This window comes from Limnobaculum eriocheiris (assembly GCF_021010575.1).
GTDB classification, from domain to species: domain Bacteria; phylum Pseudomonadota; class Gammaproteobacteria; order Enterobacterales; family Enterobacteriaceae; genus Limnobaculum; species Limnobaculum eriocheiris.
In genome coordinates this window covers 1-45931 of record NZ_JAJNAG010000026.1, presented here as the reverse complement: position 1 = coordinate 45931, position 45931 = coordinate 1, and the positions used below count along the sequence as shown (strand labels likewise).

Below are 45931 nucleotides of genomic sequence, written 5' to 3'. Positions count from 1 at the left end.
GCGCCCCGTTGGGGCGCTTTTTGCGTTCTGAGGGGAATGTTTTTTGATTCTTTAAATTGGCGGTTGTGGGTATTCCGGCCGTAATAACTCAGTACCTATATGAACTGAGGTGTACGGCCGGAAGGGCCATGAGTTCTGAGTGGTTATCAGATACAGAGTGCGCCGGGCCTAGCCGGGCTACGGGCACTTATGAAACACCTTGCGGTGTTTCACCCTTGCGCGACCTGGATTCGTGTGCGAAGGCGCGGGAGTGCAGAGAGCATTCGCCTTAATGCCCTCTGCTCGGCCGCCGCACAATAGTCGAGTCAGATTTAATATCATTAGCGGACGAAACTTACTCCCAAACCTTCAGCTCTAATTTACGGCAAATCAAAACCTGACGCTAACATTCATATTCACCATATTCGACTGCTGGTTATCAGCAAAATACTGCTCATACATCATATTCAGCGCCATGTTATCCGAGAACTCCCACTCCAGGCCGCTGCCAACCATCATTACGTCGCGAGAGAGTGGAACACCATCCAACGGCATATATTGATTCACTCCGGTAAAGCTGGCGTTATAGCTGCCGTTATCCTGAGCGATGGCCCGTTGATAGTGAGTCTGGGCCGTCAGGTTAATTTTACCTTTACTTCCCATATCCCAACCGTAACCGGCACGAGCACCTGCGCCAGCCTGCCAGCGCGTGGTGGTCTGTGCATTAGCCTGTAAACCAAAACCAGAAGCGCCGTTTTCTTTAAAGGCATCCTGTTTCAGACTGATGTATTGGGTATCAACATAAGGTATAAACTGCCAGCCCTCTTTCTTCATGCGATAACCCATTTCACTACCCAGAGTAAAGTAGTTACCGCTTTGATCGCTGTTGACTCGTGCCGTTTGATTACCCAGCAGCAGCATCCGTTTTTGTTGACCGTCATAGTAACCGGATGCAATACGCCCGGTAACATAGTAAGAATCAAGGATCTTACCGCCATACAACGAAGCTTCACCCACAGTACCACTACTGCTTTCTGAGCCACGGCTCAGGCTACCATAGGTATCACTGCGGGTAAGCGCGCTACCGATAAAGGTGTTTTTATCCAGAAAAACATCCTGTCCCATGACCCAACCATTCATATTGTAATTAACACCAGAAAAACCCGTGCTGTTCAGATTGCTCTGGTAATTAATATTGCCGGTCCAGGCATTATTTTGCGGAGAGTCCATCAGTTGAGCAATGTGGTCAGAAACCTGACGGTTATTAACATTAACCGCTTGCATGGTCATTGCCATAGAGGCCGCGGGCAGTTGTCCGGACAGGCTCTCCAGAGAGGCTTGAGCCGCCTGAACATTTGGTGACTGTTGCAGGCTGGCTGCTCCGCTCATAAATTCAGACATTTTAGCATCAGCCGGAGTGGGTGAATTGGCCAGTTGTTGATCCAACTGAGTGAACGCTTGTTCAACCCGAGTAGCGCCTGAGGTTGCTGCCGCGTTATATTCAACACCTGCCACATTCGTGGCCTGTACCCGTTGGATATTTAGCCAAACCTGATTGCTGCTGTAATCAGGTGTCGCATCCAGAAAAACACCGGATGCCTTGGTGAACGTTTTAAATTGCCCGGTTACTCCGCCCTGCGCCGTTAACACGTCCTGACGTTGAGTGGTGGTTACATACCCTTGAGGAACGGCTAAGACATGCAGATCGCCAGCCAGAGATGCACTACCTTTAACATTCAGTGTAGAACCTAATATCAGCGCCAAATGACCGTCAGCCGTTTGAGTATAGTTACTGTCAAAGTTAGTTTGACCATTACTTAATATCACGCTGCCCTGATTATTGACATTGCCGCCAACGCGGCGTACATCCAGCGTACCGGAAGGGCCAACGTTTACCGCGGAAGCTAATCCGTTATTTGAAGCCAGTGTGCCGCCTAATACCTGAGTTAATCCGGTATAGGTCGCATCCTTGCCAAGTATCAGTGTTCCGGTACCATTCTTGATCAGACCGCCCGCACCGCTGATTGAGTTACCCCAGGTTGAGCTATAATCGTTGAATGAAACGCTGACATCGCCCCAATCAAATTTGGCCGGTCCACGTACTGCAGCATCAACATTCAGCATGCCATAGCCAAAGGTTGCATCAACACCAAGATCACCTATATCGGTTGCGGTTCCCAGTAAAGTCTGACGAACTAAGTCATTAGTGAAATAGGGAAATGCCTGCCATACCATCGCGGCTGCACCCGTTACCTGTGGAGTGGCAAATGATGTGCCAGAAACCAGTGAAGTGCTTAACTCACCAGTTTGTGCATTCTGGCTCAGAACGGATACCGTACCCGGTGCCACCAGACAATAATTCATGCTGATACCACACGCGTTTGCATAAGCAGACAGCTCATCCGGTCGGTTCACGTTTACGGCGCTCACTACCAGCCATCCTTTCTCTAAAGCGGCTGAATTTGCAAGCGTTGGCAAAGAGGCAATTTTGGTCGGTGTAATATCACTGTCATTACCGCTGGCAAATACAACTAACCCGCCATGGGAAACGACGAAGTATTGATAAGCATTAACATAGCTATTCGTGGTTGATGTATCCGTAATCGACCAGTCAGGCATACTCCAGGAATTATTCAGAATTTTAGCGCCGGCATTCGCCACATCATAATTGACCTGCGCTAATGAATAACCCTTAGTCCCCGCGGAAGTAGAGGTATCAGAAATAATTCGGGCACTGACAATTGTCGCTCCGGGTGCAGTACCACCGGAGAATGGCCCAACTCTCTGGTCTGCTAAGGTTTGGGCCACCGAAGTACCATGACCACGGACATCGCCCACGCTGGTATTGTTAGTACTTGGATCAACATAAGTAAGCGATTGAGCAATTTTTCCCTGAAGTGCCAGATTAGAAGTTAATACTCCGCTATCTACTAAACCAACAATCACACCAGCACCTGTATATCCCGCCATACGCGCTTCTGCTGCCTGGGTAATAAACAGATTCTGGTTGTTGGTATCACGAGTAAAGGGTTCTGTCGCCGAAATAACTGGCGCTGACGTTACCACCGGAGGTGTGACAGGAGCAGCAGTACCGCCAACACCATCATTACCACCGCCGCCACCGCCTCCTCCTCCTCCCCCACCACAGGCGGAAAGGGTTAACATTAAAAGAGAATTTCCAGTGAGATATAAAGATCTTTGTAATAATGATATTTCTGAGGACATGAGGAGTACCCCCGGCTTTTATTAGCCGTTTTTATAAGCAATTTAAACACTCCTTGAATTCCGCAAATAAGATTTAGTATTTCGGATTTCAGATATAAGTCATCCCTCCCCCTAAAAGCTTTCCCAAAGGCTTCGGAGATAATACTTATGAATAACAATGTTATGTTGCTTACTGACCACCCTATCAAATGAATTGTAACGACACTTTTGATGGTTATTCTAATGTAATGCTAGACGCACTATTCATGCTCATCAAATATACATAATTATTTTTATTTACAATTGATTAACAATATTATTAATTCAATAAAAACAATTAATTAAAAATTAAAATGATATTTTTGATTAAAAATATATCACTTATGGTTATAAAAAAATAAAATAACCACACACTTAAAGGTGCTATAAATTTATTCTAACCACTCATAAAGAAACACTTTTTATGTGAATTTTAATAGGGGAAATAAAAACTAAAATTTTTTAAGGGTATTAATATTTTAATAACACACTTGATTAACAAACAAAAAGATGTTTCATATAAATAAAATTTATTTACATTATTTAATTTTACGCATTAAAAACCAGAATAGACCGCATAAAAATAAGCAGATTAAAGTGTTGTTAAAATTAAGAAAGATATCAATGCGGTGCTGTTTTACTTATGCAATCCTTACAGCACCACTATCGATTAATCAGCTATGTTAAAACTCCCGGCGTGACTTTTGATGGCGGCATAAGGTAATACTGACCAGTCAGGATATTCACATGCCCGGGCGACACGGGGAAATGACGGGCTAAAATAGAGCCCCTTTGGAGTAAAATGCCAGTTCACAAATGACCAATATTCAACCGTACTATAATCACATTCATCACTCTTTTTCATCTGAGAAGGATGAAATTTACGCATTTGCTCCACAATCCAGGGGGCAAAAACAGCGCTTCGATAACTGGAGAACGCTTCAAAACTGACATCATCTCCCCCCTGCTCGTTGTAATAAACCGGCTTACCTTTGCCCAACCAAATGACATCTTCAAGCGCCAGCTCCTTGCCGCTTTTCATATCTAAATTGATGGGAGAATCAGCAAAATCAGGATGTGCCCCACCACAGTAATAATCAGTAAATACCGATGCACTAATCACCGAAGATGAAAAATAGGTGAGTTTCACCGATTGATTAAAATCTGCCTGCCCGGAATTGCCGGATAACCCTCCCAACATACAGCCATGATAGTCCACAACCTCACGCCATAAACGCTCTCTCAATCTCACATTAACCTGAGCCATCTGCTCCCGAGGGTAGCCAGACAATAGTTCAAACATACGAATACCGGACCCCGGCTCTTTCCACCAGCGAATTCGATACCCCATAAACTCCTGTTCACTCTCAGCTTTCAACGGCATATTCAGCAGGCGCAAATAATCATAGAGATTATCTTTACTTAGTGCATTTTGATAAGGCGTCAGCTCCCGTTCTTTACCAACCGGGACAATCGCTGGCAACAATGACACATCCGCAGTTTTTGCTTTATCACCATGCCACTGACCGCTTAGCCCGCCTTCCGGGGTCGGAACTAACATCATCCAGGGTGCTTTTTGTTTACCATTAACGTTTTCATTCTCATACAGAGTAAGGCTGCCCCCCTCTGACTGAACTCCCGTCAGGGCAATATCTTTACGATAGCGTAAATAGAAATAGCGCCCCGTCACTTCATTAGAATCAGAAGCAACCAGCTCAACCACCACCGGGGATTTCCCTATTTGGCCGGTATAAGTCATTTGCGGTTCATCATGCTGTGCATACGCGGGGAACAGAACACCAAGCCAAATCATTCCCGTGGCGGAAAGTAACGTAAATAATTTCATAAAAACCCTTAACTGATATTGGCGCGCGTTATTGTCCCACCAGTTTCCAATAACAGATCAATGATAGATGCTTATTAACGAGCTGCTGCAATAATTGCCTGCCCGAGAGATAAACCACCATCTCCCATCGGCAAACATTCTGGCCAAATCACATGCATATCTCTCAGATAGTGAACCAATAACCCTCGTAACAGACGATTATGCATAACCCCACCGGACAGTACGACAGTATCGATTTGATGCTGCCGGGCTGACATTTTTGCCATGGTAGCAAAACCTTGCGCTAATGCATCATGAAATGCATAGGCCCGCTCGGCAGCAGGTGCCTGATATATCAACCATTGATGCCAGAACGTTGCTAAATCCAACTGATTATTAACAACGGGCATCGTCACAGGGTGAGCTGTTCGACAACATTGCCGCGCCAGTGCTTCCAGTTTACAGGCTGCCTCACCTTCCCAGCTGATAGCAGAGGAAGAGATTGCCAGTGCGGCGGCAACGGCATCAAACAAACGACCACAAGAAGAAGCCGGCGGTGAATTTAACTCTCGCTCAACAGCAATGGCTAACGGCTGCCAATTTTCTCTGGTAATCATTGCAGCCGCGGAATACTTCTGCCAGTCGGGTACAAAGCGCAACCACTGAGCCAACAGATTACGCCATGGTTGAGAAGCGGCTTTATCGCCTCCCGGCATTGCTACTGCGGGCAATCCGCCAAGATGATGGCAATGCTGATAATCAACCAACAGGCACTCCCCACCCCATAACTGACCACCCTCGCCATATCCTAAACCATCCAGAGCCAGGCCAATTACCGATCCCTGGTCTTTTCGCCAGCCGTGCTCTGCCAGACAGGCAGCTATATGAGCATGATGATGCAAAACCTCAATAACCGGTAATCCACGTTGCGCCGCCAGTTCTCTGCCGTAACGATGACTGACATAGCCGGGATGCGCATCCACTACAATAGATTCTGGTACAAAATGATAGATATCCTCAAATAGTGTCAGCGATCGCTGATACTGCTGCTGGATATCCAGATCCTCCAGATCTCCTAAATTCTGGCTGAGTACCGCGGCGTTGCCTCTTAACAGGCAGAACGTGTTTTTCAAATCGGCACCCATAGAAAGAATCGGCGATATCTGTTCAAAGCCGCCGGGCAGTTCAATGGCATCAGGAACATAACCTCTGGCGCGACGTAACATTTCCGCTTTGCCATGGTGATAACGTATTACCGAGTCATCTGCCCGCTGCACAATATCCCGATTATGCATCAGCCACAGATCGGCAATATCGATTAAGTCATCCAGCGCCTGCGGGTTTGACAGCACAGGTGGTTTACCTGAAGCATTACCAGAAGTCATCACCAGCGGTCGGTTCACCATACCAATCAACAGATGCTGCAAAGGATTTGATGGTAGCATCACCCCCACTTCATCAAGCCCCGGGCAAATAGCATCACTTAAAGGAGAACCCAGCGATTGTGTCAACAAAACAATCGGAGCCGGACTGCTTTTTAACAGCTGTTTTAATGCATCATCATGTTCCTGACTACAGTAACTCAGCCATTCCGGCGAAGGCAACATGACGGCCAAAGGCTTGGATGGACGATGTTTACGCTGGCGTAACTCATTAACGGCATCACTATTAGTGGCATCACATGCCAAATGAAAACCACCTAAACCTTTTATGGCCAAAATCCCGCCGCTTAATAATAAATCAGCGGCCTGTTGCAAGGCTTCTTCTCCGATTATCTTATTCGTTGAGGGATCGCCTTTGCGACTCAGCCAAATATGCGGACCACAAACCGGGCAGGCGTTAGGTTGAGCATGAAAACGACGATCGGCCGGTGATTCATATTCCGCTAAACAGGCTGGGCACAAAGGAAATTCAGCCATCGCCGTATTGGGTCGGTCATAAGGCATTTTGCGAATAATCGTGAAACGTGGTCCACAATGGGTGCAGTTAATAAAAGGGTAGCGGTAGCGACGATCCTGAGAATGATAAAGCTCACTCAGACAATGGGAACACGTTGCCGCATCGGGTATCACCTGAGTATCCATATGACCTTCACCGCTGCTGCGAATAGTAAAATCCAGCGGTAACGTTTGCCAGTTTAAAGCGTGAGGCGTAATGCTTTCTATATGAGCCAGTGGTGGACAACGCTCATATAACTGAGTCAAAAAGGTTTGATAAAGGTCTTCAGGCGGCATCGCCAGACGAATCAGCACACCTTCAGCATCATTACAGACATCGCCAGCCAGCGACAAATCGTGCGCTAATTGCCATACGTAAGGGCGAAAACCAACCCCCTGTACCTTTCCTTTAACCCGAAGCTGTATCCCATTCGATATCACATCATGCCCCTTAATCATATCGTTCACGATTATCGCCCATATCATCGTTATTTTGCGCTACCAATCAGCGAGGGTCATCCAAAAAGATCAAAGAAATTATCAATTAGGGCACAAAAACTACTCGGCTTTAGCCGAAGATGTCTATAATGTCACCTCACGTCGACTATTCCCTTGTTCGGCCCGCAGCTATGACGCAATAACAATACACAGGATGCTGACCAACAGAGTACGGTTTATGAATAACAAACAACAACTATTTACTTTAAGCCCCTACATGGAATTTAGTCGTAAGCAGTGGGCAGCTCTGAGGGATTCAGAGCCATTGACGTTAACCGAACAAGAAATTATTAACCTGAAAGGGATTAACGAAGACCTGTCGCTGGACGAAGTTTCTCAGGTCTATCTGCCGCTTTCACGCCTGTTAAATTTTTACATCGACAGTAACCTGCAAAATCAGGCGGTTCTGGAGAAGTTTCTGGGAATTAAAAACCAGCGGGTTCCTTACATTATCAGCGTAGCCGGTAGCGTTGCCGTAGGTAAAAGTACCAGTGCGCGGGTATTACAAGCGCTACTGAGTCGCTGGTCTAAACACCGACGGGTTGAATTGGTCACTACCGATGGTTTTCTGCACCCCAACCATATTCTGCGTGAACGGGATATGATGCAGAAAAAGGGGTTTCCCCAATCTTACGATATTCAGAATCTGGTGCGTTTTGTTTCAGATATCAAATCAGGCGTGCCGCGGGTTGAAGCACCGGTTTACTCGCATCTGACTTACGATATTTTACCGGGTGAGACGCAGACCATTGAGCAACCGGATATTCTGATTCTTGAAGGTCTTAACGTACTGCAAAGCGGAATGGATTATCCCCAGTCACCGCACCGGGTATTCGTTTCCGACTTTGTCGATTTCTCCATTTATGTGGATGCTAAAGAAGAGCTGCTGCATCAATGGTACGTTAATCGCTTCCTTAAATTCCGCAAAGGCGCATTCTCCGATCCTGACTCTTACTTCCACAGCTATGCACAGTTGTCTGAAGAAGAAGCGATTAATATCGCTAACAATATCTGGCTGGAGATTAATGGAAAGAACCTGATTCAGAATATTCAGCCTACCAGAGAAAGGGCCAGCCTGATTCTGACTAAAGGGGATAATCATGCGGTAGAGAAAGTTCGACTACGTAAATAACCGAACTTTCCTGTGTTCAATGAAATACCCCGCAATTAATGCGGGGTATTTATTAGCCATTATCAGGACGCAGCGAAATCTCGCCGCCGATGAAAGGTTTAAGAACGCCATCCTGATCCAACAATAATGCGCCCTGTTTATCAATGCCTCTGGCAATACCGTGAATTTGCTGTTCACCAATCAACAGTTTCACCGGCCGGTCGATAAAGTTATCCAGCTTACGCCAGCGAGAAACAAACTGAGCCAACCCTTGCTGTTCAAACTGAATCAGAGACTCACGCAAAGTTGAAAGCAAGCAAGGCACTAATTCGTTACGATCGATGGCAATGCCACTATCCGCCAGATTCGCCCATTGCTGGTTGACCACGTTACTGTCCGGCTCGCGCATACTCAAATTAATACCGGCACCAATCACCACGTTGGCGGCATCTCCGGTTTTTCCCGTGAGCTCCACCAGAATTCCGGCCAGCTTACGATCGTTCAGGTACAGGTCATTAGGCCACTTCACCTTAACCCCTTTAGCACCTAATTTTCTCAGCACTTCAGCCATGACGATACCAATCACCAGACTAAGGCCAATAGCCGCAGCGGGCCCCTGTTCCAGACGCCAGAACATAGAAAGATAGAGGTTAGCACCAAAAGGAGAAAACCACTGGCGCCCACGACGACCACGCCCGGACTGTTGGTATTCAGCTACGCAGGCATCGCCGGACCGGAGTTGGTCGAGCCGTTCCATCAGATACTGATTGGTAGAGTCAATAACCGGTAATACGGTCACGTGCCCTTCGGGCAAACGTTGCTTAATTAATTGTTCGTCAAGTAGCTGGATTGGCGCGGGCAAACTATAACCTTTGCCGGGAACGGTAAATACATCCAGCCCCCAGTCCTTCAGAGTTTGCATATACTTATTGATGGCTGCCCGACTCATTCCCAGCTCGGTACCGATTTGCTCACCGGAATGAAAATCGCCATCAGATAATATCTTTACCAGTTGTAGCGGCACTGCGATATTTTTCATGCCAGTACCTCAAGCGCGTTACGCTCACCGGTTTTGCCAATAAAACGAACTTCCGGTTCCAGCAGAACATTAAAACGTTCCGCAACTTGCTTTTGCACATAGGAAGCTAAAGCAACGACGTCCTGAGAGGTGGCATTATCCTGATTAATCAGTACCAGCGCTTGCTGTTGATGAACCGCAGCACCGCCAATACGATGGCCTTTCAACTGGCACATATCAATCAACCAGCCCGCTGCCAGTTTCTCCTGGCCGTCGGTCTGGGGATAATGTGGTGCTGTCGGATAGTTTTTCAGAATACCAGCAGCCTGTTCAGCACTCACCACCGGATTTTTAAAGAAACTACCGGCATTTCCGGTGACCTTAGGGTCGGGTAATTTGCTGGTACGCATGGCACAAACGGCATCAAATACCTGCATTGGGGTCACTGTTTGCGGTTCAAACTGACGCAGGTCGCCGTAGCTTAGTACCGGTTTCCACTGTTTCGGTAGCTTTAAGCCAACAGCAACAATGGCATAACCATCGCGATACTGGTGCTTAAAAATACTTTCCCGATAACCAAAATGGCACTGATTAGCCTTCAGACGAGTCAACTCTCCTGTTCTCAGGTTATATAAGTCGACATATTCACAAACGTCTTTTAGCTCAACACCATAGGCACCAATATTTTGGATGGGTGCAGAACCTACACAGCCAGGGATTAGCGCCAGATTTTCCAATCCGGCAATATTATGCTCCAGCGCATAACGCACCAGCTCATGCCAGTTTTCACCAGCACCAACATGCAAATACCAATTATTGGCCGACTGGCCGATTTCCATGCCTTTAATACGATTCTGAATAATCCAACCGTCAAAATCCTCTAAAAACAGCATATTGCTGCCTTCGCCCAGCAGCAATGCCGAACACTGCTGTTGTTCAGACTCCTGCCATGCTTCAACCAATTGCTCCGCAGATTCAGCAACAATGACGCGCCGGGCATGAACGGGTAAACCAAAAGTATGAAGATTCTGAATCGACACGGATGGATGAGTCATAGAAGATCCTGACGTAGTTATTAGGGTGATTAAAAACCGGGAAAATGATGTGGTTAGTCTACCTGAAATTTGATAGTACGTATATTTTGGAGGATTAAGGTTGCCCTGAAGCATTTGCTGTTGTTTGAGAGTGTTGTTGGATCCGTGTACATTTCGCCGCCTCAAGTACTGAACCTGACTCAGCCCCGCTGCCCGCGTCGAGTCAGGGGTGTTGAGGGGCGTTCGCCCCAACGCCCCTCTGCTCGACGCAAACCCCATTGTCGAGATAAACACAATACTTAAAGCGGCGAAACAGACACAGAACCAAAACAATGCCCGACAACACCTAAAGCAGCAAAATTTTTACCATATTGAATATATCCAGCCTCAATACCTAATCCTAAACCCCTCCACATCCTTCACCGCCCGCGGCTCTACCAACACCCTTTCCACCCTCGCCGATTTTGGCCCAACCTTAAGCCACGCCAGTAATTTCTCTACCTGTTGCTGCTCGCCGCAGGCGTATACCTCAACCCGACCATCATCCATATTATAGGCATATCCCGTCACGCCAAGCGCCGCTGCCTGTTGCTGAGTGTAATAACGAAACCCAACACCCTGCACAATCCCCGAAACATAGGCCACATAACAAACTTTCATTCCTCCCCCTTTGCTTACTGAAAGCAAAATGTTCTCTGTAAATTATTAACAAAATAAGGGACTGATTACATCATTTACCGGGTATAATCATTATCATGTATTTGCCCTCAATGACCATGTGTTGAGACTATGGAAAAATAACAGCGATCAGAAGGAATCTGACATGTTTAAAAACCTCTTCGGCAAGAAAACGCCCCAAAAAGCATTTATTGCCATCACACTGAACGCCAAACTACAACCAATGCATCGCGCAGATTTAGAAGATGCCCTAAGCCTTGTACTCGAGAAACAAAATATCGGCGAGATTTGCGGTGGTGGTTCGCTACTGGAAGATAATGGTGAAATCCGGGAGTGCGATATTGAAATTGAAGCCGTTGATAGCAGCGAACAGGCGATCGGGCACATCTTAAATTTTCTGAAAAATACGCTTTCTCCTAAAGGTTCCAGACTACGCATTGGAGATAAAGTCATCCCTTTTGGTGAACATGAAGGGCTTGGCCTCTATCTTAATGGCACGGACCTGCCGGATGATATCTACCAAAATTGCGATATTAATGACGTCTGGGCTGAGATTGAAAAACTTTTGGGTGATGAAGGCAGCATACACAGCTATTATCAGGGCAATACCGAAACGGCTCTTTATATATATGGTAACCAGTTTGAAGTTATGTATCAGTTATTAAAACCATATATCGACAGTTATCCGTTATGCCAACAGTGTCGTGTTGTAAAAATAGCCGGATAACTTTTATTTGACCACAATGCCTCTATAGTTAATAGGGATATCATCAGGAAAAATCAGGTATGAAGACAAACGTTCGCCGGATCCTGCTTGCTCTGACAATAGCGGGAACCGGTTTAATTGCGACAGCACAGCCCGCTGTGGCAAAAATATCAACGCCAGCTCAACAAAAAGTACAAGTTCCCGGCTATTACCGCATGCAATTAGGCGATTTTGAAATTACCGCACTGTATGACGGTTATGTCAAAATCGATAATAAACTCCTTAAAGGGATCAGTGCTAAAGACGCCAAAACCCTGATGGATAAAATGTTTATCGACAGTAATAACGGTGTTCAAACCGCCGTTAACGCCTATCTGATTAATACCGGAAAAAATCTGGTGTTAGTGGATTCCGGCACCGCTAAGTGCTTTGGCCCAACGTTGGGAGCAATTAACAGCAATCTTAAGGCTGCGGGTTACTCTCCTGAGCAAATTGATACCGTACTATTAACCCACCTGCATGCTGACCATACCTGTGGTATCGCTGATGACGGTAAGATGGCATTTCCTAATGCCACCGTCTACGCTTCTAAAGCCGAGGCGGATTATTGGTTAAACCCGGCAGTGATGGCTAAAGCACCAGATACGGCAAAACCACTATTCAAAATGGCTCAGGATGCCGTAACACCTTATCAAACAGCAGATAAGTTTAAAGTCTATAACCCCGGTGATACCCTGATTCCTGGAGTGGAGGTCATAGCAACACCTGGTCATACGCCAGGTCACTCTTCCTATTTATTCAGTTCAAAGGATCAGAATTTGCTGGTCTGGGGTGATATCGTTCACAGCCACTCCATTCAATTTGCTCATCCTGAAGTGGCGCTTGAGTTTGATGTTAACAGTAAGCAGGCCATAGAAACCCGCAAAAAATTGTTCGCTAATATCGCTAAAAACGACCTGTGGATTGCAGGGGCGCATCTGCCGTTCCCCGGGCTTGGGCACGTTGGCGTTGAAGGCAAAAGCTATAAATGGGTTCCGATTGAGTACAGTCCCATTATAATGACGCCGGAAAAATAATTCCGATAAGCGCGTAAGAAAGGCAGCATTCGCTGCCTTTCTTACGGTGGATTGATAGCATAAACAGGCTATATCAGCGGCCACTTAATCGTCTTTTGGCATCATCAATTCCCCGCATCACCATCTCTTCTGCGCGATGGAATAAACCGCGATCGCCCTGAACCAAAACCTCCAACTGATTGCGCTTCTCTCCCAGATAATCCACCGCAAACTCCGGATCAAAGTGTGCAATATTACGGCTATTGTCAATAATATCCGCCAGCTTAATGGTTTTTGCTTCCGGGCAGGCTCGGGCGGTATGCATCAGGTCAAGATGGAATCTGGCTTTACGATCGCCATCGGTACTCCGGCTAACTTTGGTCAACATTTCCACATAATTCGCCACCCTGTGACCAAAATATTGCTCAATATCTTTCAGGCTCACCATCGTATCTTCTACCGTATCGTGTAACCAGGCTGCTGCAATCATCTCCTGGGTATGGGGAACCGAACGAACCAACTCAACAACCGCCGCCGGATGAACAATATAAGGTGCATTAGTATATTTACGTCGTTGATTAATCTCAGTATGTGCCTGAGTGGCAAATACTCTCGCTCTTCGTTCCAGCTCGCCCATCGATTGCCTCATAAATAATTTAATTCCTGATATTAAATGTATGACATTGACAGCAAGGTGTCAGGTCAATCAGCCCTGTATTGATTTAGCCACAAGCATCAGTGGTAAGCTCACCAACGGGAAGCCAGTGATACAACATCATCAATCCTGCAATTTGAGAGAAAAAATAGAGCACCACACCCAATATTATTGCCCCAACCAGCCAACATAAAATTCTCAACAGGCGAGGCTGTTTTAATAGATCGGAACACTTATGCAACAGAAAAAAATAGAACAGGCTAATGAGTAAACCAGCCAGGATTGCAGGTACTAACAATTGCTCATTAAACTGTTTTAGCTGCTGTCGTAATGTTTCAGAACATCCCAATGATGAAACACCATAAGTTGAAGTCGCCCAGTTTTCCAGCATCAGAGTGAGTGAATGGCAAAGCAGTAGCCATAAGCTGGAAGATAGCACCAGCGGAAATATTATGCGTAAGTGATTCATCAGATATGCGGTTCCTTCGCTTCGTACAGCGTTAACAGAATCTGTTATCAGTCAATCAGGCTAAATCATATTGCTTAATTTTACGATACAAAGTGGCAATTCCTACTCCTAATGCCTCAGCGGCCTGCTTTTTACCCTCCACACTAACTCCATATTGGCGTAAAGCATTTTCGATAACCTCACGTTCGGCCTGTTTTCCCTGCTTATCCAGCCGTTGAAGGCCTTTGATGCTGCTTTTCTCTTGTTTCATCACATGTAACAAATGGGGCGGTAAGTGACTGGCATTAATTCCCGTCGCATCCCCTTGCATCACGTAAATATACTCAATCACATTACGCAATTCACGAATATTACCCGGCCAACGATAGGAGTAGAGCAAGTTAATAATATCCGCCGGGATTTTCTGGCGCTGACGGGCATAATTTACTGAAAACTCATCGGCAAAGTATTGGGCCAGCTCGGCAATATCCTCCCGGCGTTCCCTTAACGAAGGCAGCACCAGCGGCACAACATTCAGGCGATAAAACAGATCCTCACGAAATTGCCCATTTTCCACCATGTCATAAATATTTTTATTGGTAGCGGCAATAATTCGCACATCAATATTAATCACATTATTAGAGCCTACGCGGGTAATAGCCTTCTCCTGCAACACTCTCAGCAGTTTGGCCTGTAAATGCAGCGGCATATCGCCAATTTCATCCAAAAACAGGCTGCCGCCATTTGCCAGCTCAAACTTCCCTACCCGTCCCTTTGGATCTGCGCCGCTAAATGCGCCACGAACGTAACCAAAGAGTTCACTTTCCAGCAATGGCTCAGGTATCGCTGCGCAGTTAATGGTGACAAAAGGTGCAGTTTTACGCGGGCTATTTTGATGAATAGAAAACGCGACGACCTCTTTGCCGGAACCGCTTTCACCAGTGATCAATACGCTGGCATAGCTGTTAGCAATCTTGGCAATGGTATTTCTCAACTGCGCCATCGGCTGGGAGTGGCCAATTAATCGGGCCCGGCTGTCTGATTCATAAGGTGAGTTGGTGATTTTGCTCATATAGTCCCGGGCATCGTGAAATATCACCATCGTCAGGCTATCGTTTTCCACTGAAGAGAGGGAAATCTGTTTACAGAGTACGTGGCGTTTTTGATCCTCCAGCGTTAGCCAGGCTTCTTCATCACCATAAATAATATCGCCGGTGGTTTCGATAGTCAGCGACAGGCCGATGACTTCCCGGTTAAACAGTCGGGCAGCGGAAAGATTAGCGTGCCAGATACGATTTTTACCATCAATGGCCACTACGCCGCGATCCATCGCATCAATCAGGCTGCGAAATGCCCCTAATGTCTCCTGGGCCCGCAGGCGTTCCAGACATTCGAACACTTTGCTGGAGATCATCACCGCAATCTGTTCGATGAAAGTAATAAACTTATCGATCTGATTCATTAGCGTCTGGCGTTGTTCCTGAGTTGAACAAATGATGCCAATCACACCAATCACTTTATCGTTAAGGAATATCGGCGCGTTCAGATCCAGCATTTCTGAACAGTAGAGATGTTTCTCACAGTGTTGACACAGGGCATTTTCACCGGGGTTTTTAATCAGTACGGTTTCCTGCACCTGTAAAACATGGCGATAGATATAGCCATTTTTGGCTACGTTTTGATTAAGCATATGTCGATATTTCCCCGTTCCGGCAATGCGAATCAGGGAATCATCAATAATCTCAACGTCCGTTCCGGTAATACCGGAAATGGCATCAGCATAACTACAAATATCATCCTGAATATTACTCAGCACAGAGATCATTAGCAGATATCCTTGTAGAAACATCCATTTATCAAAATTTGATAAATCGTTTGCATCAGATTCAAAAATAGAAATTTATTTAAATTATTTTATTGTATTTAAATAGAAATAATTATTTATCTATACAGATCACATAATTTATCACAATTGATAAATTATCATCTTATTGATAAGCCGCAATTTACTGGATCAGAACTTAGTTATCACATTGATTGCTATTAATTCATTAAGAATCAACAGCAAATAGTCGCTTTCTTCTATATATCTTCAATAAAAAACCAATATGGCACACCTCTTGCTCTTACCTATTCATCGATAACAATATTTCTGCAATCAATGCGTTGTAGAAATTTAAAAACAGACCATGAGGTTTTTCCATGCAGGATAAATTACAGTTTTTTATAAACCATACGGAATTTACAGAACGACCGACCGCGCCTCTTAAACCGTTTAGCTATGAAGAGCTGATAAAAGCACTAAATTTTCACCGTTCTATCCCCGGATATGCCCCGACTCCCCTGTACAACCTGCCGGCGTTGTCAGAGAAATTAAGGGTGAAAAGCATCTATCTTAAAGATGAATCACAACGCTTTGGGTTAAAAGCATTTAAGGTACTGGGTGGTGCTTATGCCATGGCCCGCCATATCGCAGAGAAACTGAATAAAGATATCAGTGAACTGCCTTTTGATGTCATGACCAGCGATGAAGTGAGAAAAATACTGAAAGAGGTGACTTTTGCCACTACCACCGACGGCAACCATGGCCGTGGCGTAGCCTGGATGGCGCGCCAGCTAAAACAGAAATCTGTGGTGTATATGCCAAAAGGCTCTTCACCTGAGCGTCTGGCTGCAATTCGTAATGAAGGCGCTACCGCAGAAATCGTCAATATGAACTATGACGATGCAGTACGAATGACCGCAGAACAAGCGGAAAAATATGGCTGGATCGTGGTTCAGGATACCGCCTGGGAAGGTTATGAAAAGATTCCTCTGTGGATTATGCAAGGTTACGGTTCGCTGATGCTGGAATCCCTTGAACAACTGCATCAGGTTCCACCTACTCACGTCTTTGTGCAGGCTGGTGTTGGTTCCTTTGCCGGAATGGCGCAGGGCATGTTAACCGCCGCTTACGGTAAGAATCGACCAAAAGTGATTGTGGCTGAAGCGCTCATCGCCGACTGCCTGTACCGCTCCGCCCAGTCCCAAAAAGGGGATGCCATCCCTGTTGGTGGCGACCTGCAAACCGTGATGGCTGGATTAGCCTGCGGTGAAGCCAACAGCATTGGTTGGGACCTACTGCGGGATTACGCCGATGGTTTTGCATCGTGCCCCGACTTTGTTGCCACCCACGGTATGCGCATCTTAGGCAACCCGCTGGCAGGCGATCCACGTATCGTTTCCGGTGAATCCGGCGCGGTGACCACCGGCTTACTATCCATTCTGATGCAGTCACCCGCCATGGAGGAAACTCGCCAGCAACTAGGACTGAATCAGGATTCCCGAATTTTAGTCATCAGCACCGAGGGCGATACCGACCCGCAACGCTATCTCGACATTGTCTGGGACGGAGAAATTCCCAGCTTTAAAAAATATTAATCACCTATTTTCAGAGTAATAACGGAGAAAAAACAATGTTATCAGTAAGTCGTTTTGATGAAGTGGTGAAAAACTGTCAGACCCTTATTCATGAAAAAAGCTATTCAGGTCAGGAAGGGAATGTCGTTAAAGCTATCGAAAAAATAATGAAGAGCTACCAGTTTGACGATATTCACGTAGATAAATACGGCAATATTATCGGTGGCATCATTGGTAATAAACCGGGTAAAACGCTGGTTTTGGATGGGCATATTGATACAGTGCCGGTTGATGAAGAGAAGTGGAGTCGTGACCCTTACGGTGGCGAAATTGAAGACGGCAAAATTTATGGCCGTGGCACCACCGATATGAAAGGTGCGGTTGCCGCCATGATCTCCGCCGTTGGTTTCTATGGTCAGGATCATCAACGTAACTTTGCGGGTCGAATCTATGTTGCCTGCATCGTGCACGAAGAGTGCTTTGAAGGGGTGGCTGCCCGTCTGGTCACCGAACGCTATAAACCCGACTATGTCATCATTGGTGAAGCATCTGAACTAAACCTTAAGATTGGTCAGCGCGGCCGTGCCGAAATCGTGGTGGAAACCTTCGGTAAACCAGCCCACTCCGCTAACCCACAGGCCGGTATTAACGCGGTATATAAAATGTCTCAGCTGATTGACAAAATCCGCACCGTAACACCACCAACCCATCCGGTGTTAGGTCTGGGGATTCTGGAGCTGACCGACATTAAATCCTCACCTTATCCGGGTGCTTCAGTGGTTCCTGACTACTGTCGAGCCACCTATGACCGTCGTTTACTGGTAGGTGAAACCAAAGAGAGCGTGATTGCCCCACTGGAATCCGCACTGCAAGAGCTACAGGCCAGCGACCCGCAATTTAAAGGAAAAGTCTCTTACGCCTTTGGTAAAGAGTCCTGCTACACCGGTTCCACCATTGAAGGTGAGCGCTTCTTCCCTGGCTGGGTATTTGAAGAGTCCGATCCTTTTGTTCAGTCGGTGTTATCCGGCGTGCGTTCAATGGGTATCGAACCCACTATCACGCAGTACTCATTCTGCACCAACGGCAGCCACTACGCCGGTGAAGCCGGTATCCGTACCCTTGGCTTTGGTCCATCCCGTGAGAATCTGGCCCATACCATTGATGAGTTTATTGAAATCAGTCAGTTAACCGGCTCTGCATCAGGCTATTACGGCATCATCCAAAGCCTGTATGGCAAGTAACCACGGCTGATAACCCTATACCAAAGAAAAATAGAACATCAAAAACAAAAAATAAGAATGATGCCTCTCCCTACAACACATCATTCCGGAGAATTGAGATGAAGACCATATTCAAGAACGGAAAAGTGATAGACGGTACCGGCAATGACGGATTCATTGCCGATGTAGTGGTAAACGAAGGACGAATTGTGTCAATCGGTAAGGCGAATATTGGTATCAACGATCAGGTGATTGATGCCACCGGAAAAATTGTCTGTCCGGGTTTTATAGATACCCATACTCACTCTGACTTATCCGCCATTATTAACCCGGCGCTGTCAGCCAAGATCCGTCAGGGGATCACCACCGAGCTATTGGGTCAGGACGGTGTGGCATTGGCACCGCTGCCTGAGCAATATATTGCCGCCTGGAGAAAAAACATCGCCGGACTGGATGGCGATACCGACAAAATCGACTGGAAATACAAAGATACCGAAGGATACCTGAACCTACTGGAAACTCACCAGCCCGCTACCAACCTGGCTTATTTGGTTCCACATGGCAATATCCGTATGGAAGCCATGGGGCTGGATGGTAAGCCTTCTACCCGCGAAGATGTAGCCAGGATGTGTGAAATTCTGGAGCGTGAACTGAAGGCCGGTGCTTTTGGTTTATCCACCGGATTAATCTATATGCCTTGTGCTTTTGGTGATACTGCCGAAATGATTGAGCTGTGTAAAGTGACGGCAAAATATGACGGTATCTTCGTCGTTCACCAACGCAGTGAAGCGGATGACATCATCACCTCCACTCAGGAGCTGATTGATATTGCCAAAGCATCCGGGGTCTGGTTACACATTTCCCATATGAAAGTATGCGGTAAAAAGAACTGGGATCTGATCGATAAAATGCTGGGTATGCTGGAACAGGCTCAGGCCGAAGGTATCCGCATTTCGTTCGACCAGTATCCTTATGTAGCAGGCAGCACCATGTTGGGGGTTATCCTGCCGCCATGGGTTCATTCCGGCGGAACCGATAAACTGCTGGAACGTCTGGAATCACCTGAACTACGCGAAAAAATGATCGCCGATATTAAACAAGGTATTCCGGGTTGGGATAACTTTATCGACTTCGCTGGTTTAGACCAGATTTTTGTCACCAGCGCCAAAACCGCTAAAAATCAGGATGCCGTAGGCCTCAACCTGATTCAACTGGGTGAATTACGCGGTAAAGACCCTTACAACGCCACCTTCGATCTGCTGTATGAAGAAGAGAATGCCGTAGGCATGGTGGACTTCTACGGCACCGAAGAACACGTCATTAAATTCCTCTGCCGACCAGAACAAAACGTCTGTACCGATGGCCTGATGGGTGCCGGTAAACCGCATCCTCGCGTTTTCGGTGCTTTTCCCCGCGTTCTGGGTAAATACGTGCGTGAAGAGAAATGCCTCAGTTGGGAAGCAGCTATCCGCAAAATGACAGGTAAACCCGCGGAGGTGATGGGCCTGGAAGATCGCGGCCTGCTTAAAGAGGGTTATGCCGCAGATATTGTGGTGTTTAACCCAGAAACGGTCATCGATAAAGGTACATTTATCGAACCAAATCAGTACCCGGAAGGCATTGATGTAGTGATGGTTAACGGACGACTGGCCCTAATTAACGGCATAGAAAGTTATGCCTGTAGCGGTAGTGTCATCAGAAAAAAATATTAATAAAACAATAAACAGATGTCTGTCCATCGTGCATATAAATCTGCGGCGATGGGCAGCTCTACCCAAAGGATATCATTATGAGTTTACAATCTACTTTACCGACGGGTAAGCCCAAAACCTGGAAGGCGAGATATACCATACTTTCGCTGATTTGGCTGGCCTGGCTGCTCTCTTTCCTTGACCGGATGGTAATGAGCGTTTCCCTGCCTTTTATTGGTCGTGATTTAGGCCTGGATACCACACAACAAGGTCTGATTATTAGCGCATTTTTTATTGGCTATGCTTCTTTCCAGATCCCTGGTGGTTTTCTGGCAGATAAGTTCGGTGCCCGGAAAATTATGGCCATTGGTATTGCATGGTGGTCCGTCTTTACCAGTATTACCGGTATGGTCTTCACCCTGCCACTGATGCTGGCAGTACGCTTCCTGTTTGGTATAGGTGAAGGCTGCTTCCCGGCCGCATCATGGAAAATGATCTCAACCTATTTTCCATCCAAAGAGCGTGGGCGAGCAACGGCAATTCAGTCAACGGTTAATACCTTAGGACCAGCCCTGGCGGTAGTTGTTGCCGCCGGTATCATCGGTGCATTTGGCTGGCATATGGTGTTTATTGTGCTGGGCCTTCCCGGTCTGTTTATTGCTGCCGGTATCTACTTCTTTACCCGTGATAATCCAAAAGATCACCCAAGCATTACCAAAGAAGATCTGGCAGAGCTGGCCGCTGACGGTACCGCCGCAGACATTACCAGCGCTCCGGTTCCATTTAAAGAAGTGTTAAAAATGCCGGTACTGTGGCAAATGGCCGCCATCTGGTTTCTGTTTGATATTACCTTCTGGGGCTTCTCTACCTGGTTACCCAGCTACCTGATCACGGTACGTGAGTTTTCGCTGGCAAAAACCGGCGTAATGGCTGCCATTCCGTTCCTGTTTGGTGCCGGTGGTACTCTGCTGGGCGGTTATTTCTCTGATAAATTTAAACCTCAGCGTAAAATGTTATATGTGCTGACGGCAATTATTGCTGCCGGTTTCCTGTATATGACATTTACCGTGGCCAGTGCAGATATGGCCGTGGTTTACCAATGTATCTCCGCACTGTTTATGTTCTTCGCCATGGCGATGTTCTGGGGCATCCTGATGGATACTATTCCGAACAAAATCATGGGTCGGGCATCCGGTATTGTCAACTTTGGCGGTCAGATGGCCGGTGTAGTTTCCGCTCCTATTATGGGCTGGCTGATTCACACCAGTGGTGGTAGTTACAACAGTGCCTTTATCTTTATGATTATTGCGCTTATCGCTTCTGCTCTGGTTACATTAACCGTAAATAATGCTCACTCAAATAAAACGGCTGAATCTCAGGCTTAGTTAACATTTTCATTAAAATATAAAGCGACTCTAACTACAAAATTAGAGTCGCTTTACTATTTTAATATATCAGTATCATTATTCGTTTTTATAAAAAAATATTTATACATGTTATTACCGAAATTAATTTCCCAATAAATAAAAAAAACAACTTAATTGCTTATCATCCATCCCTCATTAGCCCTATCAAAGCAAAATTATCAAAAATAAAATCATTTATTATTATCGGAAATATTAAATAAACCGATCATCAAATATTTTTTAAAGCAAAACCAAAAAAAATAAATAATTGTAATAATAATGAAAATTAATATTTCAAATGATATAGTTTAAAAATAGTAACAATTTAATTCCTAATATTTCCCGTAGCAATGGAAGGTGCGGCAATGAAACATAAGCCAACAAATAAACCCTATCTGTTTAAAAGAAAAATAATATTAATCAGCCTGCTATCAGGCATCATGACGGCTCAAACCCAGGCTCAGGAAGCCATCTGGAACAATAATACAGGAAATAGTCTCTTTTTTGATGGTCTTAACTGGTCAACCGGTCTGGGGCCAATGGATAATGATGATGCACTGTATATTAAAAACAGTAATGGGCAGGAAGTTAAATTAATTATCAATGATTTTAATGAACTCTCAGGCTCTGCTGATATTGTTATTGGCCAAGGTGAAAACAATAATAGTTATGTAAAAGTAAGCGGGCCTCCTGAGGAAGCACGTTCTTCATTCTATAATGGCAAAATGACTATTGGCAGTGATGGAGCAACTGGTTTATTTGAATACCAGCACGGTACCATAGATCAATCTAGTAAATTTGCATCTATTGATACACTGAATATTGGTTCCGGCTTAAACAGTAATGGAACCATGTCATTATTTGGCGTAGGTAAAAATACCACCGATCAATTTATGGGGAAATCAATAGTCGGCACCCAAAATGCCCATATTGGTATCGATGGGGGGACTGGTGAACTAACCGTCAGCGGTAGTGAATTTGAAGTCAACTCCTATTACACCAACTCGGATCCGGTCACATTTACTCTGGGTGATGGTAGCAATAGTGGCATCAGCAGCAAAGGCACCATGAATATTCTTGCTGGTGGAAAGGGTAGTTTCTCAGCGGGGCACGGTTTATCCTCTTATGATCAGCCAACCTCGATCATTGGTTTAAACCAGGGTGAAGGTACGCTGAATATTTCGGGCTCAACGGTTATTAACGGCGAAGTCAGACAAAGCCGGAGCTACTTTGCTCAAGGTTTAGCTATTGGTCAGGACACGGGCAGTATTGGTACCGTTAACATCACTGACGGTGGCTCAATGGCAACCATGTCAGCCACAGAAGATACCACTAACATCGGTGCATATGTGGGTGTTAATGGCGGTAAAGGTTCGGTACTGATTTCTGGTACAGACAGCGTCTGGAATGTTTCCGGTCATACTTATTATGGTGATACCTCGGGTGAAGTGGGCAATCTGTCAATTGGGGAAAGCGGCACAGGTATAGTCACGATTGCCAATGGCGGTAAAATATCGCTGGGTAGAACCGACTACCACCATCATTCTGCACCAACTTACTATTCGGACTTCACATTCTATAACGACCAACTTGGCGAGCTGCATCTGGGAAATCAAGCCGATGGTGTTGGCCAGCTAAATTTCGGTGCCGCCGAAGGTCAACCAGCTCAAGCCCCTGGTACTCTGGAAGCTGATAAAATTATTTTTGGTGCCGGAGAGGGTACGGTGGTATTTAACCACACGGATAACAGCGGACAATACATTTTCGCAACCACAATGGTTAGCAGTGCTGAAGGACAAGGCACCATTAAACAGGTTAATGGTGTAACCGTATTTAATACCAACCTAAGTACATTTACTGGCAAAACCGAGGTTACCGGAGGTACGCTGGTTGTTAATAATGTACTGGGCGGTGCTATGTCTGTCTCCGGTGGAGGTACGCTGACGGGCACAGGCAGCATCGGTAATACCACCATTGGCAATGGCGGTACCCTTTCTCCGGGAGAGTTCAACTCAACGGAACCCGCGACGATAACTATTAATGGCAATCTCATTATGGAGTCCGGTTCTAACTATATTGTTGATATCACCACCAACAGTGCATTGCCTAATCCTTATGTTTCCGATCTGATTCAGGTTAATGGTAGTACTGTACTAAACGGCGCAGCGGTTACCGTTCGGGATCGCGGTGATAGTGCCCTTTATGTACCAGGTAGCCGCTGGCATATTCTTTCCGCCAGTGGTGGTGTTACCGGCGAGTTTGCCGCGATCACCCCGCTGCTGTATGTCAATGCGAATTATGAATATGACGCGAATAATGCCTATCTCACTATTACTCGTAATCAGCAGGACATCTGTACTGCCAATATGAGTTCAAATGAGTGTAATGCGGCGGAGAGTATTATTGAGCAAACGGTTGATATTCATAACGAAATCATTTCCCAGCCGGATGAAAAATCAGCTAAAAATGCACTAAGCCAGCTTTCAGGTGAAATTCATGCCTCGGCAAAAAGTGCTCTGCTGGAAGATAGCCGCTTTATCCGTGAAGCAGTGAATAATCGCCTACAGGATCCTGCCGTTGGTGATGGTGCATGGGGGCATATTTACGCATCCTGGGGTAAATTTGACAGTTCAAATGATACGGCAGACATGAGACGTAATATCGCCGGTGTCTTCCTCGGTGTCGATAAATCCTTAAATGATACCTGGAAAATGGGTCTGGTTGGTGGCTATGGCAAAGCGGATATTACCGTATCCGATCGTTCTTCCTCCGCCGATCGTTATGACTATCAAATTGGTGCCTATACCAAAGGACAATGGGATAATTTTAACCTGCACACCGGTGTTTCGTATGCGCTGAATGACTATTCCACTAAGCGCAAAGTCAGACTTCAATCGATACACGATGACCTGAGTGCAGATTATAACGCATCAACTTCACAGGTATTTACTGAAGCGCGTTATCTGTTCAACATCACACAAACGCTCTCTGTTGAGCCTTATGCTGATGCTGCTTATGTTCATATTAAAACCGATGACTTTACTGAAAATGGTGGCAACGCCAGATTGCATGGTGCCGCTGATAGTACCAATACCTTCTTTACAACACTGGGTAGTCGGGTAACCAAGCACTTTACGCTGGAAAATGGTCAGACAACCAAAATCTGGGGTAATGCGGGTTGGCGTCATGCTTACAATGATGTCACACCAACAGAAAAAGTGAATTTTGTTGGCGCTAACAGTTTCAGTGTTGAAGGAGCATCAATCAGTAAAGATGTTGCCGTATTCGAAGCAGGTGCCGAAATTAAAGTAACGCTGAGTACTGAAGTGGGTGCAATGTATAACGGTCAGGTTGGCAATAATACTCAGGATCATGGTGCTAAGGTCTATATAAACTGGCGCTTCTGATACGCTAATATTGAAACCTTCATAAAGTTTGTTGCGGCAGCTTTATGGAGGTTTTATCTCATCAGTAGTATATCCGGCGCATTTGGTCTACTGGAGTCACGACCTTACGTCGATCTGGATTATGAATATGATTCGGATAATGTCTGGCTGGTTGTCACCCGTAACGATCAGGATATCTGAACTGATGATATGACCTCAAACCAATGTAATGTTGGTGAACAGGAAGACGAAGATAATAACATCAAGAATGAAATTATTTCTCAACCTGATATCGAATCTGCCAAAGATGCACTGAACCAACTTTCGGGTGAAATCCACACCTCGGCTAAAAATGCCCTGCTGGAAGATAGCTGTTTCCTGTGCGAAGCCATCAGTAATCGTCTGCCAGATGCGGCTATATTTTGAAGCAGGAGCTGAAATCAGCGTTACTCCGGGTACCCAGATCGAGCTATGTATAATGGCCGGGTTGGTAATAACACGGAAGATCATGGAGCAAAAGTATATATAAACTGGTGTTTCTGATAGTGTTATGCTGAAAACTTTTCCGGAAGCATCCTCATGCTTCCAGAGAAAATCCACACAATTAACGGCAATCAAGACGGGAGAAAAAATGGCTTCCAATACCCCCAATCTGGCAGGGATCCCGATTTATATTGAAACCAACGGATATTTGTTGCGTAGTTTAACTCCAAATGACGTTACGCCTGAATTCCTTAAATGGATGAACAGTCAGGATATGATGGAAGGACTTAACCTTCCGCCACTAAACTTCACCCACCAGCAGCTAGCTGACTACACAAAACAGTTTGATAACCACCGCAATTACTTTATCGGTATCTTTGATAAGAAGAATAATTTATTGGTGGGCTTTTATACCATTGATGTCAATCTTAACCATAAAGTAGGCCACATTACCGCTGGCGTTGGTGCTCCCGGATATCCCGGTAAACCTGTACTCTGGGCAACCATTGATGCATTGCTGGATCACTTCTACCTTTATCGCGATCTGCATAAAATGGCGGCGCGTATTCTGGCGAAAAATAAACGCATGCTGTTTTGCTTTGTTAAAAACCCGCGTTTTAATCTGGAAGCCGTACTTAAAGAGGAGTGCCTTGCTCCCGACGGTGAACGGGTTGATATCCTTATCTTCTCTTCATTACGACACAAATAGTCATTACGCTTATGCCATCTAATTTAGTTTACACCAACACTTAACAGAATTCCGATTCGACATGGTGATTTCACCACTACCACGGAAGCGCTGGCCTATGCCGCCGATGGCGAAGCCGGGTTCAATTTTTTCAACGTTTCCGGTGAACTAACGGGCGTGTTGGACTATAAGCAGATGCAAGTCCAATCGATGCAAGTGGCGTTACAGCTTAAACAACAGGGGTTTTCCCGCCACGATCGTCTGATTTTTATGGCAGAAACCACGCCCGACTTTTTACTGTTGTTTTTCGCCTGCCAGTATTTAGGATTAATCCCCTGCCCAATAGCCTTTACCGTCAATCTTGGCGGTATGTCGACCTATATTGAGAAGTTAAATAGAATTATTACCTCTTCTCAGGCGAAAGCGATTATCAGCTCAGGGACTGTTGCTGATGCTATTGGTCAATCGGTTTCCATCCCAACTCTGATATATAGCGAGATTGTTCATCAATCTAAGTCGCTTCTTCAGCCAGAACTGTCGGAGCTTGCTCCATTTACTGCGGATGAACCCGCCTATATCCAGTTCTCTTCTGGATCAACCACCCACCCGAAAGGCGTGCAGATAAGCCAGCGTGATTTGCATACCAATATCTACGCGGTTTTGCGCTATGGCATGAAACTGCGTCCGGAAGATCGTTCATTCAACTGGCTTCCCTTCCACCATAATATGGGCATGATTGGTTTTCTTCTGGCCTCCGTGTATGGACAGCGAACCGTTGATTGCCTGAGCGCAGAGAACTTTGTTCAGAACCCGCTGATTTGGCTGGAGCTGATGTCACAGTATAAAACGGCAATAACCTTTGCTCCGGTATTTGGCTATCAGTTTGCCATGAAGAAATATGCCGAAAGTGAGAATAAACCCTCTCTCGATCTCTCTTCACTGCGGGTAGCTGGTATTGGTGGCGATCTGATTAGCCCTGATATGTTGAAAATGTTTGCCGGCTGTTTTGCCAGCAGCGGCTTTAATTATCAATCTTTCCTGCCAAGCTACGGGCTTACAGAGACCACGCTGGCCGTGACCGCCTCCGACGTGGACCAACCGCCGGTGATTGACACATTAACCAGCGAGCTGATTCAAAAACCTATCGTCTCCTGCGGTAAAGCGCTGCCGGGCTTTGAGGTGAAGATCGTTGACGGAACCACTCAAACCAAACTGTCGGAACGAGAAATCGGTCAGATTTGGGTAAAAGGTCCCAGCATTATCACTCGCTATATTGACGATCAGGCTCCTGTTGAATCAGACGATGAAGGCTATATTTATACCGGCGATCTCGGCTATCTGTGGCAAGACCAGCTGTTTATCAGCGGTCGGGAGAAAGATGTCATTATTATTCGTGGCCGTAACATTTGGGCGCAGGATATTGAGTGGTCGCTGTTGCAGACAATTCCGCAAATTGGCGTCAACAATGTGGCTGCCATTGGCATTAACGAGCAACAAGAAGAGAGGATGGCAATTCTGGTTCATACCAGCGAAGAGCTGGCAACAGACCATACTCAGCTTCATCAACTGGCGACAAAGATCCAGAACCTGACGCGTAAAATTGCGGGTGTTCAGGCCAGAGTCTTGTTTACCACCCGGAAGTTACCATTAACCTCTTCAGGAAAACTGGCCAGAGCACAGGCTAAAGAGGCATATCTGTCCGGTAATATGGCTATTATCTACGATTCAGAGGGGCATATCTGAAATGAACTATCTACATAAGAGTAAAGAAATACTATCGGGCTGCCTGTCGATTCCTGTGGAGCAGATTCAGGATGATAGCCTGATTGAGCAGCTAAAACCCACGCTGGACAGCGTAGATTTCGCTGGCATTATGATGCAAGTAGAGCGCTTTTTGAAAAAAGAGGTGCCGGTAGCGGAGTGGCTGGAATTAGGCTCAGTGAAGGATCTGGCAGACATGCTGGAAAGAAATCACAGCCATTAAATCCAGTAATGTTCATTATTAACAAAAATAGCGCCAAAAATGGCGCTATTTTTGTTATTTCACCACGCTGATTTCTCGAGACTTCCCCCCCCTTGCTCCGTCATTTATGTCGAATGACACCACACATTCGTCAGCAAAATATAAAACCCAATAATATCAATAAATTAAAATAATTCTCAACTGGCATGAATTATGCTTGAACTTACTTAACTGTTTAAAGGTATGACTCTTTTATCTGTCAGACGACTATCTAAATACCGGAGGGATGGCTATGAACCGCTTTGTTATTGCGGAGCCAAAAGATTGTATCGGATGTAATACCTGTATGGCCGCCTGTAGTGAAGTACATAAGGCCGCGGGTCTACAGTCACATCCCCGATTAATCGTAATGCGGGATGCCAGCAGCACAGCACCTATTTTGTGTCGGCATTGTGAAGATGCGCCCTGTGCCCGGGTTTGCCCGGTTAAGGCGATCACTCATCAAAACAACGCCATCGAGCTTAATGAAAGCCTGTGTATCGGATGCAAACTTTGCGCTATCGCCTGCCCGTTCGGGGCTATTACGCCTGATGGGAGTAGGCCATTATCCGCTCCCGTCAACTACGACCGCTTTTCACAAGCGGATGCACATGCCCGGGAAGCCCGGACGGCTCCCTACAATCAGGGGCTCCATCCTATGCTGAGCTGGGCTCCGGGTTTACGCCAGGCCGCGGTGAAATGTGATTTATGTGCCTTTTTGCCTAATGGCCCCGAGTGTGTTCGCGTTTGTCCTACTAACACCCTGTTTTTAGTCGATGAAAATGCCATTGAGCAAGCTAATGCCGCTAAACGCCTTGAAGCCATGGAAGTCTTTCATACTGACAATGCCTTCGGGGATAGCTTTTTAAACCAACAACGTGCGGAGAAAGAATAATGGGTAATCCACTCCAGTTACTGCTTATCTCCGTTGCCATCTATCTGATCGGTGCCATTTTGCCACCGCTAATTAGCCGTAGCGAACAGCTGGTTATCAGGCTATCCGGCATCGCCAGTATGATTGGTGGTATTTTCGGTCTGCTGGCATCTGCGCCCATTTTACTGGGCGCGAAAATGATGATCTTTGCCGTTGATGGCCCCTTCTCATTTGCCCACTTTATTGTGCGTCTGGATGGATTAGCCGCTTTTATGGTGATGGTTATTTCCCTGTTGGTGGTCGTCACCTCGCTGTACTCCCTCTCTTATGCGGAGGAGTACATTGGTAAAGGGGCGAGATATATGGGTCTGTTTATGAACCTGTTTATCGCCTCAATGGTGGCACTGGTCGTCATGGATAACGCCTTCTACTTTTTGGTGTTCTTCGAGATGATGTCGTTGGCCTCTTACTTTCTGGTTATTACTGAACAGGACGATGAAGCTGTCGGCGCCGGGTTGCTTTATTTTCTGATTGCACATGCCGGTTCTGTGTTAATCATGATCGCTTTCTTTATTCTGTATAAAGAGAGCGGCAGTATGGACTTCGACAGCTTCCGTCAGGTTAGTCTGTCAGCACCAGAGGCGTCCGCCGTCTTCCTGCTGGCATTCTTTGGCTTTGGTGCCAAAGCCGGGATGATCCCTCTCCATGGCTGGTTACCGCGCGCTCACCCGGCGGCGCCTTCCCATGCATCAGCCCTGATGTCTGGCGTTATGGTTAAGATTGGTATCTTCGGCATTATTAAAGTTGGCATTGATATTCTCGGTGCCACCAGCGCCTGGTGGGGATTGGTGGTATTAGCCTTTGGTGCTGTTTCTGCGGTCCTTGGGGTTATGTATGCTCTGGCTGAACATGACATCAAAAAGCTGCTGGCTTACCACACGGTAGAAAATATCGGCATTATTCTGATGGGTGTGGGTGTTGGTATGATTGGAATCGCTACTCAGCACCCGGTTCTGGCCGTAGTAGGGATTCTCGGTGGCTTGTACCACCTGCTTAACCACGCAGTGTTTAAAGGATTACTGTTTTTAGGTGCAGGTTCTGTAATGTATCGGGTTCATACCAAAGATATGGAACTGATGGGCGGCCTGGCTAAACTGATGCCTTACACCGCCGTCACCTTCCTGATTGGTACTATGGCTATATCGGCCTTGCCACCGCTAAACGGCTTTGTCAGCGAATGGTTTACCTATCAGGCGCTGTTCACCATGAGCCACGAAGGTCCATTTATTATGCGTATCGCCGGTCCGGTTGCCATTGTGATGTTGGCCATTACCGGCGCGCTGGCAGCGTTGTGCTTTGTTAAGGTGTACGGCATCAGTTTTGCCGGTGCCGCACGCAGTGAAAAAGCGGCTAATGCAACTGAAGTTCCACTACCGATGATTCTGGCAATGGTATTGCTGGCGCTACTCTGTATTGCTCTGGGCGTTGGTGCTCCGCTGGTCTCTCCGGTGATTGCTAACATTTCAACCCAGTTAAGCGAACAGGCTGCAATGCCGGTTGCCAGCGGCTCACTGGTCTTCCCGGGTTCTTCACCACAAACCGTTCTCTCTACTCCATTGATTGCTTTGCTGTTAATTGGATTCCTGACGCTGCCGCTGCTGATTTATGCCATCTTCAAAAGCCAGCGTTTACGCCATCGTCATGGCGGTAACCCCTGGGCCTGTGGATACGGTTATGACGGCCAGATGGCGGTGTCAGCGGGAGGCTTTACCCAGCCACTGCGAACTATGTTTGCACCGCTGTATCGTCTGCGCAAAACGCTGGACCCATCTCCTGCAATGTCACGAGCAATGCAATCCACCATTCGTGGTGCCACACAGGCAGAACCCTGGTGGGAAGAAAAAGTGGTACTCCCCATTGTCAGGGCGGTGCTGTGGTCAGGTAAACGCATTCAATGGTTGCAGCACGGTGACTTCCGGCTTTATTGCCTGTATGTAGTCATTGCGCTGACGGTCCTGATGCTGGTTACGGTGATGTAAGGAGCGAAACATGCCAATCACACTCTCTGACTCAGAAATCATGACCTCCTTCGGTATGTTTCTGTTTGCCCTGATTCAGGCGGTGGCCTTACTGGCCCTGTCACCATTAATGTCCGGTATTTCCCGGGTGATTAAAGCCAGAATGCAATCACGCCGTGGCCCCGGTGTGCTGCAGGAGTATCGGGATATCTTCAAACTATTGCGCCGTCAAAATATTGCACCGGAGGCTTCCGGCATTATTTCGCGCATTATGCCTTATGTGCTACTCAGCTCAATGTTGGTGGTCGCTATGGCGCTGCCTCTTGTCACACTGGGTTCCCCGTTTGGCGTTGGGGGAGATTTAATTACCGTTATCTATCTGTTCGCTCTGTATCGTTTTTTCTTCGCGTTGGCAGGGCTGGACTCCGGCAGTATTTTTGCCGGTATCGGTGCCAGCCGGGAAGTGACGTTAGGGGTACTGGTAGAGCCTATTCTGGTGCTGTCTCTTATCGTGATTGCTCTGATTGCCGGCTCCACCAATTTAGGCAGTATCAGCACCTCACTGGCAACCAACCCACTGCAATCACCAACTGCAACGCTGCTGGCCATGGGTGCCTGCGCTTTTGCGGTATTTATTGAGATGGGGAAAATTCCTTTTGACGTAGCGGAAGCCGAACAGGAACTCCAGGAAGGCCCTCTCACTGAGTATTCCGGTCCGTCACTGGCACTGGTAAAACTCGGACTGGCGCTAAAACAGGTGGTTATCGCTTCGCTGTTCGTTGGTGTGCTACTGCCTTTTGGCAACAGTGACGTTCTGACTATCAGTTCGTTATCTCTGGCCATTGTGCTGTTTCTTATCAAGCTGCTGGTTGTATTTGTCGTTGCTTCGCTGTTTGAGAACAGTTTGGCCCGAGGCCGTTTCCTGCTGACATCGCGAACTACGTGGGTCGGATTTGGCGTTGCCGCACTGGCATTTGTGTTTTATCTCACTGGTCTGTAAGGAGCTAAGAAACCGATTATGGAAAATATCGCTCTCGCGGCCATTTTGGTCCCTTTTGTTGGTGCCATCATCACCGGACTGGCACCGCAGCGTACTGCCAAATGGCTCTGTACACTGTTTGCTGCCATCGCCTCAATCGCCACTCTGTTGCTGGCTATTAGCTGGTTCAACTATGGCAGAACAGATGTCACTTATGAGCTGGTAAGCTTTGGCCGTTCGGTGCTGTTTGGCCTGACCATTGACCGCATCAGTACGCTGATTGTGTTTGCCGTGGTGGTACTTGGGTTATTAGTTAGTGTTTACTCTGGTGCCTATCTGACTAAAGAGAACCGTGAACACCCCCACGAAGGCCAGTCACGCTACTATGCACTGCTACTGGTATTTATCGGCGCGATGGCGGGCTTAGTTCTCTCCTCCACGCTGGCAGGACAACTGCTATTTTTTGAAATTACCGGTGGATGTTCATGGGCGCTGATTGGTTACTATCAAAAACCCAAATCGCTACGCTCCGCGTTAAAAGCATTGCTGATTACCCATGTCGCCGCTGTTGGTCTCTATCTGGCTGCCGCCTGGCTATTTGCTGAAACCGGAACCTTCTCCCTCACTGCGCTGGCAGACCTGAATAGTGATGCCAAAACCGTCGTACTGTTTGGCATTCTGTTTGCCGCATGGGGCAAATCAGCACAGTTACCGCTGCACGTATGGCTGCCGGACGCCATGGAAGCTCCAACTCCTGTAAGTGCTTACTTACATGCAGCATCTATGGTGAAGGTAGGCGTGTACATTTTTGCCCGTGCGTTAATGTCTGCCGGTGAAATACCAGAGATTGTCGGTATCGTAGGCGTCACCATGGCAATGATTACGCTGATTTATGGCTTTATCATGTACTTACCGCAGACCGACCTTAAGCGCCTGCTGGCCTATTCCACCATTACTCAGCTTTCCTATATTTTTCTGGCGCTGTCCCTATCGGTTTTCGGCTCCAGAATGGCCTTCGATGGCGGTATTGCTTACATCTTTAACCATGCCTTTGCCAAAAGTCTGTTCTTCCTGGTAGCAGGAACCCTGAGCTACAGCTGTGGAACCCGGATGTTGCCAAAACTGCGGGGAATTATGCGCTGTATGCCGCTGGTAGGTATTGGTTTTTGTATTGCCGCACTGGCTATTACCGGCATTCCCCCGTTTAACGGATTCTTCAGTAAATTCCCGCTGTTTGCAGCCGGTTTTGAAATGTCCGCAAACCACTGGTGGATGATGCCGGTAATGATTTTGGCGCTGATTGAGTCGGTGGCCAGCTTTGGTTGGTTCCTCTACTGGTTTGGTAAAACCGTACCGGGTGAACCTTCTGACGCGGTAGCAACCGCTTCACCGGTACCTGTTGCGATGCAAGGGGTGCTCATCATTCTGATAGTAATGTCCCTGTGCTCGAGCTTTATCGCCGCCTGGTGGCTTGGATAACGGAGTTGATAATGACTGGAACGCTTATTGTAAACAATCTGGCGGGGCTGCTAATCATCAGTTCACTGCTTGTCATCGGCGCCAGGCAGCCAAAAAACTCTGCTCTGTTCTACGCCCTGCAGTCGCTGATACTGGTGCTAATTTTTATCGCCCTGGCATATACCATGCACGCCGAGGAGCTATTCCTCTGGTCGGGAACCGCCTTTGTCACCAAAGTTCTGGTGGTGCCCTATATCATGTATAAGGCGCTGGGGAAACTTCAGGACGCTAACGCCGATACCCCGGTAATTGGTATGGGGCTGCTGATACTGATTGCCGCCATCATTATTGTCCTGAGTTATCTGGTGGTGGACTCAGTAAAACTCCCGATGGTTGAGGATCTGAAACCGGCACTGAGTGTCTCTCTGAGCCACTTCTTTCTTGGCCTGCTATGTATTGTTAGCCAGCGCAATATTCTCAAACAGATTTTTGGTTACTGCCTGATGGAAAACGGCGCTCATTTAACGCTGGCTTTAATGGCATACAAAGCCCCTGAACTGGTGGAAATTGGTGTGGCAACCGATGCCATTTTCGCCGTAATCATTATGTCCGTGATGGCGCGTAAGATATACCGCACGCTGAAGACCCTGGACGTACGCCAACTTACTGCGTTAAAGGGGTAATCGAAATGACCAATATAGAATGGATTTACCCACTGCTGTTGGTGCCGCTAATTATCTCGTTGCTCTGCTTTACCTCTCGCGGGTTTGCAGGTGCATCCCGTCAGGTTGCCACTCTGTTTCATCTGACGGGCATTATTCTTACCTGTCTGTTATCCCTGATGGTGGTAGCTGAAGTCATCAATAACAGCACACTGCTGGTAATGCACCAGTGGATCTATATTGACAGCCTGGGAGCCCTGTTTATCGCCATTATTGGCGTTATTGGCCTGCTTACCGGCCTGTACTCTATGGGTTATATGGGCCACGAAGTGGATCATGGTGAAGTCACTGTTTCCACCCTCTGTAACTACTATGGTTTCTTTCATCTGTTTCTCTTCACCATGCTGGTGGCGGTAACCGCAAATAACATCATTATGATGTGGGTGGCCATTGAGGCAACCACACTAAGCTCCGCATTTTTAGTGGGTTTATATGGCCAACGTTCCTCGCTGGAAGCCGCCTGGAAATACATCATCATTTGTACCGTCGGCGTGGCTTTTGGCCTGTACGGTACAGTGCTGGTTTATGCCAATGCAGCCAGCGTGTTGACCGATCCGGGTAATGCTATTTTCTGGACGGTACTGCACGATAATGCACAGTTACTGGATCCTACCCTGATGCACCTGGCCTTTGCCTTTGTGCTGATTGGTTTTGGTACTAAATCCGGTCTCTTCCCTATGCACGCCTGGTTACCGGATGCCCACAGTGAAGCCCCCAGCCCAACCAGCGCTATGTTGTCTGCGGTACTGCTTAACTGTGCCATGCTGATTGTTATCCGCTATTACATCATCGTCAGCAAAGCCATCGGCCCTGCTTTCCCTCAAACCCTGATGCTGGTATTTGGCCTGCTGTCCGTTGCTGTTGCCGCGCTGTTTATAATTGTCCAGCGTGATATGAAGCGGCTACTGGCCTATTCCAGCGTGGAAAATATGGGGCTGATCGCACTGGCAATGGGTATCGGTGGCCCGCTGGGTATTCTTGCGGCTCTGCTGCATACCATTAACCACAGTCTGGCAAAAACGCTGCTGTTCTGCTGCTCCGGTAATGTCCTGTTGAAGTATGGCACCCGGGATATGGATGCCATCAAAGGCGTGATGAAAGTAGCACCGGTTACTGCAATTCTGTTTGCCGGAGGTGCTCTGGCTCTCGGTGGTATGCCGCCGTTTAACATATTTATCAGCGAATTTATGCTGGTGACTGCCGGTATTCAGAGTGGAAAAATTGCGGTGATTATTATCACTCTACTGCTGTTAACCATTGTTCTTGCCGGACTGGTAAGAATGGTTGCCGGTACCGTTTTAGGCCCAGGCCCTGAAGCAGTGGCGAAAGGTGAACTGGGCAGTATGACAACCTTACCGATTGCAGTGCTAATGGTGTTAATGCTGATTATGGGCCTGCATATCCCCCAACCGGTTTTACAGTTGTTGCACAACGCTACCAGTATCGTTCTGGATAGTGGCGGTGCGCCGTTAAGCGACTACCTGACATTGCCGTGGCAAAGCGTTCAATCTGCCGTCACGCACGGTCAATAGCAAGGATCGACAGGAGAAGAAAAGTGAATATATCCAATGAAACCAAAGTCGGTCATGGCTATGTCGAAGGTTTAAGACAGAAATTTCCTTTAGCAATCATCGACGAAAGCTGGCAAACGGAAAATCAGGTTACCGTAACGATAAAAATCAATATGCTGCCGGAAGTCGTGGAGTGGTTATACTACGTGCAGGGCGGTTGGATATCGGTACTGTTTGGTAACGATGAACGCCCGCTTAACGGACACTATGCCGTGTATTACGTGCTCTCCATGGAAGCCACGGTAAAAAGCTTTGTCACGGTTAAAGTGCTGGTGGACGAACGTACATTAGAATTTCCTTCAGTTACGCCCCGGGTTCCTGCCTGTGTATGGGGAGAGCGGGAAGTTCGCGATATGTACGGCCTTCGCCCCGTTGGGCTACCGGATGAACGTCGTTTAGTTCTGCCCGATGACTGGCCGGATGATATTTATCCATTACGCAAAGATGCCATGGACTACCGCGAACGTCCGGATCCAACCACGAAAACCGAAACCTACCAGTTTGTTAACGAAGCGGGGGAAAGCCGGGTAGTGCCCATTGGCCCGCTGCATATTACTTCCGATGAACCGGGCCATTTCCGCCTGTTTGTTGACGGTGAAGATATTGTGGATGCGGATTATCGCCTGTTCTACGTTCACCGCGGTATGGAGAAGCTGGCGGAAACCCGCATGGGCTACGATGAAGTGACATTCCTTGCCGATCGGGTATGTGGTATCTGTGGCTTTACCCATAGCGTCGCTTATGCTAACTCGGTGGAGAATGCGCTGGGTATTCGGGTTCCTGAACGAGCCCAAATGATTCGCACCATTCTGCTGGAGGTGGAACGGCTGCACAGCCATTTGCTGAATATTGGCCTCTCCTGCCACTTTGTTGGCTTCGATACGGGATTTATGCAGTTTTTCCGCGTGCGTGAAAAAGCCATGAAAATGGCAGAAATGTTGACCGGCGCTCGTAAAACTTATGGACTTAATCTGATTGGTGGCGTCCGGCGGGATATTCTGAAAGAGCAGCGTATCCAGACCATTAAAATGTTGCAGGAAATGCGCGCTGAAGTGACACGACTGGTAGAGATTCTGCTGGAAACACCCAATATGCATCAGCGCACCAGTGGCGTTGGCATGCTCGACCGTAAAGTAGCCCGTGATTACAGTCCGGTTGGCCCGGTGGTTCGTGCCAGCGGCTATCATCGGGACGTGCGTAAGGTTCATCCTTTCACCGCCTACGCCTCAATTCCGTTTGATATACATGTGATGGAGGGCTGTGACGTTAATTCGCGGGTTATGATCCGTATTCAGGAGTTTTTTGAATCCATTGGTATCATTGAATACGCGCTGGATAACCTGCCAGCAGGCCCATTGCTGGTAGAAGGCTTTAGCTATCAGCCACATAATTTTGCTTTGGGTATTACCGAAGCACCGCGCGGTGAGGATATCCACTGGAGTATGTTGGGTGATAACCAAAAACTTTATCGCTGGCGCTGCCGTGCAGCAACCTACGCTAACTGGCCTCCGTTACGCTATATGCTGCGGGGAAATACCGTATCCGACGCACCGTTGATTATTGGCAGCCTTGACCCCTGCTACTCCTGTACCGATCGGGTCACCGTGGTTGATGTGCGCAAGCGCAAAGCTCAAACCGTTGCCTATAAAGAGATTGAACGGTATGGCATTGAGCGCAAGAACTCGCCGCTGAAATAACGGAGGATAACCCAGTATGTTTAAGTTATTAAAAACTATACTTAACGTCGGCGATACCACGGTTAAATATCCGTTCAAGCCCTACGAAGTTTGCCCTGACTTTCGTGGCAAGCCAGAGTATCACGCAGAGCAGTGCATCGCCTGTGCTGCCTGTACCATGGCATGTCCGGCAAATGCCCTGACCATGAACACGGATACCGTTACCGGTGAACGTAAGTGGTTACTATTCCTTGGTCGCTGTATTTTCTGCGGTCGCTGCGAAGAAGTCTGCCCTACCAAAGCGATTCGTCTGTCAGAAGATTTTGAACTGGCAGTTTTCAATAAACAGGACCTGTTTCAAGAAGCGGTATTTCAACTGACCGATTGCCAGGTGTGCCACCGCCCCTTTGCCCCGCGTAAATCCATCGATTACGCCATCGCTCTGCTGGTTCAGTCGGGCCTGTCACCCGAAGAAGCACAGACCATGCGCCCGCAGTTTGAAACCTGCCCGGATTGTAAACGCAAACATAATTCCATCAGTGCGCCGGGCGTAAACCTGGGGCAACACCTGAATCAGGAGGCGGCCAAATGAATATCAGTGTTCCGGATGCGATTAATGGTATCTCAACGCCAATTACCGTCGATGAGCAAGTGGCAAAGCTGAAGAAAGCATTACTAAAGGATATTCAACGTTCCGCTTATGTCTATCGCGTTGACTGCGGTGGCTGTAACGGCTGCGAAATTGAGATCTTTGGTACGATTACACCGGTATTCGATACCGAACGGTTTGGCATTAAAGTGGTCTCCTCACCGCGCCATGCGGACATCCTGTTGTTTACCGGTGCCGTTACCAGAGCCATGAGAACACCCGCCATCCGTGCCTATGAATCTGCCCCGGACCCGAAAATTTGCATCTCCTACGGAGCCTGCGGATGCGGTGGTGGTATCTTCCACGACCTCTATTGTGTTTGGGGTGGCAGCGACCAGATTGTACCTATTGATGTCTACATTCCCGGTTGTCCTCCGACTCCCGCTGCCACTATCTATGGTTTTGCCATGGCGCTGGGGCTGTTGGACCAGAAACTCAAACTGCCTAACCATACGGAAACCGAGGGTGAGCAATCACTACCGCGCTTCCCTTCATTGCCGCCGGAGTTAAGAGTCGAACTGGAACGAGAAGCTCGCCGTATGGCCGGTTATCGTCAGGGAGGCGACATTGCTCAAGCCTTTATGCAGTTACTCACTCAGGACAGCCCTCAACCCGTTGATGAGCGCATCTACCACTACCTCAGACAATATGCAGACCCTCGTTTAACGGAGATCGTCACTAACCTGCAAAAAATCTGTGCGCCATTAATCAATGGGAAATAGCGTAATGAATGAAGATAAAGTGGTTTTCTACTTGCTCAATCAAAAATTCCTCGACAGTGATGAGGATATGCCAGAGCAGGCGCAGCAGGTTATGTATTACTCGCTGGCCATTGGTCATCATGTTGGTGTGATTGACTGCCTGAAAACCCTGATGGAGTGCCCAACTGAAAAATACCGCCTCTGGATTGCTCAACTGCCGGAGGGTGGAGAAGCTCGCCGTAAAATGGAAGGGTTAATCAAATTCGGTGAAATCACCATCGATTGCACGCACACCCAATGCCTGGCAAAAGCCTGGTCAGCAATCACTAACCCGCTGACGGAAGAGCAGCTCCTCTGGACAAATACGCTGATGAAAGTACTGCATGACATCGAGCGTGAACCCGCCATCTATCTTATGGTCAGGAGGAGAAATTAATGTCGCAGCAAACCACCGGTAATAATGTGGTACTTACCGTCGGCAATAACATGATGGGGGATGACGGCGCAGGCCCACTGCTTTATGACATGATGAACGAGGTTCCCATTTCCGGTTGGCTGGCGATTGATGGGGGTTCCGCACCGGAAAACTCTGCCCATCAGGTTCGGGAGCTTAAGCCTGACACCTTGATAATCGTGGATGCGGCAGATATGGAGCTGAATGTTGGGGAAATCCGCATTATTGACGCTGATATCATTGCGGAAATGTTCATTATGAGTACCCATAACTTACCGTTAAGTTTTCTGATTGAGCAACTAAAAGAAGATATTTCCAGAGTCATTTTTATTGGTATTCAACCCTCTATCGTTTCATTTGCCTTTCCCATGTCGGATGAGGTTAAGGTTGCGGTAAAGGAGGTATATCGTAGTTTGATCACCGGACAATACGAGCAGCAGTTCATCGCACTCTGACCATAAATTCAGGCATCTTCACAACTTGATAGTCATCAAATAGACAAGTTTGCTGAATCATACTGAATATTGCGATACATCAAGATTGCCATTGTTTATCTGGTGTATCACTGCTTGGGGCGAACTATTTTTGCCAGAGAATTATTCACTCTGCAAATAACTGTTATTACCCCGATTTATCGACATATTTGCCGAAATATCTGTCGATATAATGGCCTTATGCACTCGGCACAAATTCGCTTTGTTGAATTAATCATTAAAATTCAACAAATTATAAAAAAAGAAAAACTGGCATAAACTCTGCTTAGTAAATAGTGAGCATACTTAACGCAGGGTATATCAACGTTTAAATACGATTTACTACTGGTGGGTTGCCGCCGGAGGCGAGTAATGGAGATACATTTATGAACCGGTTCGTTATCGCCGATCCGAAAAACTGTATTGGATGCCGCACTTGCGAAGTTGCCTGCGCGGTAGTTCATAGCACTGATAACGATGTGGCTAATATGTCGGTTAAAAGCTTTGCTCCTCGTATCAAGGTTGTCAGAGGGCAAACCGTAAGTACCGCCATTCTTTGTCGTCATTGTGAAGACGCGCCCTGCGCAGAAGTCTGCCCTAACGGCGCAATTGTCAGACATAACGACAGCATTCAGGTTATTCAGGAGAAATGCATTGGTTGTAAAACCTGTGCTATCGCCTGTCCTTATGGTGCCATGAGTATTGTGACCAAAAGCGTTACCGTTCCGGGAGTAGTAACCAGCCATCGGCAAAAAACGGAAGCGCTGAAGTGCGATCTCTGTGAAGGAATCACCGAAAGTCCTACCTGCGTAAAAGTTTGCCCAACTAATGCATTACGTCTGGTTACACCGGAATCTCTGGACGCCATGATGCGGCAAAAACAGGAACGGGCTGCACTGGATGAAGCCATAGAAATTCATTTTTAGTCATCAGGTATATCGACTGGCTTGAAGGAGTTAAACGAGCATGAAAAAAGTTATTACCGTCTGCCCGTATTGTGCATCGGGCTGTAAAATCAACCTGTTGGTTGATGGCGGGAAAGTCGTTGGCGCAGAAGGTGCTAACGGTGTCACTAACCAGAATGAGCTTTGCTTAAAAGGCTACTATGGTTGGGATTTCCTGAATGATACCAAAATTCTGACACCACGCCTGACTAAGCCGATGATTCGTCGTCAGCGCGGCGGTGAGCTTGAAGCCGTATCCTGGGGCGAAGCAATCGAGTTTGCTAGTTCCCGGATGAAAAAGATCATTGAAGAGCATGGCCCCGATGCGGTCATGACTTCGGGTTCATCTCGAGGCCCTGGCAACGAAGTGAACTACATTATGCAGAAGTTTGCCCGTGCCGCTATTGGCACCAACAACGTGGATTGCTGCGCACGCGTTTGACATGGCCCTTCGGTTGCAGGTCTGCACCGCTCAGTGGGTAATGGCGCGATGAGTAACTCCATCGTTGAAATGGAAGACACTAAATGTCTGTTTATCTTCGGCTATAATGCCGCAGATTCCCACCCTATTGTTGCTCGCCGTATTTTAAAGGCCAAGGCAAAGGGTGCTAAAGTCATTGTTTGCGATCCACGTTACATCGAAACCGCTCGTATAGCCGATATATATCTACCGTTGAAAAACGGCAGTAACGTCGCGCTACTGAATGCTTTTGCTAACGTATTAATCAGCGAAAATCTGTATAACAAAGAATTTGTTGAAAATCATACCGAAGGGTTTGAGGAATACTGCAAAAACGTTGAGAAATATACGCCAGAGTATGTTGAAAGCATCACCGGATTATCCGCAAAGCAGATCCGCGAAACCATCCGCATGTATGCCGCTGCACCATCGGCAACCATTCTGTGGGGCATGGGGGTAACGCAGTGGGGACAAGGGGTTGATACCGTTCGCTGTTTAACCAGTCTGGCATTACTGACGGGGAATATCGGTCGTCCTAATGTGGGTGTTGCACCAGTACGCGGCCAGAACAACGTTCAGGGCGCCTGCGATATGGGAGCACTGATTGATACCCTGCCAGGATATCAATATGTCAATGACCCTGCCGCCCGTGAGAAATTTGCTAAAGCTTGGGGCGTTGAGTCGATTCCGGAGAAAAAAGGCTATCCTCTCAGCGAGGTACCGCATAACGCGATTTCTGGTAAGGTCAAAGCATTCTATGTGATGGGTGAAGACCCTATGCAAACCGAGCCGGACCTGTCGGTAGTGCGTCAAGGTTTTGAAGCCCTTGAGCTGGTTATCGTTCAGGATATCTTTATGACCCAAACGGCAGCTATGGCTGACGTTATCTTCCCGGCGACCTCATGGGGTGAACATGAAGGGGTTTATACCAGCGCAGACCGTGGCTTCCAACGATTCTACAAAGCCGTTGAACCTAAGGGCGATGTAAAAACCGACTGGGAAATTATCTGCCTGATGTCCACCGCTCTTGGCTATCCAATGAAGTACCACAACACCAAAGAAATCTGGGATGAACTACGCGAGCTATGCCCAATTTACTATGGTGCGACTTACGAGAAGATGGAAGGCCTGGGCTATATTCAATGGCCATGCCCAACGCTGGACCACCCGGGAACCCAGTATCTGTTTGCCGGTAGTAAATTTAACCGTCCAAATGGAAAAGGTGAACTGTATGCCACCGACTGGCGGCCACCAATGGAACTCACCGATGAAGAGTATCCGTTAGCATTGGCAACGGTACGGGAAGTGGGTCACTACTCCTGTCGTTCAATGACCGGTAACTGCGCTGCACTGCAAACGCTGGCAGATGAACCTGGTTATGTTCAGATCAACACGCAGAATGCGGCAGAATTAGGTATTCGCGACCAGCAGTTGGTTTGGATCTCTTCCCGTCGGGGTAAAGTCATCAGTCGCGCTGCCGTTAGCGATCGTACTAATAAAGGCGCAGTCTATATGACATACCAGTGGTGGATCGGTGCCTGTAATAAGCTAACGCTGGATGAACTGGACCCAATCTCCAGAACGCCGGAATTCAAACACTGTGCCGTTAAACTTGAGGCGATTCCCGACCAAAACTGGGCTGAAAGCTATGTGCAGAAAGAGTACACTGCATTGAAGAACCGGTTACGTCAGGCGGCGGAAGTCTAGCGGGTTGTGTTATACAGAAAAGGGCTGATTTTCAGCCCTTTTTCATTTTTTTTTGTCATCTCTATCTATATTCAGTCATCATCCTGAATATCTTTTACTGAAATACCCAGACGCTGCATGCGGGACAACAGGGTGGTTCGTTTTAATCCCAGTTTTTCTGCCGCTCCTCTTGGTCCGGCAACGATGCCGTTGGTCTCCTTGAGCACCCGGATAATTTCCTGACGTTCGGTTTCATCATCATCAGCTAATTTTACCGGCCTGGCCTTCAATAGCTTTGTCATGACGTTTGCCGGTTGAGGGTGATTATCCATAGGTGAGAGATGATATTGTAATTCATGTGGCTGCAAATTCAGCGTGGTGCCTTTAGTCAGGATCACCGCTCTTTCAATAACGTTTTCCAGTTCACGCACATTTCCCGGCCAGGGCAGTTTCTTGAGCAAATTAATGGTTTCTGTTGGTACGCTTTCAATATTTCGATTCATACGACGGGCGATCTTTTTGGTAAAGAATTTGACCAGCAGAGGAATATCCTCCGGGCGATCGCGCAGTGGTGGAATCACAATAGGGAACACATTCAGACGATAATAAAGATCGCTACGGTACTGTTTATCAATCACCATCTGGTGCAAATTACAGTTAGTGGCGGCAATCAGTCTGACATCAACAGGTATGATTCTGTTACTTCCCAAACGTTCTATTTCGCGCTCCTGAATAACCCGTAACAGTTTGGATTGTAATTCCAGTGGGATATCCCCCACCTCATCAAGAAACAGCGAGCTGCGGTCAGCCTGTTCAAAACGCCCTATACGCTGGGCCGTTGCCCCGGTAAATGCCCCTTTTTCATGACCAAACAGATCGCTCTCCAATAAACCAGAGGGGATTGCTGCACAGTTAACTTTAATCATGGTACGAGCGCTACGCTGGCTCATTTTATGAATAGCTCTGGCGATCAACTCCTTTCCCGTTCCGGTTTCACCCAGTATCAGGACGGTACAATCACTTTCTGCCACCATAGCAACCTGCTCAAGTACTAATGACATGGCCTCGCTTTGGCCCACTATCTCATCAAAATTCTCAAAATTTTTAATCTCTTCGGTGAGATATTGGTTCTCATACAGCAAGCTATCTTTCAGACGAGATATCTCGTCATAAGCCAAAGCATTATCAATAGCTATCGAGATTCTCGCGGCAATATGCTGAAGCAGATGGATATTTTTACCGGAGAATACGCCGTCATCAATACTGCCTAAGCACAAGACACCCAGCACTTTTTCATTAAATATCAGGGGTAAAAGGCAAAAAACCGGCAGCGTAGTTTTGAGCATTGAGCCAATATAATCGTCATTATTGTCCCGCTGGTTAAACTTACAGCCGTATATCAGACGAGCCTGAGGATCGTTATATACCTGCGATAACGTTGAGCTATCTAATGAAAGGCTTTCCTGTGTACGTTGTACTTTTGGGCTGGATTTAAAGTAAGTGGTATAGCGGCTCAAACGTTGATTAGTATTATCTGGCAGGTCAAGACTGATATAGCTGATATTAAAGAAGTGGTGAATCTCATCGGAAAGTTCGCAAGAGAGCTCATTAAGAGCTCGTTTGGCAATTACAGTATTGGTAACATCAACCAAAATACGAAAGTTCTCCAACTCTTGTCGGAGTGCATCTTCCTCATCAAGACCGGTTGATTGCTCTATCTGTAACAATGCCATAGTCCTATCGTTGTTAAAGCCAGAAAATAAATTACTCAGGCAGACTCTATTCATAACAGTACGATGTCAGTGAATTCGCTATATTCTGCATTGAGTATCAGATACACGTTCTGAACTTACCGTAATAGATAACAGTTTACGCCATTAACCTTATTATTTGTATGACTTTTCTTTATTAGATTACTAAAAATGAACGTGGATCAAATTTAAGCTGTAATAACGACATATAATCCTAATGAGTTATGTGATAACTGTGCACTTTATCTATCTAATTAACTGATATAATTAAAATTTATTACATGATTTATTTCCGATAATTTATTAAACCACCAGTTAACCAACGCGTTTGCTAATACCGATATTAACCAATGTACCCGCAGTAAAATCAATACGGTCGTTCTCAATTCCATCCGAAAACTGATAGGTGGTTTGCGATCAGTAATCATGAGACCTCCTGACGAATCAGTGAATTAAGCAGCTCCGGACTAATATTTAAATTACCGACCTTATTCTCTCCCTGAGCCAGATTTTCAAATACCTGAGCAATCAGCTGTTCAGGACGCATATTGCTCATTGCCAACGCTTTAAGAATTTCCGGACCAACAGACTCATACATTTTCATCCGCTTCTCAATGCCATATGTGGCAACATCAGCCAATGCCCGCTCATTTTTTGAAGTCAATTGAACCAGTGGCTGGCGCTACTGCTATAGATATTCAGAATTTTTCACGTAATTTGGGTGAGTGAGCAGCATGATGCAAGAAGGCAATCTGAACTCATGGCTTCAATTTGCTGGTAAACCTGACAAATGGACTTGAGCGGATATTCCGGCCGTAACAGCTATGTACTCATATCACTACAGTGCCCGGCCGGTAGGGCCTGTCTCTGAATATTTCATAGTCCACATAAGCAAAAAACCCTCAGCTTTCGCTGAGGGTTTCTCTTAATTAAAGCCTGGCAGTTCCCTACTCTCGCATGGGGAAGCCCCACACTACCATCGGCGCTACGGCGTTTCACTTCTGAGTTCGGCATGGGGTCAGGTGGGACCACCGCGCTATCGCCGCCAGGCAT

At 47.0% G+C, this 45931-nt stretch carries 35 protein-coding genes, 1 rRNA gene and 1 pseudogene; 25 read left to right on the top strand and 12 right to left on the bottom strand.

What is annotated here, in order from left to right; translation table 11 throughout:
- Positions 1-369: 369 nt before the first annotated feature.
- From LPW36_RS11765 to hypF, 3 genes are all read right to left on the bottom strand, one after another.
- Positions 370-3144 carry an autotransporter serine protease gene (locus LPW36_RS11765; RefSeq protein ID WP_230609835.1) on the bottom strand — a complete coding sequence of 925 codons (2775 nt, stop codon included), beginning with the start codon at positions 3142-3144 and terminating at the stop codon, positions 370-372.
- A gap of 748 nt (positions 3145-3892) precedes the next feature.
- A complete protein-coding gene (locus LPW36_RS11760; RefSeq protein ID WP_230609834.1) occupies positions 3893-5068 on the bottom strand; it encodes a hypothetical protein in 1176 nt (391 codons plus the stop codon).
- A 74-nt stretch (positions 5069-5142) separates the two neighbouring features.
- A complete protein-coding gene (gene hypF / locus LPW36_RS11755; RefSeq protein ID WP_268991662.1) occupies positions 5143-7443 on the bottom strand; it encodes a carbamoyltransferase HypF in 2301 nt (766 codons plus the stop codon).
- 217 nt (positions 7444-7660) lie between these two features.
- Between hypF and coaA the strand changes: the two genes are divergently transcribed.
- On the top strand, positions 7661-8614 hold the full coding sequence (gene coaA / locus LPW36_RS11750) for a type I pantothenate kinase (protein WP_230609833.1): 954 nt from the start codon (positions 7661-7663) through the stop codon (positions 8612-8614).
- A 52-nt stretch (positions 8615-8666) separates the two neighbouring features.
- On the opposite strand, the gene birA is transcribed toward coaA, so the two are convergent.
- The 3 genes from birA to yccX all read right to left on the bottom strand — a co-directional run bounded on the left by birA (position 8667) and on the right by yccX (position 11305).
- On the bottom strand, positions 8667-9632 hold the full coding sequence (gene birA / locus LPW36_RS11745) for a bifunctional biotin--[acetyl-CoA-carboxylase] ligase/biotin operon repressor BirA (RefSeq protein ID WP_230609832.1): 966 nt from the start codon (positions 9630-9632) through the stop codon (positions 8667-8669).
- Positions 9629-10666: a UDP-N-acetylmuramate dehydrogenase gene (gene murB / locus LPW36_RS11740; protein ID WP_230609831.1), complete on the bottom strand. Its 1038-nt coding sequence runs from the start codon at positions 10664-10666 to the stop codon at positions 9629-9631. The genes birA and murB overlap by 4 nt, the downstream gene beginning before the upstream one ends.
- A gap of 366 nt (positions 10667-11032) precedes the next feature.
- Positions 11033-11305, bottom strand: a complete 273-nt coding sequence (gene yccX / locus LPW36_RS11735; RefSeq protein ID WP_230609830.1) for an acylphosphatase — start codon at positions 11303-11305, stop codon at positions 11033-11035.
- Positions 11306-11468: 163 nt separating this feature from the next.
- On the opposite strand from yccX, the gene LPW36_RS11730 reads away from it, so the two are divergent.
- The gene (locus LPW36_RS11730) at positions 11469-12050 is read left to right on the top strand and encodes a hypothetical protein (protein WP_230609829.1); all 582 of its coding nucleotides are present in this window, start codon (positions 11469-11471) and stop codon (positions 12048-12050) included.
- A 59-nt stretch (positions 12051-12109) separates the two neighbouring features.
- Positions 12110-13105, top strand: coding sequence for an MBL fold metallo-hydrolase (locus tag LPW36_RS11725; RefSeq protein ID WP_230609828.1), 996 nt, complete (start codon positions 12110-12112; stop codon positions 13103-13105).
- A gap of 73 nt (positions 13106-13178) precedes the next feature.
- Here the strand turns inward: LPW36_RS11725 and LPW36_RS11720 are convergent, their stop codons facing one another.
- From LPW36_RS11720 to LPW36_RS11710, 3 genes are all read right to left on the bottom strand, one after another.
- Complete coding sequence (locus LPW36_RS11720) at positions 13179-13733, bottom strand: HD domain-containing protein (protein WP_230609827.1); 555 nt, start codon at positions 13731-13733, stop codon at positions 13179-13181.
- A 73-nt stretch (positions 13734-13806) separates the two neighbouring features.
- Entirely contained in the window at positions 13807-14208 is a 402-nt protein-coding gene (locus LPW36_RS11715) for a hypothetical protein (protein WP_230609826.1), read from the bottom strand.
- Between the two features lie 55 nt (positions 14209-14263).
- Positions 14264-16012: a sigma-54 interaction domain-containing protein gene (locus tag LPW36_RS11710; RefSeq protein ID WP_230609825.1), complete on the bottom strand. Its 1749-nt coding sequence runs from the start codon at positions 16010-16012 to the stop codon at positions 14264-14266.
- A 377-nt stretch (positions 16013-16389) separates the two neighbouring features.
- On the opposite strand from LPW36_RS11710, the gene dpaL reads away from it, so the two are divergent.
- The 22 genes from dpaL (at position 16390) to fdhF (ending at position 43148) form a co-directional block, all read left to right on the top strand.
- Entirely contained in the window at positions 16390-17607 is a 1218-nt protein-coding gene (gene dpaL / locus LPW36_RS11705) for a diaminopropionate ammonia-lyase (RefSeq protein WP_230609824.1), read from the top strand.
- Positions 17608-17642: 35 nt separating this feature from the next.
- Positions 17643-18827 (top strand): YgeY family selenium metabolism-linked hydrolase, encoded by a 1185-nt coding sequence (locus LPW36_RS11700; RefSeq protein ID WP_230609823.1) that lies wholly within the window; start codon positions 17643-17645, stop codon positions 18825-18827.
- Positions 18828-18925: 98 nt separating this feature from the next.
- Positions 18926-20518 carry an N-acyl-D-amino-acid deacylase family protein gene (locus LPW36_RS11695; protein ID WP_230609822.1) on the top strand — a complete coding sequence of 531 codons (1593 nt, stop codon included), beginning with the start codon at positions 18926-18928 and terminating at the stop codon, positions 20516-20518.
- 77 nt (positions 20519-20595) lie between these two features.
- Positions 20596-21882, top strand: a complete 1287-nt coding sequence (locus LPW36_RS11690) for an MFS transporter (protein ID WP_230609821.1) — start codon at positions 20596-20598, stop codon at positions 21880-21882.
- A 386-nt stretch (positions 21883-22268) separates the two neighbouring features.
- Positions 22269-25310, top strand: coding sequence for an autotransporter outer membrane beta-barrel domain-containing protein (locus LPW36_RS11685; RefSeq protein WP_230609820.1), 3042 nt, complete (start codon positions 22269-22271; stop codon positions 25308-25310).
- Positions 25311-25499: 189 nt separating this feature from the next.
- A complete protein-coding gene (locus tag LPW36_RS11680; protein ID WP_230609819.1) occupies positions 25500-25715 on the top strand; it encodes a hypothetical protein in 216 nt (71 codons plus the stop codon).
- A gap of 205 nt (positions 25716-25920) precedes the next feature.
- The gene (locus LPW36_RS11675; protein ID WP_230609818.1) at positions 25921-26481 is read left to right on the top strand and encodes a GNAT family N-acetyltransferase; all 561 of its coding nucleotides are present in this window, start codon (positions 25921-25923) and stop codon (positions 26479-26481) included.
- A 156-nt stretch (positions 26482-26637) separates the two neighbouring features.
- Complete coding sequence (locus tag LPW36_RS11670; protein ID WP_338085984.1) at positions 26638-28203, top strand: AMP-binding protein; 1566 nt, start codon at positions 26638-26640, stop codon at positions 28201-28203.
- Between the two features lies 1 nt (position 28204).
- Positions 28205-28444 (top strand): acyl carrier protein, encoded by a 240-nt coding sequence (locus LPW36_RS11665; RefSeq protein ID WP_230609816.1) that lies wholly within the window; start codon positions 28205-28207, stop codon positions 28442-28444.
- 271 nt (positions 28445-28715) lie between these two features.
- A complete protein-coding gene (locus LPW36_RS11660; RefSeq protein ID WP_230609815.1) occupies positions 28716-29357 on the top strand; it encodes a 4Fe-4S dicluster domain-containing protein in 642 nt (213 codons plus the stop codon).
- A complete protein-coding gene (gene hyfB, locus LPW36_RS11655; RefSeq protein WP_230609814.1) occupies positions 29357-31375 on the top strand; it encodes a hydrogenase 4 subunit B in 2019 nt (672 codons plus the stop codon). Before LPW36_RS11660 ends, hyfB begins: the two co-directional genes overlap by 1 nt.
- Before the next feature lie 55 nt (positions 31376-31430).
- Positions 31431-32354, top strand: coding sequence for a respiratory chain complex I subunit 1 family protein (locus tag LPW36_RS11650; RefSeq protein ID WP_230609836.1), 924 nt, complete (start codon positions 31431-31433; stop codon positions 32352-32354).
- An 18-nt stretch (positions 32355-32372) separates the two neighbouring features.
- The gene (locus LPW36_RS11645) at positions 32373-33812 is read left to right on the top strand and encodes a hydrogenase 4 subunit D (protein ID WP_230609813.1); all 1440 of its coding nucleotides are present in this window, start codon (positions 32373-32375) and stop codon (positions 33810-33812) included.
- A gap of 11 nt (positions 33813-33823) precedes the next feature.
- A complete protein-coding gene (hyfE, locus tag LPW36_RS11640; protein WP_230609812.1) occupies positions 33824-34474 on the top strand; it encodes a hydrogenase 4 membrane subunit in 651 nt (216 codons plus the stop codon).
- Positions 34475-34479: 5 nt separating this feature from the next.
- Positions 34480-36045, top strand: coding sequence for a hydrogenase 4 subunit F (locus LPW36_RS11635; RefSeq protein ID WP_230609811.1), 1566 nt, complete (start codon positions 34480-34482; stop codon positions 36043-36045).
- A gap of 23 nt (positions 36046-36068) precedes the next feature.
- Positions 36069-37781: a hydrogenase large subunit gene (locus LPW36_RS11630; protein WP_230609810.1), complete on the top strand. Its 1713-nt coding sequence runs from the start codon at positions 36069-36071 to the stop codon at positions 37779-37781.
- A 16-nt stretch (positions 37782-37797) separates the two neighbouring features.
- Entirely contained in the window at positions 37798-38352 is a 555-nt protein-coding gene (hyfH, locus tag LPW36_RS11625) for a hydrogenase 4 subunit H (protein ID WP_230609809.1), read from the top strand.
- Complete coding sequence (locus LPW36_RS11620; RefSeq protein ID WP_230609808.1) at positions 38349-39131, top strand: NADH-quinone oxidoreductase subunit B family protein; 783 nt, start codon at positions 38349-38351, stop codon at positions 39129-39131. Before hyfH ends, LPW36_RS11620 begins: the two co-directional genes overlap by 4 nt.
- A 4-nt stretch (positions 39132-39135) precedes the next feature.
- Positions 39136-39546, top strand: coding sequence for a formate hydrogenlyase maturation HycH family protein (locus LPW36_RS11615; RefSeq protein ID WP_230609807.1), 411 nt, complete (start codon positions 39136-39138; stop codon positions 39544-39546).
- Positions 39546-40019: a hydrogenase maturation peptidase HycI gene (gene hycI / locus LPW36_RS11610; protein ID WP_230609806.1), complete on the top strand. Its 474-nt coding sequence runs from the start codon at positions 39546-39548 to the stop codon at positions 40017-40019. The genes LPW36_RS11615 and hycI overlap by 1 nt, the downstream gene beginning before the upstream one ends.
- A gap of 404 nt (positions 40020-40423) precedes the next feature.
- Positions 40424-40963 (top strand): 4Fe-4S dicluster domain-containing protein, encoded by a 540-nt coding sequence (locus tag LPW36_RS11605; protein ID WP_230609805.1) that lies wholly within the window; start codon positions 40424-40426, stop codon positions 40961-40963.
- 40 nt (positions 40964-41003) lie between these two features.
- Positions 41004-43148 carry a formate dehydrogenase subunit alpha gene (fdhF, locus tag LPW36_RS11600; protein ID WP_230609804.1) on the top strand — a complete coding sequence of 715 codons (2145 nt, stop codon included), beginning with the start codon at positions 41004-41006 and terminating at the stop codon, positions 43146-43148.
- Positions 43149-43219: 71 nt separating this feature from the next.
- Here the strand turns inward: fdhF and LPW36_RS11595 are convergent.
- From LPW36_RS11595 to rrf, 3 genes and pseudogenes are all read right to left on the bottom strand, one after another.
- Positions 43220-44842: pseudogene (locus LPW36_RS11595) on the bottom strand (sigma 54-interacting transcriptional regulator); the annotation flags it as partial.
- A 460-nt stretch (positions 44843-45302) separates the two neighbouring features.
- Positions 45303-45542 carry a hypothetical protein gene (locus LPW36_RS11590; RefSeq protein ID WP_230609803.1) on the bottom strand — a complete coding sequence of 80 codons (240 nt, stop codon included), beginning with the start codon at positions 45540-45542 and terminating at the stop codon, positions 45303-45305.
- A 270-nt stretch (positions 45543-45812) separates the two neighbouring features.
- Positions 45813-45928, bottom strand: a 5S ribosomal RNA gene (rrf, locus tag LPW36_RS11585).
- Between the last annotated feature and the right edge of the window lie 3 nt (positions 45929-45931).

What these genes read in the sequence shown, in the direction of transcription:
- LPW36_RS11765 (WP_230609835.1), bottom strand. Translation starts at nt 3,144, where the DNA reads ATGTTAACCCTTTCCGCCTGTGGTGGGGGAGGAGGAGGAGGCGGTGGC.
- LPW36_RS11760 (WP_230609834.1), bottom strand. Translation starts at nt 5,068, where the DNA reads ATGAAATTATTTACGTTACTTTCCGCCACGGGAATGATTTGGCTTGGT.
- hypF (WP_268991662.1), bottom strand. Translation starts at nt 7,443, where the DNA reads ATGATTAAGGGGCATGATGTGATATCGAATGGGATACAGCTTCGGGTT.
- coaA (WP_230609833.1), top strand. Translation starts at nt 7,661, where the DNA reads ATGAATAACAAACAACAACTATTTACTTTAAGCCCCTACATGGAATTT.
- birA (WP_230609832.1), bottom strand. Translation starts at nt 9,632, where the DNA reads ATGAAAAATATCGCAGTGCCGCTACAACTGGTAAAGATATTATCTGAT.
- murB (WP_230609831.1), bottom strand. Translation starts at nt 10,666, where the DNA reads ATGACTCATCCATCCGTGTCGATTCAGAATCTTCATACTTTTGGTTTA.
- yccX (WP_230609830.1), bottom strand. Translation starts at nt 11,305, where the DNA reads ATGAAAGTTTGTTATGTGGCCTATGTTTCGGGGATTGTGCAGGGTGTT.
- LPW36_RS11730 (WP_230609829.1), top strand. Translation starts at nt 11,469, where the DNA reads ATGTTTAAAAACCTCTTCGGCAAGAAAACGCCCCAAAAAGCATTTATT.
- LPW36_RS11725 (WP_230609828.1), top strand. Translation starts at nt 12,110, where the DNA reads ATGAAGACAAACGTTCGCCGGATCCTGCTTGCTCTGACAATAGCGGGA.
- LPW36_RS11720 (WP_230609827.1), bottom strand. Translation starts at nt 13,733, where the DNA reads ATGAGGCAATCGATGGGCGAGCTGGAACGAAGAGCGAGAGTATTTGCC.
- LPW36_RS11715 (WP_230609826.1), bottom strand. Translation starts at nt 14,208, where the DNA reads ATGAATCACTTACGCATAATATTTCCGCTGGTGCTATCTTCCAGCTTA.
- LPW36_RS11710 (WP_230609825.1), bottom strand. Translation starts at nt 16,012, where the DNA reads ATGATCTCTGTGCTGAGTAATATTCAGGATGATATTTGTAGTTATGCT.
- dpaL (WP_230609824.1), top strand. Translation starts at nt 16,390, where the DNA reads ATGCAGGATAAATTACAGTTTTTTATAAACCATACGGAATTTACAGAA.
- LPW36_RS11700 (WP_230609823.1), top strand. Translation starts at nt 17,643, where the DNA reads ATGTTATCAGTAAGTCGTTTTGATGAAGTGGTGAAAAACTGTCAGACC.
- LPW36_RS11695 (WP_230609822.1), top strand. Translation starts at nt 18,926, where the DNA reads ATGAAGACCATATTCAAGAACGGAAAAGTGATAGACGGTACCGGCAAT.
- LPW36_RS11690 (WP_230609821.1), top strand. Translation starts at nt 20,596, where the DNA reads ATGAGTTTACAATCTACTTTACCGACGGGTAAGCCCAAAACCTGGAAG.
- LPW36_RS11685 (WP_230609820.1), top strand. Translation starts at nt 22,269, where the DNA reads ATGAAACATAAGCCAACAAATAAACCCTATCTGTTTAAAAGAAAAATA.
- LPW36_RS11680 (WP_230609819.1), top strand. Translation starts at nt 25,500, where the DNA reads ATGACCTCAAACCAATGTAATGTTGGTGAACAGGAAGACGAAGATAAT.
- LPW36_RS11675 (WP_230609818.1), top strand. Translation starts at nt 25,921, where the DNA reads ATGGCTTCCAATACCCCCAATCTGGCAGGGATCCCGATTTATATTGAA.
- LPW36_RS11665 (WP_230609816.1), top strand. Translation starts at nt 28,205, where the DNA reads ATGAACTATCTACATAAGAGTAAAGAAATACTATCGGGCTGCCTGTCG.
- LPW36_RS11660 (WP_230609815.1), top strand. Translation starts at nt 28,716, where the DNA reads ATGAACCGCTTTGTTATTGCGGAGCCAAAAGATTGTATCGGATGTAAT.
- hyfB (WP_230609814.1), top strand. Translation starts at nt 29,357, where the DNA reads ATGGGTAATCCACTCCAGTTACTGCTTATCTCCGTTGCCATCTATCTG.
- LPW36_RS11650 (WP_230609836.1), top strand. Translation starts at nt 31,431, where the DNA reads ATGTTTCTGTTTGCCCTGATTCAGGCGGTGGCCTTACTGGCCCTGTCA.
- LPW36_RS11645 (WP_230609813.1), top strand. Translation starts at nt 32,373, where the DNA reads ATGGAAAATATCGCTCTCGCGGCCATTTTGGTCCCTTTTGTTGGTGCC.
- hyfE (WP_230609812.1), top strand. Translation starts at nt 33,824, where the DNA reads ATGACTGGAACGCTTATTGTAAACAATCTGGCGGGGCTGCTAATCATC.
- LPW36_RS11635 (WP_230609811.1), top strand. Translation starts at nt 34,480, where the DNA reads ATGACCAATATAGAATGGATTTACCCACTGCTGTTGGTGCCGCTAATT.
- hyfH (WP_230609809.1), top strand. Translation starts at nt 37,798, where the DNA reads ATGTTTAAGTTATTAAAAACTATACTTAACGTCGGCGATACCACGGTT.
- LPW36_RS11620 (WP_230609808.1), top strand. Translation starts at nt 38,349, where the DNA reads ATGAATATCAGTGTTCCGGATGCGATTAATGGTATCTCAACGCCAATT.
- LPW36_RS11615 (WP_230609807.1), top strand. Translation starts at nt 39,136, where the DNA reads ATGAATGAAGATAAAGTGGTTTTCTACTTGCTCAATCAAAAATTCCTC.
- hycI (WP_230609806.1), top strand. Translation starts at nt 39,546, where the DNA reads ATGTCGCAGCAAACCACCGGTAATAATGTGGTACTTACCGTCGGCAAT.
- LPW36_RS11605 (WP_230609805.1), top strand. Translation starts at nt 40,424, where the DNA reads ATGAACCGGTTCGTTATCGCCGATCCGAAAAACTGTATTGGATGCCGC.